At 72.5% G+C, this 43,489-nt stretch carries 41 protein-coding genes and 1 riboswitch; of the genes, 16 read left to right on the top strand and 25 right to left on the bottom strand.

Annotated features, from left to right (window positions below):
• Positions 1 to 151 precede the first annotated feature (151 nt).
• The 13 genes from G6W55_RS28760 to rsmH form a co-directional block, all read right to left on the bottom strand.
• On the bottom strand, positions 152 to 871 hold the full coding sequence (locus tag G6W55_RS28760) for a YggS family pyridoxal phosphate-dependent enzyme (RefSeq protein WP_030794127.1): 720 nt from the start codon (positions 869 to 871) through the stop codon (positions 152 to 154).
• Between the two features lie 5 nt (positions 872 to 876).
• Positions 877 to 1,605 (bottom strand): peptidoglycan editing factor PgeF, encoded by a 729-nt coding sequence (pgeF, locus tag G6W55_RS28755; protein ID WP_175523701.1) that lies wholly within the window; start codon positions 1,603 to 1,605, stop codon positions 877 to 879.
• Positions 1,602 to 2,798: a cell division protein FtsZ gene (gene ftsZ, locus G6W55_RS28750; protein ID WP_030794134.1), complete on the bottom strand. Its 1,197-nt coding sequence runs from the start codon at positions 2,796 to 2,798 to the stop codon at positions 1,602 to 1,604. Before ftsZ ends, pgeF begins: the two co-directional genes overlap by 4 nt.
• 277 nt (positions 2,799 to 3,075) lie before the next feature.
• On the bottom strand, positions 3,076 to 3,870 hold the full coding sequence (locus G6W55_RS28745) for an FtsQ-type POTRA domain-containing protein (RefSeq protein ID WP_175523700.1): 795 nt from the start codon (positions 3,868 to 3,870) through the stop codon (positions 3,076 to 3,078).
• A 56-nt stretch (positions 3,871 to 3,926) separates the two neighbouring features.
• The gene (gene murG / locus G6W55_RS28740; RefSeq protein ID WP_175523699.1) at positions 3,927 to 5,024 is read right to left on the bottom strand and encodes an undecaprenyldiphospho-muramoylpentapeptide beta-N-acetylglucosaminyltransferase; all 1,098 of its coding nucleotides are present in this window, start codon (positions 5,022 to 5,024) and stop codon (positions 3,927 to 3,929) included.
• 6 nt (positions 5,025 to 5,030) lie between these two features.
• Positions 5,031 to 6,395: a putative lipid II flippase FtsW gene (gene ftsW / locus G6W55_RS28735; RefSeq protein ID WP_175523698.1), complete on the bottom strand. Its 1,365-nt coding sequence runs from the start codon at positions 6,393 to 6,395 to the stop codon at positions 5,031 to 5,033.
• Between the two features lie 118 nt (positions 6,396 to 6,513).
• Positions 6,514 to 7,938, bottom strand: a complete 1,425-nt coding sequence (murD, locus tag G6W55_RS28730) for a UDP-N-acetylmuramoyl-L-alanine--D-glutamate ligase (RefSeq protein ID WP_175523697.1) — start codon at positions 7,936 to 7,938, stop codon at positions 6,514 to 6,516.
• The gene (gene mraY, locus G6W55_RS28725) at positions 7,920 to 8,993 is read right to left on the bottom strand and encodes a phospho-N-acetylmuramoyl-pentapeptide-transferase (RefSeq protein WP_030794147.1); all 1,074 of its coding nucleotides are present in this window, start codon (positions 8,991 to 8,993) and stop codon (positions 7,920 to 7,922) included. Before mraY ends, murD begins: the two co-directional genes overlap by 19 nt.
• On the bottom strand, positions 8,990 to 10,405 hold the full coding sequence (gene murF, locus G6W55_RS28720) for a UDP-N-acetylmuramoyl-tripeptide--D-alanyl-D-alanine ligase (protein ID WP_175523696.1): 1,416 nt from the start codon (positions 10,403 to 10,405) through the stop codon (positions 8,990 to 8,992). The genes mraY and murF overlap by 4 nt, the downstream gene beginning before the upstream one ends.
• A 4-nt stretch (positions 10,406 to 10,409) precedes the next feature.
• Positions 10,410 to 12,062, bottom strand: a complete 1,653-nt coding sequence (locus tag G6W55_RS28715) for a UDP-N-acetylmuramoyl-L-alanyl-D-glutamate--2,6-diaminopimelate ligase (protein ID WP_375372480.1) — start codon at positions 12,060 to 12,062, stop codon at positions 10,410 to 10,412.
• Between the two features lie 65 nt (positions 12,063 to 12,127).
• Positions 12,128 to 14,107, bottom strand: a complete 1,980-nt coding sequence (locus G6W55_RS28710; protein ID WP_375372479.1) for a peptidoglycan D,D-transpeptidase FtsI family protein — start codon at positions 14,105 to 14,107, stop codon at positions 12,128 to 12,130.
• Positions 14,108 to 14,112: 5 nt separating this feature from the next.
• The gene (locus tag G6W55_RS28705) at positions 14,113 to 14,652 is read right to left on the bottom strand and encodes a septum formation initiator family protein (RefSeq protein WP_175523694.1); all 540 of its coding nucleotides are present in this window, start codon (positions 14,650 to 14,652) and stop codon (positions 14,113 to 14,115) included.
• Positions 14,653 to 14,701: 49 nt separating this feature from the next.
• Positions 14,702 to 15,703: a 16S rRNA (cytosine(1402)-N(4))-methyltransferase RsmH gene (rsmH, locus tag G6W55_RS28700; RefSeq protein WP_175523693.1), complete on the bottom strand. Its 1,002-nt coding sequence runs from the start codon at positions 15,701 to 15,703 to the stop codon at positions 14,702 to 14,704.
• A gap of 385 nt (positions 15,704 to 16,088) precedes the next feature.
• Here rsmH and G6W55_RS28695 point away from each other — a divergent pair, with 385 nt between their 5' ends.
• The 4 genes from G6W55_RS28695 (at position 16,089) to G6W55_RS28680 (ending at position 22,002) form a co-directional block, all read left to right on the top strand.
• Positions 16,089 to 16,697, top strand: coding sequence for a carbonic anhydrase (locus tag G6W55_RS28695; protein WP_078633176.1), 609 nt, complete (start codon positions 16,089 to 16,091; stop codon positions 16,695 to 16,697).
• 261 nt (positions 16,698 to 16,958) lie between these two features.
• Positions 16,959 to 17,987, top strand: a complete 1,029-nt coding sequence (locus G6W55_RS28690; RefSeq protein WP_175523692.1) for a MoxR family ATPase — start codon at positions 16,959 to 16,961, stop codon at positions 17,985 to 17,987.
• Entirely contained in the window at positions 17,987 to 19,468 is a 1,482-nt protein-coding gene (locus tag G6W55_RS28685) for a DUF58 domain-containing protein (protein WP_175523691.1), read from the top strand. The genes G6W55_RS28690 and G6W55_RS28685 overlap by 1 nt, the downstream gene beginning before the upstream one ends.
• Positions 19,465 to 22,002 (top strand): DUF3488 and transglutaminase-like domain-containing protein, encoded by a 2,538-nt coding sequence (locus G6W55_RS28680; protein ID WP_175523690.1) that lies wholly within the window; start codon positions 19,465 to 19,467, stop codon positions 22,000 to 22,002. The genes G6W55_RS28685 and G6W55_RS28680 overlap by 4 nt, the downstream gene beginning before the upstream one ends.
• A gap of 92 nt (positions 22,003 to 22,094) precedes the next feature.
• Here the strand turns inward: G6W55_RS28680 and G6W55_RS28675 are convergent, their stop codons facing one another.
• The 3 genes from G6W55_RS28675 to G6W55_RS28665 all read right to left on the bottom strand — a co-directional run bounded on the left by G6W55_RS28675 (position 22,095) and on the right by G6W55_RS28665 (position 24,335).
• Positions 22,095 to 22,499, bottom strand: coding sequence for a DUF3040 domain-containing protein (locus G6W55_RS28675; RefSeq protein ID WP_175523689.1), 405 nt, complete (start codon positions 22,497 to 22,499; stop codon positions 22,095 to 22,097).
• Between the two features lie 275 nt (positions 22,500 to 22,774).
• Positions 22,775 to 23,545, bottom strand: a complete 771-nt coding sequence (locus G6W55_RS28670; protein WP_175523688.1) for a methyltransferase — start codon at positions 23,543 to 23,545, stop codon at positions 22,775 to 22,777.
• A gap of 226 nt (positions 23,546 to 23,771) precedes the next feature.
• Positions 23,772 to 24,335: an SAV_6107 family HEPN domain-containing protein gene (locus tag G6W55_RS28665; RefSeq protein ID WP_175523687.1), complete on the bottom strand. Its 564-nt coding sequence runs from the start codon at positions 24,333 to 24,335 to the stop codon at positions 23,772 to 23,774.
• A 170-nt stretch (positions 24,336 to 24,505) separates the two neighbouring features.
• Here G6W55_RS28665 and G6W55_RS28660 point away from each other — a divergent pair, with 170 nt between their 5' ends.
• From G6W55_RS28660 to G6W55_RS28640, 5 genes are all read left to right on the top strand, one after another.
• Complete coding sequence (locus tag G6W55_RS28660; RefSeq protein ID WP_309243838.1) at positions 24,506 to 25,366, top strand: ATP-binding cassette domain-containing protein; 861 nt, start codon at positions 24,506 to 24,508, stop codon at positions 25,364 to 25,366.
• Entirely contained in the window at positions 25,338 to 27,422 is a 2,085-nt protein-coding gene (locus tag G6W55_RS28655; RefSeq protein WP_175523685.1) for a YhgE/Pip family protein, read from the top strand. The genes G6W55_RS28660 and G6W55_RS28655 overlap by 29 nt, the downstream gene beginning before the upstream one ends.
• 44 nt (positions 27,423 to 27,466) lie before the next feature.
• A complete protein-coding gene (locus G6W55_RS28650) occupies positions 27,467 to 28,102 on the top strand; it encodes a TetR/AcrR family transcriptional regulator (RefSeq protein ID WP_175523684.1) in 636 nt (211 codons plus the stop codon).
• 277 nt (positions 28,103 to 28,379) lie between these two features.
• On the top strand, positions 28,380 to 28,994 hold the full coding sequence (locus G6W55_RS28645; protein ID WP_175523683.1) for a DUF4126 domain-containing protein: 615 nt from the start codon (positions 28,380 to 28,382) through the stop codon (positions 28,992 to 28,994).
• A gap of 48 nt (positions 28,995 to 29,042) precedes the next feature.
• On the top strand, positions 29,043 to 30,515 hold the full coding sequence (locus G6W55_RS28640; protein WP_175523682.1) for an NAD(P)/FAD-dependent oxidoreductase: 1,473 nt from the start codon (positions 29,043 to 29,045) through the stop codon (positions 30,513 to 30,515).
• 12 nt (positions 30,516 to 30,527) lie between these two features.
• Here the strand turns inward: G6W55_RS28640 and G6W55_RS28635 are convergent, their stop codons facing one another.
• The 6 genes from G6W55_RS28635 to G6W55_RS28610 form a co-directional block, all read right to left on the bottom strand.
• Entirely contained in the window at positions 30,528 to 31,541 is a 1,014-nt protein-coding gene (locus tag G6W55_RS28635) for a hypothetical protein (RefSeq protein ID WP_175523681.1), read from the bottom strand.
• Positions 31,542 to 31,596: 55 nt separating this feature from the next.
• Entirely contained in the window at positions 31,597 to 32,520 is a 924-nt protein-coding gene (metF, locus tag G6W55_RS28630; protein WP_175523680.1) for a methylenetetrahydrofolate reductase [NAD(P)H], read from the bottom strand.
• 156 nt (positions 32,521 to 32,676) lie between these two features.
• On the bottom strand, positions 32,677 to 33,333 hold the full coding sequence (gene thiE / locus G6W55_RS28625) for a thiamine phosphate synthase (protein WP_175523679.1): 657 nt from the start codon (positions 33,331 to 33,333) through the stop codon (positions 32,677 to 32,679).
• Between the two features lie 77 nt (positions 33,334 to 33,410).
• A complete protein-coding gene (locus G6W55_RS28620) occupies positions 33,411 to 33,776 on the bottom strand; it encodes an Rv2175c family DNA-binding protein (protein WP_030794704.1) in 366 nt (121 codons plus the stop codon).
• A 76-nt stretch (positions 33,777 to 33,852) separates the two neighbouring features.
• Positions 33,853 to 35,049, bottom strand: a complete 1,197-nt coding sequence (locus G6W55_RS28615; RefSeq protein ID WP_175523702.1) for an NAD(P)/FAD-dependent oxidoreductase — start codon at positions 35,047 to 35,049, stop codon at positions 33,853 to 33,855.
• Positions 35,050 to 35,129: 80 nt separating this feature from the next.
• The gene (locus G6W55_RS28610) at positions 35,130 to 35,480 is read right to left on the bottom strand and encodes a hypothetical protein (RefSeq protein WP_175523678.1); all 351 of its coding nucleotides are present in this window, start codon (positions 35,478 to 35,480) and stop codon (positions 35,130 to 35,132) included.
• Positions 35,481 to 35,531: 51 nt separating this feature from the next.
• Positions 35,532 to 35,644: riboswitch (TPP riboswitch) on the top strand.
• Here G6W55_RS28610 and thiO point away from each other — a divergent pair.
• From thiO to G6W55_RS28580, 6 genes are all read left to right on the top strand, one after another.
• Positions 35,642 to 36,808, top strand: coding sequence for a glycine oxidase ThiO (gene thiO / locus G6W55_RS28605; RefSeq protein ID WP_175523677.1), 1,167 nt, complete (start codon positions 35,642 to 35,644; stop codon positions 36,806 to 36,808). (Overlaps the previous riboswitch by 3 nt.)
• A complete protein-coding gene (gene thiS / locus G6W55_RS28600) occupies positions 36,805 to 37,017 on the top strand; it encodes a sulfur carrier protein ThiS (RefSeq protein ID WP_085208647.1) in 213 nt (70 codons plus the stop codon). Before thiO ends, thiS begins: the two co-directional genes overlap by 4 nt.
• Positions 37,018 to 37,020: 3 nt before the next feature.
• Positions 37,021 to 37,815: a thiazole synthase gene (locus G6W55_RS28595; protein WP_030794691.1), complete on the top strand. Its 795-nt coding sequence runs from the start codon at positions 37,021 to 37,023 to the stop codon at positions 37,813 to 37,815.
• A gap of 130 nt (positions 37,816 to 37,945) precedes the next feature.
• A complete protein-coding gene (gene pknB, locus G6W55_RS28590; protein ID WP_175523676.1) occupies positions 37,946 to 39,916 on the top strand; it encodes a Stk1 family PASTA domain-containing Ser/Thr kinase in 1,971 nt (656 codons plus the stop codon).
• A 34-nt stretch (positions 39,917 to 39,950) separates the two neighbouring features.
• On the top strand, positions 39,951 to 40,829 hold the full coding sequence (locus G6W55_RS28585; RefSeq protein ID WP_175523675.1) for a deoxyribonuclease IV: 879 nt from the start codon (positions 39,951 to 39,953) through the stop codon (positions 40,827 to 40,829).
• A gap of 98 nt (positions 40,830 to 40,927) precedes the next feature.
• The gene (locus G6W55_RS28580) at positions 40,928 to 41,446 is read left to right on the top strand and encodes a DUF4396 domain-containing protein (RefSeq protein WP_175523674.1); all 519 of its coding nucleotides are present in this window, start codon (positions 40,928 to 40,930) and stop codon (positions 41,444 to 41,446) included.
• 5 nt (positions 41,447 to 41,451) lie between these two features.
• Here the strand turns inward: G6W55_RS28580 and G6W55_RS28575 are convergent, their stop codons facing one another.
• Positions 41,452 to 42,084: a sulfite oxidase-like oxidoreductase gene (locus G6W55_RS28575; protein ID WP_175523673.1), complete on the bottom strand. Its 633-nt coding sequence runs from the start codon at positions 42,082 to 42,084 to the stop codon at positions 41,452 to 41,454.
• 176 nt (positions 42,085 to 42,260) lie between these two features.
• On the opposite strand from G6W55_RS28575, the gene bfr reads away from it, so the two are divergent.
• Entirely contained in the window at positions 42,261 to 42,740 is a 480-nt protein-coding gene (gene bfr, locus G6W55_RS28570; protein ID WP_030794676.1) for a bacterioferritin, read from the top strand.
• 40 nt (positions 42,741 to 42,780) lie between these two features.
• Here bfr and G6W55_RS28565 read toward each other — a convergent pair whose 3' ends face one another.
• On the bottom strand, positions 42,781 to 43,014 hold the full coding sequence (locus tag G6W55_RS28565) for a bacterioferritin-associated ferredoxin (protein WP_037876430.1): 234 nt from the start codon (positions 43,012 to 43,014) through the stop codon (positions 42,781 to 42,783).
• 152 nt (positions 43,015 to 43,166) lie between these two features.
• Positions 43,167 to 43,489: 3-deoxy-7-phosphoheptulonate synthase (locus G6W55_RS28560; protein ID WP_175523672.1), on the bottom strand; the 323-nt coding region annotated here is incomplete at its 5' end.

Genomic DNA, 43,489 nt, shown 5'->3' with positions numbered 1-43,489 from the left:
ATCTTGCGCATCGCGCCGGCCATGCTCTGAGTCCTCCGCTCTGTGGTGGATCGGCTTTCGACTGCCAAGTCCCGCGATCCACGTGGCCCTTGTGCCCGCCTTTCGGCGGAAATGACCATATTTTCTGCTGTGGTCCGACTTCCTGGCGACGTTACCCGAGCCGGGGGCGGACTCCGAGTACCGCAGTGCCGACGCGCACATGTGTCGCCCCGGCAGCCACGGCCTCCTCGAGGTCCGCACTCATCCCCGCGGACACCATGTTCGCAGCAGGATGGGCTCGGCGCAGGTCAGTCGACAAATCCATCAACCGCTCGAAGGCGGCCCGTTGACGTCCGGCGTACTCCCCGGTCAGAGGTGCGACGGTCATCAGTCCGGCGAGTCGCAGCCCCGGCGCGCCGGCCACCTGGTCGGCCAACTCCGCGATTCCGCCCGGCGCCACGCCACCCCGCTCGCCCCGGGCCTCGTCGCCCGCGTCGAGCGCGACCTGCACGAGACAGCCGATCTCGCGCCCGGCGCGCACCGCTTCCTTCGACAGCGCGGTCACCAGCCGGGAACGGTCGACCGACTGCACGAAGTCCGCGTAACCGACCACGGATCGCACCTTGTTGGTCTGCAACTGACCGACGAAATGCCACTGGAGAGACAGATCCGAACATTCCGCGGCCTTGGGGGCGGCGTCCTGGTCCTTGTTCTCGGCGACGTGCCGTACGCCGAGGTCCGCGAGGATCCGCACATCGCTCGCCGGGTAGGTCTTGGTGACCACGATCAGGGTCACCTCGTCCCGCGGGCGGCCCGCCGCCTCGCAGGCGCGGGCGATGCGCTCCTCCACCTTCGCCAGATTCGTGGCGAGTTCGTCCTTACGGTCCGTCATGTCCTTCAGTCCAGCCAGACATATCCCGCGAGTCGCCCCGTGGCGCGGTCGCGGCGGTACGAGAAGTGATCGTCCGACTCCAGCGTGCACACCGGCGAACGCTCCCGGTCACGCACCCCGAGCCGGTCGAGCTGTGCGTGCACTCCGGCGACGACGTCCACCGCGGGGGTGCCCCAGCTCGTCTCGGCGTGTGCCGCCGGCTCCAGCGCGGCGACCTCGGCGCGCATCGCCTCCGGCACCTCGTAGCACCGGCCGCACACGGCGGGTCCGGTGCGGGCGACGATCCGGGCGGGGTCGGCGCCGAGGGACTCCATGGCGTCGACGGCGGCGGGCACGATCCCCTTGACCATGCCGGGCCGTCCGGCGTGCGCCGCGGCGACCACCCCGGCGACCGGGTCGGCCAGCAGGACCGGGACGCAGTCGGCGGTCAGCACGGCGAGGGCGAGCCCGCGCGCCGCGGTGACCAGTCCGTCGACCTCGGGGGTGAGCGCGGTGGTCCAGGGTCCGTCGACCTCGGCGACGTCGGCGCCGTGCACCTGGTTCATCCAGACCACCCGCGCCGGGTCCAGACCCAGCGACTTGGCGGCGAGTTCGCGGTTGGTGCGGACGGCCCCGGGGTCGTCGCCGACCGCGCCGCCCAGATTGAGCTGCTCATACGGAGCGGCGCTCACCCCGCCCCACCGGTCGGTGAAGGCGAAGTGCGCGCCGCTCACGGTCTCGCGCCGTCCTATCACTTCAGGAAGTCCGGCACGTCCAGCTCCTCGGCCGCGCTGTCCGAGTAGGTCCGCGACGGCGGGACCGGCGGGGAGACCGGGAGGTCGGCGACCGGCTCGGGCACCGGCTCCGGCTCCTCCTTGGGCGTGACGCTGCCGAGCGAGCCGAAGGACGGGCGGCTCTCGGGCTGCCGTACCGGGGTGGGCTCCTCGCGGCGGGCCGAGGCCGAGGACGCACCCATGACCGTCTCGCGGCGGGCCGGGGGCTGTCCGCCGTCGAAGCCGGCCGCGATCACGGTGACCCGGACCTCGTCGCCGAGCGCGTCGTCGATGACCGCGCCGAAGATGATGTTGGCCTCGGGGTGGGCGGCCTCGCTGACGAGCTGGGCGGCCTCGTTGATCTCGAACAGGCCGAGGTCGGAGCCGCCGGAGATGGAGAGCAGCACACCGCGGGCGCCGTCGATGGACGCCTCCAGGAGCGGCGAGGAGATCGCCATCTCGGCGGCGGCCACCGCGCGGTCGTCGCCGCGGGCCGAGCCGATGCCCATGAGCGCCGAACCGGCCTCGGACATGACCGACTTGACGTCGGCGAAGTCGAGGTTGATCAGGCCCGGCGTGGTGATCAGGTCGGTGATGCCCTGGACACCGGAGAGCAGGACCTGGTCGGCCGACTTGAAGGCGTCGAGGACGGAGACCTGGCGGTCCGAGATGGACAGCAGCCGGTCGTTGGGGATGACGATGAGGGTGTCGACCTCTTCGCGGAGTTCCGCGATGCCGTCCTCGGCCTGGTTGGCCCGGCGGCGCCCTTCGAAGGTGAAGGGGCGGGTGACCACGCCGATGGTGAGGGCGCCCAGGGAGCGGGCGATGTTGGCGACGACGGGCGCGCCGCCGGTGCCGGTGCCGCCGCCTTCACCGGCGGTGACGAAGACCATGTCGGCCCCCTTGAGGACCTCCTCGATCTCCTCGCGGTGGTCCTCGGCGGCCTTGCGGCCGACGGCCGGGTTGGCGCCGGCGCCGAGTCCGCGGGTCAGTTCGCGGCCGACGTCGAGCTTGACGTCGGCGTCGCTCATCAACAGCGCCTGGGCGTCGGTGTTGATGGCGATGAACTCGACGCCCTTGAGACCGACCTCGATCATCCGGTTGATGGCATTGACACCACCGCCGCCGACACCGATGACTTTGATGACTGCGAGGTAGTTCTGCGGTGCTGCCACGTCGAAGGCCTCTCGCCTCGAGTTACGTGTCGTCGCCTCGCGGGTGATGCGATCCGACGACTGATGCCGAATGGGCCGGTCCGTTTCGCCGACCCGAACCCTAACGCTGAAGTTTAGGGTTACCAGTGTGTCTGTTCCTTGGAGTCTTCTGAACAGGACACTAAGTCGACAAGTGGCGCCCGTTCAACGAACACGCCGAACCTCCCGTTTTTCTTTTCACCCTATGTGATCAGCCATGTCGCTGCCCAACCAGGGTGCTGGCCTGCGCTGATGTGCGTCAACTCCCCGATGACGCGGGGGCCGTGGGAGCGCTGACGTCGAAGTGCCGCGCGGTCGGGGCGGCTTTCATCAGTGCGGTGAGAGTACGCGCTTTGAGCGCGCCGTTCTCGGCACTCCCCCAGTCGACGGTGCGTCCGCCGGCCAACTCCAGCGAGATGCCGTCGTAGGAACGGACCTTGAGGGCGCGGGTCCGGCGGGCGACCGCGGCCGGCAGGTCACCGGCGGCCTTCACCGCCTCGCGCACCAGCCGGTCCTCGCCGAACCGGCGCAGACCGGCCGTGGCGGAACCCGAGGTGGGGAGCGCCAGTTCGAGGAACGGCACGTTCTTCGGGGCGCGGGAAACCGTGGCGAAACGGACGCCCTCGTCGTCCACTTCGATGAACTTCGACCCTTTTCGCACCAGCAGAACGGGCTTGCGCTCGGTCACTTTCAGGCCGATTCCGTCGGGCCAGGAACGCACCGCCTCGACCTCGTCGATCCGCGGCAGTTCACGGCGCAGCCGGGCCTCGATCGCCGCGGTGTCGACGGTGACGAGCGGCGATCCGAGCGGTACGGCGGCGGCCGCGCGCACCTCGCGCGGGGTCAGCACGTCGGTGCCGGACACGGAGACGTGGTCGACGCGCAGCCACTGCGAGCCGTACAACACCCAGACGCCGCCCGCGCCGAGGAGAAGGGCGGCGACCACGAGGATGATGATCACACGAAGCCGCCGGGGTCCCCACCTCCGGACGAGGGGCGGGCCGGACGACTCCTGCTGGCGTGCACCGCGCTCGGCGGTGGCGGATCCGGCCACGCTCCCTGCCCTTTCGTTCACACGGAAGAACCGTGTCTCACACGGACGAACCGTGCCTAACGCTGCGCGCGGCTCGCGGCGATCGCCTCGTACACCATGCCGACGAGCAGGTCGTCGGCGTCGCGGCGGCCGAACTCCCCGGCGGCGCGGGACATCTCGTAGAGCCGGTGCGGGTCGGCGAGCACCGGCAGGACGTTCTCCCGGACCCAGTCGGGGGTCAGTTCGGCGTCGTCGACGAGCAGTCCGCCGCCGGCCTTGACCACCGGCTGGGCGTTGAGCCGCTGTTCGCCGTTGCCGATGGGCAGCGGGACGTAGGCGGCCGGGAGTCCGACGGCGGAGAGTTCGGCGACGGTCATCGCACCCGCGCGGCAGAGCATCATGTCGGCCGCGGCGTACGCGAGGTCCATGCGCTCCAGGTACGGTACCGGGATGTAGGGGGGCATTCCCGGCATCTGCTGGACATGCGGCAGTTCGTTCTTGGGGCCGACCGCGTGCAGGATCTGGATGCCGGCCTGCTGGAGCCAGGGAGCGACCTGCTGGACGACCTCGTTGAGGCGGCGGGCGCCCTGCGAACCGCCGGAGACCAGCAGCGTCGGCAGGTTGGGGTCGAGGCCGAACAGCGCGCGGGCCTCGGGGCGCGCGGCGGCGCGGTCCAGGGTGGCGATGGTGCGGCGCAGCGGGATGCCGATGTACCGCGCGTCGCGCAGCTTGCTGTCGGGCGTGGAGACCGCGACCCGGGCCGCGTAGCGGGAGCCGATCTTGTTGGCCAGGCCGGGGCGGGCGTTGGCCTCGTGGACCACGATCGGCACGCCGAGGCGCTTGGCGGCGAGGTAGCCCGGCAGGGCCACGTATCCGCCGAAGCCGACGACGGCGTCCGCCTTGGTGCGCTCCAGGATCTGCTCGGCGGCCTTGATCGTGCCGCGCAGCCGGCCCGGGACGGTGATCAGTTCAGGGGTGGGCTTGCGCGGCAGCGGTACGGCCGGGATCAGCGCCAGATCGTAGCCGCGCTGCGGAACCAGCGTGGTCTCCAGTCCGCGCTCGGTGCCCAGGGCCGTGATCCCCACGGTGGGGTCCTGCCTGCGCAGGGCGTCCGCGAGGGCGAGCGCGGGCTCGATGTGGCCGGCGGTCCCCCCACCAGCGAGTACGACATGCACCGAAATTCACCGCTCTCCGGACGGACGCGCCGCCGAGGCACGCCGTCGCATCGTGTTCCATCTCCGAAGTCTCCGGACGGGTCCGGATCCTCCAGCCCCCCGCTTTCTACCAAAGCGGGGGTGGCGCATCGCAAGCGCCGCCCGCGCAGCGGGCTCGTCGCGTGCGAAGGCGATCAGCAGCCCGATGGCGAACATGGTCGGCAGCAGGGCCGAACCCCCGTAGGAGAACAGCGGGAGGGGGACTCCGGCGATCGGCAGCAGGCCGAGCACCGCACCGATGTTGATCACCGCCTGAGCGGTGATCCAGGTGGTCACACCTCCCGCGGCATACCTGACGAAGGGGTCCTCCGTGCGTCCGGCCACGCGGATACCCGCATAGCCTAGAGCCGCGAACAGGGCGAGTACCGACAGCGTCCCCGCCAGACCCAGTTCCTCACCGGTGACGGCGAAGATGAAGTCGGTGTGGGCTTCGGGCAGTTGTCCCCATTTCTCCACACTCGCCCCCAGCCCGGAGCCGAAGATGCCGCCGGAGGCCAGGGCGTAGATGCCGTGCACGGCCTGCCAGCAGGCGTCCCCGGGGCCGGGATCGGTGGCGCCGATGCACTGGAGCCGGGCCATCCGGTTGGGGCTGGTCTTGATCAGGATCGCGCCGATCGCGGCCGCGACCGCCAGCACCCCGACGAAGAGCCGGGTGGGCGCCCCGGCGAGCCACAACAGGCCGAACAGGACGGCCGTCAGGATGATCGCCGTCCCCATGTCGCCGCCCAGCATGATGAGTCCGAGCAGCATGAAGGCGACCGGGACCAGCGGCACCAGCATGTGCTTCCACTGGGCCAGCAGTTTCTTGTCCTGTTTGCGGGCGAGCAGATCGGCGCCCCACAGCACCAGGGCGAGCTTGCCGAACTCGCTGGGCTGGAGCTGGAAGGAGCCGCCGAGCGAGATCCAGTTCTGGTTGCCGTTGACCGCCATCCCTATCCCGGGGACCTGCACCAGCGCCATCGTGAAGACGGCGCCGGCGAGGATCGGATAGGCCAGCGCGCGGTGCAGTTTCACCGGCATCCGGGAGGCGGCGAACAGCAGTCCGGCGCCGATCGCGGCGGCCAGCAACTGTTTGCGGAAGAAGAAGGATCCCGGCAATGACTTCTGGAGCGCGGTGATCTGGGACGCCGAGTACACCATCACCAGCCCGAGCACGGTGATGAGCAGACTGCCGCCGAGGATCAGGTAGTAGGCGGTCAGCGGCCGGTCCCAGGCCCTGCGGACCCGGAGGTAGAGCCGCAGCACCGGGTTGTCGCGCCGGGGCCGTACGGCGGGCGGGCGGCGCACCGTGCGCTGGACCGGCGGCCGGCCGCCGGTACGGCTACCGGGCATCGCGGTTCACCGCCCGGCCGACGGGCGCGGCGCACGGCCGCCGACGGGGTACCGGCCACATCCGAGTCACGCGTCCCTCCAAGGGTCCTGGAGCAACCGTCGCGGCCGGGACGCGCCGTCAGGCGCCCGCGCCGAGTTCGCGCACCGCCTGGGCGAACGCGTCACCGCGCTGGTTGTAGTTGACGAACATGTCCATGGAGGCGCAGGCCGGGGCGAGCAGCACCGTGTCTCCTGCGCCGGCGAGGCGCCGGGCCTCCTGGACAGCCGCGAGCATCGCCCCAGTGTCGGTCCGGTCGAGGTCGACGACGGGTACCTCGGGGGCGTGTCGCGCCAGGGCTTCGCGGATCAGGGCGCGGTCGGCGCCGATGAGGACGACGCCGCGCAGCCGCTTCGCGGACCGGGCGACGAGTTCGTCGAAGGTGGCGCCCTTGGCGAGGCCGCCCGCGATCCACACGATCGACTCGTACGCCGCCAACGAGGCTTCCGCGGCGTGGGTGTTGGTCGCCTTGGAGTCGTCGACGTAGGCGACGCCGTCCACGTCGGCGACATGGGCGATGCGGTGGGCGTCCGGGGTGAAGGCCCGCAGACCGTCCCGGACGGCCTGCGCGGGCACGCCGTAGGCGCGGGCGAGGGCCGCCGCGGCAAGGGCGTTGGCGATGTTGTGCGGGGCGGGCGGGTTCACGTCGGAGACCTCGGCCAGCTCCTGGGCGTTCTGCTGCCGGTTCTCGACGAAGGCGCGGTCGACCAGGATGCCGTCCACGACGCCGAGTTGGGAGGGGCCCGGGGTGCCGAGGGTGAAGCCGATCGCGCGGCAGCCCTCCTCGACGTCCGCCGCGCGCACCAGGTCCTCGGTGGCCTTGTCGGCGGTGTTGTAGACGCAGGCGACCCGATTGCCCTCGTAGACGCGGCCCTTGTCCTTGGCGTACGCCTCCATGGAGCCGTGCCAGTCGAGATGGTCGGGGGCGAGGTTGAGGACGACGGCGGAGTGGGCGCGCGGCGAGGGCGCCCAGTGGAGCTGGTAGCTGGACAGCTCCACGGCCAGGACGTCGTAGGGCTCGTCGCCGAGCACCGCGTCGAGCAGGGAGACGCCGATGTTGCCGACGGCGGCGGTGCGCAGGCCGGCGGCCTTCAGGATGGACGCCAGCATCTGGGTGGTGGTCGTCTTGCCGTTGGTGCCGGTGACGCACAGCCAAGGCGCGGCGTCGGGGCCGCGCAGCCGCCAGGCCAGCTCCACGTCGCCCCAGACCGGGACGCCCGCCTCGGCGGCCGCGGTGAAGAGCGGCTTGTCCGGACGCCAGCCCGGTGCGGTGACGACGAGTTCGGTGCCTTCGGGCAGGGTGTCCCCGTCGCCGAGGCGCACGGTGACCCCGAGCGCCCTCAGTCCGGCGGCCTGTTCACGCGCGCGTGGGTCGTCGCCGTCGTTGACGACGGTGACCCGCGCGCCGAGCCCGTGCAGCACGGTGGCCGCCGGGACGCCGGAGACGCCGAGTCCGGCGACGGTGACGTTCTTCCCCTGCCAGTCGGTCACTTGTCCGCTGCCCATCCCGCGTAGAAGAGGCCGAGTCCGACGATCACACAGATGCCCTGGATGATCCAGAAACGGACCACGACGAGCACTTCGGACCAGCCCTTGAGTTCGAAGTGGTGCTGGAGCGGCGCCATCCGGAAGACGCGTTTGCCGGTGAGCCGGAACGAACCGACCTGGATCACCACGGACATGGTGATGAGGACGAACAGACCGCCCATGATGGCGACCAGCAGCTCCGTGCGGGAGCAGATCGCCAGGCCCGTCAGGACACCGCCGAGCGCGAGCGAACCGGTGTCGCCCATGAAGATCTTGGCCGGCGAGGTGTTCCACCACAGGAAGCCCAGGCAGGCTCCCATCAGCGCGGCGGAGACCACCGCGAGGTCGAGCGGATCGCGGACCTCGTAGCAGGCGCCGGGGTTGGTCAGGGTCTTGGCGTTGGCGCAGGACTCCTGGTACTGCCAGACGCCGATGAACGTGTAGGCGCCGAAGACGAGCACGGAGGCGCCGGTCGCGAGGCCGTCCAGACCGTCCGTGAGGTTCACGCCGTTGGACATCGCGAGGATCATGAACAGCGCCCAGACGACGAACAGCACCGGGCCGATCGTCCAGCCGAAGTCCGTGATGAACGACAGCTTGGTGGAGGCCGGGGTGTTGCCGCGGGCGTCGGCGAACTGGAGCGAGAGCACCGCGAAGGCGATGCCGACGAGCAACTGCCCGGCCATCTTGGCCTTGGCGCGCAGACCCAGCGAACGCCGCTTGACGATCTTGATGTAGTCGTCCAGGAAGCCGACCAGGCCCATGCCGAACATCAGGCCCAGCACCAGCAGACCCGAATAGGTCGGCGGCTTGCCGGTGATGAGCTTCGACAGGAAGTACGCGGCGATCGTCGCGAAGATGAAGGCGATACCGCCCATGGTCGGCGTACCGCGCTTGCTGGCGTGCTCGCGCGGGCCGTCGTCCCGGATGTACTGGCCGTAGCCCTTGCGCGCGAGCAGCTTGATCAGCAACGGGGTGCCGATCAGCGTCAGGAACAGACCGATGACGCCCGCGAACAGGATCTGCTTCATCATCGGACGGCTACCTCACCCTCGGCACCGGTCGCGAGCAGCGCCTGCGCGACGCTCTCGAGGCCGACCGAACGGGACGCCTTCACGAGAACGACGTCACCCGGGCGCAGCTCGCTGCGCAACAGGTCGACCGCCGCCTGTGCGTCGGACACGTGCACCGACTCCTCACCCCACGAACCCTCGTTATATGCGCCCAGTTGCAGCCAGGAGGCTTCGATCCCCCCGACCGCGACGAGCTTGCTGACGTTGAGCCGGACGGCGAGCCGTCCGACCGCGTCGTGCTCGGCGAGCGCCTCGTCCCCGAGCTCGGCCATCTTGCCGAGCACCGCCCAGGTCCGGCCCCCCTTGCCCATCGCCGCCAGCGCGCGCAGGGCCGCTCGCATGGACTCGGGGTTCGCGTTGTAGGCGTCGTTGACGATCGTCACGCCGTCCGGGCGCTCGGTGACCTCCATCCGCCAGCGGGAGAGGGAACCCGCCTCGGAGAGCGCGGTGGCGATCTCAGTTACGGACATCCCCAGCTCATGGGCGACGGCGGCCGCGGCGAGCGCGTTCGACACGTGGTGCTCACCGTACAGGCGCATGGTCACATCGCTGCACCCGGAGGGTGTGTGAAGGCTGAAGGAAGGCTGTCCGCTGTCCGTGAGTCGTACGTTCTCGGCCCGAACGTCCGCTTCGCCGGACTCTCCGAAAAGGACCACCTTCGCCGTCGTACGGGAGGCCATGGCCCGTACCAACGGGTCGTCGGCGTTGAGGACGGCGACACCGCCGTCGGCCGCCGCGGGCAGCGCCTCGACGAGTTCGCCCTTCGCCTGTGCGATCTGTTCGCGGCCGCCGAACTCGCCGATGTGGGCGGTGCCGACGTTGAGGACGAGACCGATCCGCGGGGGCGTCAGACCGGTCAGGTAGCGGATGTGGCCGATGCCGCGGGCGCCCATCTCCAGCACGAGGAACTTCGTCTCCTCGGTGGCGGACAGGGCGGTCAGCGGCAGCCCGATCTCGTTGTTGAGCGAACCGGGGGTGAAGACGGTGGGCGCCGCGCGCCGCAGGACCTGGGCGACGAGGTCCTTGGTGCTGGTCTTGCCGGCCGAGCCGGTGAGCGCGACGAGCGTCGCGCCGAGCTTGTCCACCACATGCCGGGCGAGGGCGCCCAGGGCGGTCTGGACGTCGTCCACGACGATCGCGGGGACGCCGACGGGGCGCGAGGCCAGTACGGCCGCCGCGCCCGCCTCGACGACCGCTGCCGCGAAGTCGTGGCCGTCCACCCGCTCGCCGGCGAAGGCGACGAAGAGGCTGCCGGGCTCCACCTCACGGGAGTCCCGGACCACCGGTCCGGTGACCTGCGCGGACGGATCCGGTATGTCGTGCGTCTGCCCGCCGACGACTGCTGCGATCTCGGCGAGGGAGAGGGCGATCACAAGTTCATCCCTGGGTCTGCTGGATAGCTTCGCGGAGCACCTGGCGGTCGTCGAACGGACGGACCACCCCGGCGATGTCCTGGCCCTGCTCATGGCCCTTGCCGGCGACCAGCACGGTGTCCCCGGCGTGCGCGCGGGCCACGGCGGCGGCGATGGCGGCGGCCCGGTCCTCGAACAGGAGGACCTCGCCGCGCTCGTGCGCGGGCACGGACGCGGCGCCGTCGAGCATGGCCGCGAGGATCGCGAGCGGGTCCTCGGAGCGGGGGTTGTCGGAGGTCAGTACGGCGGTGTCGGCGAGCCGGGCGGCGGCGGCGCCCATCGGCGCGCGTTTGGTGCGGTCCCGGTCGCCGCCGCAGCCGAGGACGACGTGCACCCGGCCCTTGGTGACCTTGCGCAGGGCCCGCAGCACCGACTCGACGGCGTCCGTCTTGTGCGCGTAGTCGACGACGGCGAGATAGGGCTGGCCCGCGTCCACCCGCTCCAGCCGGCCCGGCACGCCGGGGACGGCGGCGACGCCGTCGGCGGCCCGCTGCGGGTCGAGGCCCGCGGCGGCCAGGGCGACGATCGCGGCGAGGGTGTTGGCCACGTTGAAGGGGCCCGGCAGCGGCGATCTGGCGGCGACCCGCACCCCGTCGGGGCCGAGCACCGTGAACGTGGCGTCCATCGGGCCGATGTGGACGTCCGCGGCACGCCAGTCGGCGTCGGGGTGGCCCTCGGCGGAGAAGGTCACGACCGGGACGCCGGCCTCCTGGCTGAGCCGGCGGCCGTACGCGTCGTCCAGGTTGACCACGCCGAGCCGGCTGCGCTCGGGGGTGAACAGCCTCGCCTTGGCCTGGAAGTAGTCCTCCATGTCGGAGTGGAACTCCATGTGCTCCGGGCTGAGGTTGTTGAAGACGGCGATGTCGAAGACACAGCCGTCGACCCGGCCGAGGACCAGCGCGTGGCTGGAGACCTCCATGGCGACCGCCTCGACACCGCGTTCGCGCATGACGGCGAACAGGGCCTGGAGGTCGGTGGCCTCGGGGGTGGTGCGCTCGGACTTGATGCGCTCGTCGCCGATCCGGGTCTCGACCGTGCCGATCAGCCCGGTGCCGCGGTCGGCCTTCAGACCGCCCTCGACGAGGTAGGCGGTGGTGGTCTTGCCGGAGGTGCCGGTGATGCCGATCTGGAGCAGCTCGCGTCCGGGCCGGCCGTAGATGGTGGCGGCCAGTTCGCCCATCTCCGCGCGCGGGTCGTCGGCCACCAGGACCGGCAGTCCGGTCGCGGCGGCGCGCTCGGCGCCGGTGGGGTCGGTCAGGACGGCGACCGCGCCCAGGCCCGCGGCCTGGGTGACGAAGTCGGCGCCGTGCAGCCGGGCGCCCGGCAGGGCGGCGTACAGATCGCCGGGGCGTACGGCGCGCGAGTCATGGGTGATGCCCGTGACGTCGGCGTTCTCCGCGACGGTCGTACCCAGTTGGCCGGCGAGGTCCGCGAGGGGTGTGGCGGAGACCTGGGCCGGCCTGGGCGGTCCGGGATATGTCACGGAAGCGCCCTTCTGGGTGGTTCGGTACTGATCAGCGTGTGGCACGGCGGTGAGCGTACCGGGCGTACCCGCCTGCGGGCGAAGCGAGGACGGGGACGGTACGGGTTTCCCGGGATCGGGAGTGATCATGGTCACGGGCTGGTTCCTGGCTGTATTCGACGCTGAACACGGACGACTTGGGAGGGTTCGGGACGGGTGGCTCAGGGGCTGAAGGAGACCGGGAGGCTGGCGGGCTTCGCCCCGGTCGGCGGGACCTGGAGGGTCTTCAGGGAGAACTCCATGACCTGCTTGAAGATGGGTCCGCAGATCTGGCCGCCGAAGTAACTGCCCTTGGTGGCGTTCTGGATGGCGCAGTAGACGGTGACGCGGGGGTTGTCGGCGGGCGCGAACCCGGCGAAGGACGAGGTGTATCCCTTGTACTTGCCGGTGGCCGGATCCACACGGTTGGCAGTACCCGTCTTGCCCGCGACGCGGTAGCCGGGGATGCGCGCCTTGGTGCCGGTGCCCTCCTGGTCGTCCACCACCGACTCCAGCATCCGGGCGAGGGTCTTCGCCGTCTTCTCGCTCACCACCCTGCGCTTGTCGGGCGCGGGGGCGGGGGTGAAGCGCCCGTCGGGGCCCTGGGTGCCGCGCACCAGGGTGGGCTCCACGCGGACGCCGCCGTTGGCGATCGTCGAGTAGACCGAGGCCGCCTGGAGCGCGTTGAGGGAGACGCCCTGGCCGAAAGGAATCGTGTACTGCTGCGAGGTCGACCAGTCGGCGGGGGCGGCGAGGATGCCCTTGGTCTCGCCGGGGAAGCCGACGCCGGTGTAGCTGCCGAGGCCGAACTTGCGCAGGTAGGAGTAGAGCACCCGGTTGGCCTCGGCCTGGGTCTTGCCGAGTTCGCCGGTGGCCAGGATGGTGCCGATGTTGCTGGACTTGGCGAGGACGCCGTTGAGCGTGAGGTACCAGGTCGCGTGGTCGATGTCGTCCTTGAAGAGCCGGTCGCCGCGGTGCAGCCGGTTGGGCACGGTGACATGGGTGAGCGGGGTGGCGACGTTCTCCTCCAGGACGGCCGCCATCGACATGATCTTGGCGGTGGAGCCGGGCTCGTAGGCGTCCTGGAGGGCCGCGTTGCCCAGGGCGTCCGCGCTCGCCCTGCTGAGGTCGTTGGGGTCGAAGCCGGGCGAGTTGGCCATGGCGAGGATCTCGCCGGTGCGGGTGTCCTGGACGATGACGTACCCGCGGTCGGCGCCGGACTTCGCGACCTGCTCGGTGATGGCGTTCTGCGCGGCCCACTGGATGTCCCGGTCGAGGGTCAGCTCGATGTCCGAGCCGGGCACGGCGGGCGTCTCGGTGGAGCCCGCGGTGGGCACCTGGCGGCCGCCGGACTGGGCGTAGCGGATCTTGCCGTCCTTGCCGGACAGGGTCTCGTCGAGCCGCCGCTCGATCCCGCCGCCGCCCTTGCCCTCGGCGTTGACCCAGCCGAGGACGGCGGCGGCGAGGTCGCCGTTGGGGTACACGCGCTTGCTGCTCGGCACGGAGAAGACGCCGGCCAGGACGTTGACCGTGGTGCCGTCGGCGCCCTTCTTGGCGGTGAGCGCCGACTTCAGGTCCTTGATCTGCTTCCAGACCTGCGGGGTCTGCCGTCCGGCGAGCTTGGTGTAGCGCACCCCGGGGTTCTTCGGGCGCAACTTCTTGACCAGTGCCGGCTGTTCCTGGCCCAGGATCGGCGCGAGGAGCGCGGCCGCCTGCTCGGGGCCGTCGTCGATCCTGAGGTTCTCGCGGTTGAACATCGTGGGGTCGGCGGTGATGTCGTAGGCGTCCTCGCTGGTGGCGAGGGCGATCCCGCTGCGGTCGGTGATCTCGCCGCGCTCGGCGGCCAGCACCTGGCCGACGTACCGGTTCTGTTCGGCCTTGGCGGCGTAGGTGCTGGCGTCGACGGCCTGCACCTGGAGCAGCCGTACGACGAAGGCGATCATCACGAGGGTGAGCGCGAGGCCGACCATGCGCAGCCGGGGGCGGGGGCTGCCGAGCCGGATCGAGCGGGCGGCCGGGGGGCGGGGCGGGGCCGTCCGGCCGGCCGGACGGCGGGCGGGGCGGGCGCCGGGTCCCGGGCGCCGCCGGGGGGCGGCCGCCGCGGGGCGGGAGGGCCGGGCGGGGCCGGGCACGCGCCGGCGCGGCGGTTCCCTGTCGGACACTTCCGTCACCTGCCGGGGGTCGTGGGGAGGGCTGCGGTCGGGGCGGGGGCCGGGCTCGCCGGGGAAGCGGTGGCCACGGGTGCCGTCGGCGGGGCGGGCGACGCGGTGCCCACCGCCGGCTGGGAGAGCGTGATGGCCTCGGGCGGGCGGACGGTCTCCGCGGCGTCCCCGGCCGGCAGCGGGGCGGCCGCCGAGGGGACGCCCTTGACGGTGCCGTCCGGGTTCAGGAAGGCCGGGTCGCCGCCGGGGACCATGCCGAGTTCGCGGGCCCGGCGCTGGAGGGCGTCGGGGGCGGAGTAGGAGTCGATGTCCCGCTGGAGGGCCTGTTCCTCGTCGGTGAGGCCCTTGGTGTCGCGCTGGAGGTCGTCCATCTTGAAGGAGCCCTCGCTGAGCGCGGAGTTCAGCACGAGCAGCCCGATGAGGCCGCCGCCGAGGAGCAGGACGACGAGGAGGACGAACGGGGTTCTGGCCGCCCGGCGCGGACCGGTGGGGAAGAGGCGCGCGAGGCGCGCGGCCCGTCCCTTGAGTTCGGGTTTCCCGCTCACTCGCCCTCCCCTGCGTTCGGTTCCTCGGACCTCGCCCGCCCCGCCCGGCTCATTCGATGGACTCCCTGATGCGCTCGGCCCCGCGCAGTCGCGCCGGGGCCGCGCGCCGGTTCTCGGCGATCTCTTCCTCGGTGGGAAGTTCGGCACCGCGGGTGAGCAGCTTGAGCCGCGGCTGGTAGCGCTCGGGGACGACCGGGAGTCCGGGCGGGGCGGTGGTGGCGGCGCCCGCCGCGAACACCTGCTTGACCAGCCGGTCCTCCAGCGAGTGGTACGACAGGACGGCGATCCGCCCGCCCACGTCGATCGCCTCGACGGCGGCCGGGATCGCCCGCTCCAGCACGGACAGCTCGCCGTTGACCTCGATGCGCAGCGCCTGGAAGGTGCGCTTGGCCGGGTTGCCGCCGGTGCGCTTGGCGGCCTGGGGCAGGGCGTCGCGGATCAGCTCGACCAGCCGGGCGCTGTTGGTGAAGGGCTGCTCGGCGCGTTCGCGCACGATCGCGGAGACGATCCGCTTGGCCTGCTTCTCCTCGCCGTAGGCGCGCAGGATGCGGACCAGTTCGCCGGGCGGGTAGGTGTTGAGAACCTCGGCCGCGCTGATGCCGGTCGTCTGGTCCATGCGCATGTCGAGCGGGGCGTCCTGGGCGTAGGCGAAGCCGCGGTCGGCCTCGTCGAGCTGCATGGAGGAGACGCCGAGGTCGAACAGGACGCCCTGCACGCGCGCGATGCCGAGCCGGTCGAGGACCTCGGGCAGTTCGTCGTAGACCGCGTGGACCAGGGTGGCGCGCTCGCCGAAGGGGGCGAGGCGTTCGCCGGAGAGCCGCAAGGCCTCCTTGTCGCGGTCGAGGGCGACCAGGCGGGCCTCGGGGAACCGGGTCAGCAGGGCCTCGCTGTGGCCGCCGAGGCCGAGGGTGCAGTCGACGACGACCGCTCCGGGGTGCTGGAGGGCGGGGGCCAGCAGGTCGAGACAGCGCCGGAGCATCACCGGCACGTGCCGGGCCTGTCCCTCGCGTGGCCCGTCACCGCCCTCATTCGCATGCGCGTCGCGCACCATGTTCTCCGGGGCCCTCTCAGATCCGGCGGGAGATACGCACCGCCGGGTCCCCGCCCTCTCCTGGCCCTCTCTGGAGGGGGTCCTGCCGGCGCCGGAAGCGTCAGCCGACCGGGAGCGGGAGGAGGCCGAGCCGTACGTACGCGCCGCGCACGCGGGGAGATCTCCGGCAGCCGCGCCGGGGTCTCGCGGGGTTTCGGTCAGCGGGGTGACGACCGTGGAGATCATCGTCTCCCGCTTCGCGTCACTTTAGTCCACGGTGTCTCGCGGTCAATCAACCGGCCTGCGCGTCGCGGCCCGGCGCGCTCGTGAAGCGGTGGAGCGACGGAATTCACCCCCTCGGGCTCACCCCCCTCACCCTTGTGGCTTACCTCACAAACACGGCGTGATGACGCTCTTTTTCCCTTCTCACAACAGGACCGCGACGGCTGTGACCAGTACCGTCATGGTTATGACGACTTCCGCATCCGTACCCACCGCATCCGAAGGCGCCATACACGGCGGCACCGTGACCGACCGGCTCGTGGACGCCAACGAGCGCTACGCGTCCGCCTTCACCGACCCCGGGATGGACGCCCGCCCCGTGCTGCACGTGGCGGTCGTGGCCTGCATGGACGCCCGGCTCGACCTGCACGCCGCGCTCGGCCTGGAGCTGGGCGACTGTCACACCATCCGCAACGCGGGCGGTGTGGTCACCGACGACGTGATCCGCTCGCTCACGATCAGCCAGCGCAAGCTGGGCACCAGCAGCATCGTCCTGATCCACCACACGGGCTGTGGTCTGGAGGCGATCACCGAGGACTTCCGCAACGAACTGGAGATGGAGGTCGGCCAGCGTCCCGCCTGGGCGGTCGAGGCGTTCCGGGACGTCGACCAGGACGTCCGGCAGTCGATGCAGCGCGTGCGCACCTCGCCGTTCCTGCTGCACACCGACGACGTCCGCGGCTTCGTGTTCGACGTGAAGACGGGTCTGCTGCGGGAGATCGACCCCGCCTGATTCCGTCCGGGGCCGGACCGTCCACCGTCCTGAACTGTCGTTCCGCTGTTGATTTTCCGTTCGCCAGGGGCCCAAAAGGCCATAGAACAGACATATCGCGAGCAGTTGTCCACAGGCGAGTGACACGAATCGGTAACGGCAGCAAGAATGCGGTTGTGACGCCGCGCCGAACATTTTGCGGGTGGCGCACGTGATTCGGGGTGGGCCGGTCCGCAGGCATGGAGCGTCGGCCCGGAGAAAGTACGGGCCGAGGAGGGCCGGGTGACGACCTATGACGAGCGAGCGAGCCTCACAGATCTGACCGCCACTGTGGAGCGTGTCCGCAGTTCGGTGGAGGGAGTGATCGAGGGCAAGCCCGAGGTCGTACGGCTTTCGCTGACCGTGCTGCTCGCCGAAGGGCATCTTCTGATCGAGGATGTCCCCGGCGTCGGCAAGACGATGCTCGCCAAGGCGCTGGCACGGTCGATCGACTGTTCGGTACGGCGGATCCAGTTCACGCCGGACCTGCTGCCCTCGGACATCACGGGCGTGTCCATCTGGGACCAGCAGCGCCGTGACTTCGAGTTCAAACCCGGCGCGATCTTCTCGCAGATCGTGATCGGCGACGAGATCAACCGCGCCTCGCCCAAGACCCAGTCGGCGCTGCTGGAGTCCCTGGAGGAGCGCCAGGTCACCATCGACGGGCAGACCTACGAGCTGCCCAGCCCCTTCATGGTGGTGGCCACCCAGAACCCGGTCGAGATGGAGGGCACCTACCCGCTGCCCGAGGCCCAGCGCGACCGCTTCATGGCCCGGGTCTCCATCGGCTACCCGAGCCCCGAGGCCGAGCTCCAGATGCTCGACGTGCACGGCGGGGCCAGCCCGCTGGACGACCTCCAGCCGGTCGCCCACGCGCACGAGATCGTGAAGCTGATCGACGCCGTCCGCGGGGTCCATGTCGCCGAGTCGGTCCGCCGGTACGCGGTCGACCTGGTGTCGGCCACCCGCACCCACCCCGACCTCAGACTCGGCGCCTCGCCGCGCGCGACGCTGCATCTGCTGCGCGCGGCGAAGGCATCCGCCGCCCTGGGCGGCCGTGACTACGCCCTGCCGGACGACGTGCAGAACCTCGCGGTGGCCGTTCTCGCCCACCGGCTGCTGCCCACCGCCCAGGCCCAGCTCAACCGCCGGACGGCCGAGCAGGTCGTCGAGGAGATCCTCCAGCGCACCCCGGTGCCCGCGGGACCCCAGCAGCACGACTACGGCGTCGGCTCGGAGCCGTTCAGCCGGCGGCCGCCCCGGAGGCTGTGATGACCGCCGGGGGGACCGGGCAGCCGTCCGCCGGTCCCGGCGAGAAGGGCGCCGCCCGGACCGCGCTGGCCGGTCTGACCACCCGGGGCCGCTCCTTCCTCGCCGCCGGGGTGGCGGCCGCGGTCTGCGCGTACGTCCTGGGCCAGCCCGACCTGCTGCGGGTCGGGATGCTGCTGGCCGTGCTGCCGCTGATCTGCGCGGCCGTCGTCTACCGCACCCGCTACCGGGTGGCCGGCAGCCGCCGGCTCGCCCCCGCGCGGGTGCCCTCCGGCAGCGAGGCCCGGGTCCATCTGCGGATGGACAACGTCTCGCGGCTGCCCACGGGCCTGCTGATGCTCCAGGACCGGGTGCCCTACGTCCTCGGCCCGCGCCCCCGCTTCGTGCTGGACCGGGTGGAGGCGGGCGGCCGCCGCGAGGTGTCCTACCGGGTCCGCTCGGACCTGCGCGGCCGCTACCCGCTGGGCCCGCTCCAGTTGCGGCTGAGCGACCCGTTCGGCATGTGCGAGCTGACCCGGTCCTTCTCCACCTTCGACACCCTGACCGTGATCCCGCGCGTGGAGCCCCTGCCCCCGATCCGGCTGACCGGCGAGGCCAAGGGCTACGGCGACGGCAGACAGCGCTCGCTGGCCCTGGCCGGCGAGGACGACGTGATCCCGCGCGGCTACCGCTACGGCGACGACCTGCGGCGCGTCCACTGGCGCTCCACCGCCCGCTACGGCGAGCTGATGGTGCGCCGCGAGGAGCAGCCGCAGCGCGCCCGCTGCACGGTCCTGCTGGACACCCGCGGCCTGGCCTACGAGGGCGCGGGCCCCGACTCCTCCTTCGAGTGGGCGGTCTCGGCCGCCGCGTCCGTGCTGGTGCACATGCTGGAGCGGGGCTTCTCCGTACGGCTGCTGACGGACACCGGCACCTCGGTGCCCGGGGAGGGCGTCGAGGGCTTCGCCGGGGCCGGTGACGGCTCGGCGGACGCGGCCGGGCTGATGATGGACACCCTCGCGGTGGTCGACCACTCCGACGGCAGCGGCCTGTCCCACGCCTACGACGTGCTGCGCCGCGGCAACGAGGGGCTGCTGGTGGCGATCCTCGGCGACATCGACGAGGAGCAGGCGGCGGTCGCCGCGAAGATGCGCCGGCGCAGCGGGGGCGCGGTCGCCTTCCTGCTGGACGGCGACGCGTGGGGACGCGAGTCCCGGCGTGAACCGGGACGCGAACCGGGACACGACCGGGGACACGGCCCGGGTGGTGCACAGGGCGGTGCACCGGGCGGTGCGCCGGGAAATGTGCCGGGGCGTGAACCGAACGGCACCCCCGATCCGATGAACAAGCAGGAGGAGCGGCTGCGCATGCTGCGCGAGGCGGGCTGGACGGCCCTGAGCGTGCCCCGGGGCGTCGCGCTGGGCGAGCTGTGGCGGCAGGCGGACCGGGAGCGCGCGGGCGTCGTGACGGCCGGCGGGATCAGAGGCGGGGAGGCGGGATCATGAGCGGGCGGGCGAGAGTGACGCTGTGCTCCGCGGCGGCCACCCTGATGGCCGCCTGCGCCCTGCTGCCGCTGGTCGACCCGGCCACCTGGATCTTCCAGGCGGCCTTCCTGCTGGCCGTGCAGTGCGGGGTGGGCGCGGCCGCGCGCCGGGTGCCGCTGGCCCGGCCGCTGACGGTGGCCGCCCAGGCCCTGGTCACGCTGATCCTGCTGACCTTCGTCTTCGCCCGGCAGTACGCCGTGGGCGGGCTGATCCCCGGCCCGGAGGCGTTCCGGCACTTCGGCGACCTCTTCCAGGCCGGCGCCGACGACGTCACGCGGTACGCCATCCCGGCCCCGCTGACGCCCGGCATCCGGCTGATGGTGATCGGCGGCGTGCTGCTGATCGGGCTGGCGGTGGACACCCTCGCGGTGACCTACCGCAACGCCGCTCCGGCGGGTCTGCCGCTGCTGGCGCTGTACTCGGTGGCCGCGGGGCTGTCCGACGCGGCCGCGGACTGGCTGTGGTTCCTGGTCGCCGCGGCCGGCTATCTGATGCTGCTGCTCGCCGAGGGACGGGAGCGGCTCTCCCAGTGGGGCCGGGTCTTCGGCGGCGCCCCACGCTCCCCGGGCGAACAGATCGGCCCGGTGGCCCCGGTGCGCACCGGGCGGCGGATCGGCATGGCCGCGCTGGGCGTCGCCCTGGTGGTCCCGCTGCTGCCGCTGCCCGCCATCCAGGGCGGTCTGCTGGACGGCACGGGCGCGGGGGTCGGCGCGGGCAGCGGCGGCGGGGGCACGATCTCCGCGGTCAACCCCCTGGTCTCCCTGCGCGACAGCCTGAACATGGACGAGGACCGCACGGTCCTGACCCTGCGCACCAACACGGGCAACCTCTCCGACCTGTATCTGCGGATCGTGTCCCTGGACGACTTCGACGGCACCACGTGGAAGCCGTCCAAGCGCCACATCGTCGCCGTGCCGGACGAGTTCCCGACGCCCAGCGGTCTGAGCGGGGACGTCAAGCGCTCCGAGATCACCACCCGGATCGCCGCCTCCGACGGGTACGCGCAGGACTGGCTGCCGATGCCCTACCCGCCGAGCAGTGTGCGGATCGACGGGAACTGGCGGTACGAACCGGTCGGCATGACGCTCGTCGGCGACCACGGCCAGAAGACCAACGGCAAGACGTACGAGGTCAAGAGCCTGGACGTGCAGCCGACGCGGGAGCAGTTGGCCGACGCGGGCGAGGTGCCCGGTGCCATCAGGAACACGTACACCGAGGTGCCGGACTCCCTCCCGCCGGTGGTGGCGCGGCAGGCCCGTGACATCACCCGGGGTGCCGGGAGCGACTACGAGAAGGCGGTGAAGCTCCAGGACTACTTCGCGGTGACCGGGGGCTTCGAGTACGACACCGAGGTGGAGGTCGGCTCCGGACGCGACGCGATCGCCCGCTTCCTCCGCGACAAGCAGGGCTTCTGCGTCCACTACTCGTTCGCGATGGCGGCCATGGCCCGCACCCTGGGCATACCGTCCCGGGTCGCGGTGGGCTTCGCGCCGGGCTCCCCGCAGGCGGACGGCTCGGTCGCGGTGAGTCTGAAGGACGCGCACGCCTGGCCGGAGCTGTACTTCGAGGGCGTGGGCTGGACGCGCTTCGAGCCCACCCCGACCCGTGGTTCGACCCCGTCGTACACCCTGCCGGACACCTCCGGCGACACCGTGCCCGAGGTGCCGGAGGCGTCCCGGTCGGCGTCCGCGGCGCCGTCGGCCGCGCCCTCGGCGAGCACGAGCTGTGCGGCCGCGGACAAGAAGGAGGCCGAGGCCTGCGCCGCCGCGCTCCCGGTGGACGCGGTGTCCCAGGGCGGCGGTGGCGCCCCCTGGTACGCGCTGGCCGGGTGGTCGCTGCTCGGGGCGGGCGCGCTGGCCCTCCCGCTGCTGCCGATGCTGTGGCGGCTGAGACGGCGGTCGGTGCGGCTGGCGTCGGCCCAGCACACCGGCTCCGCGGCGGGCTCGGCTCCCCCGGGCCGCCGTAAGGGTGAGGAGGCCGGCCCGGACGATCTGCGGGCGGAGGGTGCCGCCGGTTCGGTGCGGCTGGACGTCCCGGCCGGGGAGGCGGGCGAGGCGGCCGTCGCCCATGTGCTGGCGGTCTGGCGGGAGCTGACCGACACGGCCTGGGACTACGGCATCGAGCCGGACGAGGCGCTGACCCCGCGGCGGGCCGCGGAGCGGATCGTGCGGCTCGGCGAGCTGGACGCGTCGGTGGGCCGTTCGGTGCACCGGGTCGCCGGGGCGGTGGAGCAGGTGCTGTTCGCTCCGGAGCCGCGGGCCGAGGCCGGGCTGGCGGACGAGGTCCGCGCGGTGCGGGCGGCGCTGCGGGCGCGGGTCGGCCGGACCACCCGGATCCGGGCCGTGGTCGCGCCGCGTTCGGCCATGCGGGCGGTCTGGGACCTCTCGGACCGCTGGACGGCCCTCAAGGCGTCCTGGGCGGCCCGGCTGAGGACCCCGGCATGGGCGGACCGGCTGACGGGGCTGATGCGCCGGCCGGGCCGGCAGAACGGCTGAGCACGACGCCCGCCCGCCCCGCCCGGGGCGGGCGGGCATGCGTGAGGGGGTGACCACCCGCGGGTGGTCACCCCCTCACGAACATCGGGGTGTCAGTGGCCCTGGCCACCCTGCTCGTCACGACGGCGCTGCCAGCGCTGCTCGATCCGGTTCATCATGGAGCGCTTCTGCCGGGACTGACCGCGCGCGTGCGGCGCACCGCCGCCCGCGGGCTGTTCGCCCGGCTTGGGGGCCTTGCGCCATCCGGTCACGGCGAGCACGGCGCATCCCAGCATCACCAGGAAACCGACCACACTGAGCCAGACCTGCTTGGCGACCATACCGGCCATGAGGAGCGCGATACCTACGAGGAAGCCCGCGACCGCCTGGTAGACCCGACGCCGGGTGTACGTACGCAGCCCGCTTCCCTCAAGCGCCGACGCGAACTTGGGATCTTCGGCGTACAGCGCTCGCTCCATCTGCTCGAGCATGCGCTGCTCGTGCTCCGAGAGCGGCACGGAGTCCTCCTCATCGTGCAGTCGCCGGGGCGACTTGGGGGTCCCTTCAGGATAGGCAGGGAATCGCCCCCGTGAAACCCGCCCCTCTACGCCACTTGGCCAACCGGCGCCCGCCATGGACGTCCCGGCTCGCTGAGGTTTCCATTCCCCGGCGGCCGACCCGTCATGCCGGGCGGTCTCCCTCGATCATACGGCGCACAGCGCCCGAACGGGGGGCCTGTGGCGTACTCCATGTGCGGCCAAGTCCCTGATCAGCGCCGCGGCCCAGGAGACGCTCAGGCCCCGGTGGCCCCTCGCGTCTCACCGAGCACATGAAGCTGGGTGGCGACGGAGTGGAAGGCGGGCAGTTCCGCGGCGACCTCCTCCAGCTTCAGCAGGGCCTCCAGCGCGCCGGGCTCGGTGTCCACGAGCACGCCGGGGACGAGGTCGGCGAAGACCCGTACGCCGTGCACCGCGCCGACCCGCAGACCGGCGCCCTCGACCAGGGCGGTGAGCTGCTCGGCGGTGAAGCGGCGCGGCACGGGGTCGCCGGTGCCCCAGCGGCCGTCCGGGTCGGAGAGGGCCTGCCGGGCCTCCTTGAAGTGGCCGGCGAGGGCGCGGGCGAGGACGGCGCCGCCGAGCCCGGCGGCGAGCAGGCTGAGGACGCCCTCGGGGCGCAGGGCCTCGACCGCGTTGCGCAGGCCCTCGGCGGGGTCGTCCACGTACTCCAGCACGCCGTGGCACAGGACGGCGTCGTGGCCGCCGCGCTCGACGACGTCGAAGAGGCCGTGGGCGTCGCCCTGGACGCCGCGGACGCGGTCGGCGACCCCGGCCTCGGCGGCGCGCCGCTCCAGGGCGAACAGCGCGTTGGGGCTGGGGTCGACGACGGTGACCCGGTGCCCGAGGCGGGCGACGGGCACCGCGAAGTTGCCGCTGCCGCCGCCGGTGTCGAGGACGTCCAGCGCCTCACGGCCGGTGGCCTTGACCCGGCGGTCGAGGGCGTCCTGGAGGACCTCCCAGACCACGGCGGTACGGAGGGAGGCGCGGGGGCGCATCGGGTCCGGCACGGCAGTTGACTCCTCGGCGCGGCACCGCCTGCTGCACGGCGGAGCGAACGGGGTGCCCTCCGGTCCCCGGCGCGGGGCGACGGACGGGCTTCAGGCACCTTCCACCCTATTGCCTCCGCCTCCTTGCCCAGGTCGCCGCACCCGGTCGCCGCACCTGACCGCCGCACCCGGCCGGTACAGGGGCCCGGGGGGCGGCGGCCACCTGCGAGAGCCGGACCCGCCCGGGTCAGCCCGCGTCCGGTATCGCGTGCCCGCCGTCGGGGGTGTCCGGACGGCCGCCGTCCTGGCGGGGCTGGGGCAGGACGGGCTGGAGCACCAGCATCCGTTCGACGAGGCGGAGGAACATCGCCACGTCGCGTATCAGGTCGTCGGCGTCCCGGCGGCTCGCCGCGCCCTCGATGCCGGCCTCCGCCCGGGCGCGGCGGCGGGCTCCGGAGGCGAACAGCGCGCTCCACTCGGTCAGCTCGGGGGCGATCTCGGGCAGCACCTCCCAGGCGCTGCGGATCCGCGCCCGCCGACGGGGCGCCGGGTCGGGTCGGCCCCGCGCCGCGAGCACGGCGGCGGCGGTGCGCAGGGCGGCGAGGTGGGCGGTGGCGTAGCGCTCGTTGGGGGTGTCGAGGGTGGTGGCCTCGTCCAGTCCGGCGCGGGCCTGGGCGAGCAGGTCGAGGGCGGCGGGCGGGGCCGTGGTGCGGCGCAGCACGGGGTGGACGTCGCTCGCCGGGCCGGTCAGTGAGGGGGCAGGGCCGAGGGCGCGGCGCCGGTGGGCGGCGGCTGCGTGGTAGCTGGCCATGACGAACCTCCTGTCGTCGGGTGACGGCACGCACGGTCGGGTGGTGCCGTATGTGCCCATCGTGAGGTATGCCACTGACAATCCGTTCTGACCTGGGCTTTTGCTTCGATCGAAGGTTCGGGCTAGTTTTTGCACTGACCAGTCAGTTCAAAAATGAGTCAGGGGGAGCTGTGAGCGGAATCCGCGTCGCAGCCGAGGGCCTCGGTCTGGAGGGTCCTCGCGGCTGGGCCTTCCGGGGCGTCGACATCGACGCCCCGGCCGGTTCACTGATCGCGATCGAGGGACCGTCCGGATCCGGCCGGACGAGTCTGCTGCTCGCGCTCACCGGCCGGATGAAGGCCACGGAGGGGACGGCGACCGTGGGCGAGGCCCGGTTGCCGAAGCAGTGGGGGGCCGTGCGCCGGGTCAGCGCGCTCGCGCACGTCACCGGGGTCACCGATCTCGACCCGGCCCTCACCGTCGGGGAGCATCTGCGCGAGCGGGAGCTGCTCCAGCGGCGGTTCGGGGGATCCGTGCGGGAGCTGCTGCGCCCGCGCGCGGAGCGGGCCTCGGAGGCGAGGCTGCGCGTCGACACCGCGCTCGCCGCCGCGGGGCTCGACCGTGAGGCGCTGCCCAAGGGCTCGCGGACCGCCGTACGGGATCTGGAGCGGATCGAGGCGCTGCGGCTGTCCGTGGCGCTGGCGCTCGTCGGACGGCCGCGGCTGCTCGGGGTCGACGACACCGATCTGAAGCTGTCCGAGGCCGAGAGCGCGGAGGTCTGGGACCTGCTGCGGTCGGTCACCGGGTCCGGCACCACCGTCCTCGCGGTGTGCGCCGAGGCCCCGCAGGACACCGTCGCCCTGTCCACCCGGCCCCGGCGGCCGGACACCGAGGACGCCAAGGACGCCGAGGACGGCGACGCACCCGCACGGGACGCAGCACCCGCGGAGCGGACCGGGCCCGCCGAGGACACCGGCCCCGCCGAGGACACCGAGCAGACCGAGCACAAGGAGGGGAAGGCCGATGCGCTCGCCGAGACTGGCCGCGCTTGAGCTGCGCCGCTTCGGCAGGGGGAAGCTGCCGCGGGCCGCGCTCGTCGCGCTGCTGCTGCTCCCGCTGCTGTACGGCGCGCTGTACCTGTGGTCCTTCTGGGACCCGTACAGCAGGCTCGACCGTATCCCCGTGGCGCTGGTGAACGACGACCGCGGGACGACCGCCGACGGGAAGAAGCTGACCGCCGGGGACGACATCACCGAGGGGCTGCGCGACAGCCGGGTCTTCGACTGGCACGAGGTGAGCGCCGCGCAGGCACGCGCGGGCGTGGAGGACGGGACGTACTACCTGTCGCTGACCATGCCGGCCGACTTCAGCGCCCGGATCGCCTCCAGCGGGGGCGACTCCCCCGAGACCGGTGCCCTCCAGGTGCGCACCAACGACGCGAACAACTACATCGTCGGGCAGATCTCGCGGACGGTCTTCGGCGAGGTGCGCACGGCCGCCTCCACCAAGGCGTCGCGGTCGTTCCTCGACAAGATGTTCATCTCGTTCTCCGACATCCACGGCGCGACCGTGGAGGCGGCCGACGGCGCCGACGATCTCTCGGGCGGCATCGGGAAGGCGGAGAAGGGCTCCAAGGACCTCGCCGACGGGCTGAAGGACGCCAAGAAGGGCAGCGGCAAGCTGTCCAAGGGCCTGAAGACGCTCGACAGCGGGGCCGGTGACCTGGAGACGGGCTCACGGCAGGTCGCGAACGGCACCCAGGCGCTGGCCGACAAGGTGAACGGCTTCGCCGGCCCCCTGGCGCCCTTCCTGAAGGACAACGAGAAGACCATCGGGGACACCGCCCAGCTCGTCGCCGACTCCGCGAAGGTGGTCGACACCCACCTCGCGACCCTGGTGAAGGCGGCGCCGACCGCCGCCGAGGGCGCCCACACGGCCTCGGACGCCCTGGCCGCCGTGTATCTCGCGCGCTGCGAGGACCAGGTGCTCGACGACCCGGCCTGCGCGGACCTGAAGAAGGCCAAGGACTCCGCCGCCGACGTGGCGGTGGTCGCCGACGACCTCAACACGCTGATCGCCGACCAGGACGGCGACCTCAAGACGCTCCGCACCAACCTGGCGACGCTCAGGACCGAGGCCCAGGAACTGGCCGACCGGGCCCCGAACCTCTCCGAGGACCTCGACGACGCCGTCAAGCAGGTCAACGCCCTCAACACCGGGGCGGCGAAGGTCGCCGACGGCGCGAAGGCGCTGCACGCCGGGCTCGGCACCGCCAACACCGGCGCCGGCACCCTGAACCAGGGCGTCGGCGAGCTGAAGAACGGCGCCGAGGACCTCAACGGCGGCATGTTCAAGCTGGTCGACGGCTCCGGGAAGCTCGCCGGCGGACTGCACGACGGCGCGGCGCGCATCCCCGACTACGACAAAGACGCCCGCGACGCCCGGACGTCCGTCATGGCCGACCCGGTGAAGCTGGTCTCCCAGGACATGCACAAGGCGGCCAACTACGGCACCGGCTTCGCCCCGTACTTCATCCCGCTGTCGCTGTGGGTGGGCGCCATGGTGGCGTACATGCTGATCGCGCCGATGAACCGGCGCGCGCTCGCCGCCGGCGCCTCGGCCTGGCGGATCGCGCTGGCGGGCTGGCTGCCGGTGGTGGCGATCGGGATCCTCCAGACGACGGCCCTGATGGCGGTGCTGCACTGGGCGATCGGCCTGGAGATGGCCAGGGCGGCCGGGACGGTGGGCTTCCTGTTCCTGGTGTCGGCGTGCTTCGCGGCGCTGGTGCAGTGGCTCAACGCGCGCTTCGGCGCGGCGGGCCGGATCCTCGTCCTCGCCCTGCTGATGCTCCAGTTGACCTCGGCGGGCGGCACCTACCCGGTGCAGACCAGCCCCGGCTTCTTCAACGCCATCCACCCCTTCCTGCCGATGAGTTACGTCGTCGAGGCGCTGCGCCGGCTGATCACGGGCGGCGGGCTGGAACCGGTGGCGTACGCGTGCGTGGTGCTCGTCGCCTTCACCGCCGGCGCCCTCGCGCTGACCGCACTGTCGGCGCGCCGCCGCCAGGTGTGGACCCTGGACCGGCTGCATCCGGAGCTGAGCCTGTGAAGATCGGGCGTACGGGCGGCCGGGATGCTGTGACAATCGGGACCATGGACAGCAGCACAACCTCGACCGGCCGCACCCGCCGGGAGGCCACCCGGCAGAAGCTCTACGAGGCGGCCGTCACCCTCATCGCCGAGCAGGGGTTCTCCGCCACCACGGTGGACGAGATCGCCGAGCGGGCCGGGGTCGCGAAGGGCACGGTGTACTACAACTTCGCGAGCAAGTCGGTCCTCTTCGAGGAGTTGCTGCGGCACGGCGTGGGACTCCTCACCGCCTCGCTGCGGGACGCCGCCGAGCGGGCGGACCGGGAGGGCGGCGGCAAGGTCGACGCGCTGGACGCGATGGTCCGCGCGGGGCTCGTCTTCATCGAGCGCTACCCGTCCTTCACCCAGCTCTACGTCGCCGAGCTGTGGCGCACCAACCGGGCCTGGCAGTCCACGCTCATGGTGGTGCGGCAGGAGGCGGTGGCGGTGGTCGAGGGGGTGCTGCGCGAGGGTGTCGAGAGCGGCGAGTTCAGCGCGGAGATCGACGTCCCGCTGACCGCGGCGGCGCTGGTCGGGATGGTGCTGGTGGCGGCGCTCGACTGGCAGGCGTTCCAGCCGGAGCGCTCGCTGGACGACGTCCACGCGGCGCTGTCCCGGCTGCTCCAGGGGCGGGTGAGCGGCAGCCGTCAGGGCGCCTGACGCACGAGAGCGCCGGTCCGTGCCGGCCGCGTCCCCCGCGGGCCGTCACGGACCGGCGCCACACCCCCACGCCCCCCGCACGGACCGAGGGCCGCTCCGTTCCGGCGCCCCGTGTCGCCGGTGCCGGAGCCGCGCCCCTTTCCGTGCCTCCACTCTTCCGTCCGCGCGGGCCGTCCCCCATCCGCGCGCGTACTCAACTCACTCCCTGAGTACGCGTACTCAGACCTGCGCACTCAACCCCAGGACGCGGCGGGCCCGTCTGGTTACGATCGCCCCCGTGTCCGTACTCCCCCTGGTCTTCACGAGCGGCTGGGCCAGCGGCGTCAACGCCTACGCGGTGGTGCTGCTGCTCGGCCTGTTCGGCGCGGCCGGTCTGACCGACGAGGTCCCCGAGACGCTCCAGCGCCCCGAGGTGCTGATCGTCGCGGGCGTGCTGTTCCTGTGCGAGGCCGTCGCCGACAAGATCCCCTACGTCGACTCGGCGTGGGACACGGTCCACACCCTGATCCGGCCGGCCGCCGGTGCCTGGATCGGGGCCGTGCTCGCCGGGCAGAGCGGCTCCCTGTCGGACGCGGCGGCGGGCGTCCTCGGCGGTACGACCGCACTGGCCAGCCATGCCGTCAAGGCGGGCACCCGGATGGCGGTCAACACCTCCCCGGAGCCCTTCAGCAACGTCATCGTGAGCCTGGCCGAGGACCTCGGAGTCGCCGGCATCGTGACGTTCGCCCTGTTCCACCCGGTCGCGGCGGCGGTGATCGCGGCCGTCCTGCTCGTGGCCGGCCTGGTCATCCTGTTCTTCCTGATCTCCCGCATCCGCCGCTTCCTGCGCCGCCGGGCCCAACGCCGCGAGGAGCGCCGTCTGATCCACCACCCACCGGAACCACCTGCCTGACGGCACCCGTCCCCGGCGCTGTCGGCCGCGGTCGATAAAGTCGGCCGCATGGCACGGATTGCGGTGGTCGGGGCGGGGACGGGGGCGCTGGCGGGGGCCGCGCGGCTGGCGGTCGCGGGGCACCGGGTGGTGGTGTACGAGCGGTCGGAGACGTACGGCGGCGCGGTGCGCCGGTTCGAGCGGGACGGGTTCGGGTTCGACACCGGCCCAGGGCTGCTCCCGCTGCCCGCGGTGTGGCGCGATCTGTTCGTGAAGACCGGCAAGGAGCCGCTGGAGTCCTGTGTCGAGCTGGTGCAGGTCGATCCGTCGGCCCGGCACGTGTTCGCGGACGGCACCGAGGTGTCCCTGCCGAACGCCTCGCGCGCGGGTGTCGTCTCGGCGCTGGACGACGCGCTCGGCGCGGGCGCCGGGCAGCGCTGGGGCGACTTCCTGGTGCGGGCCCGTGAGGCGTGGGACCGCACCCGCCGGCCGCTCCTGGAGGAGCCGCTGTGGCCCGACTGGCGGGTCCTGGCGGAGCGCGAGCCCTACCCGGCGGTGCCGCACAAGCGGCTGCTGCGCACCCGGCGGGCCGGGACGCTCGCCGAGGTCGCCGCGTGGGAGCTGCGCGATCCACGGCTTGCCGCCCTGCTGGAGGGGCACGCGCTCGCGTACGGCCTCGATCCGCGGACGGCCCCGGCGAGCGCGGCGGTGCTGCCGTACATGGAGCACGCCTTCGGGATGTGGTACGTGCGCGGCGGGATGCGGGAGCTGGCCCGGGCCGTGTACGAGCGGTGTCTGGCCCGCCGGGTGACGTTCCGGTTCGGCGCCGAGGTCACCGGGGTGGTGGAGAAGGACGGCGCCGTGACGGGCGTGGAGCTGGCCGGCGGCGAGGCCGAGGAGGCGGACTTCGTGCTCGCCCCCGGCAACGCCCCGTGGCTGCCCGCGCGCGGGGCGGCCGAGGTGCCGCCGCAGCGGGGCCTGCCGAGCCGGCTGACCGTACTGCTGGCGCTGCGGGGCGCCCGCCCCGAGGGCGCCGCGCATCGCACGGTGGTGCACACCGAGGACCGTGACGCCGAGCTGGAGAGCCTGTTCGGTACGGTCCCGGCGGCCCCCGCGCGGCCGACGGTCACGGTGCTGCGGCCGGACGACCCGGCGCTGGTCCCGGACTCCGGCCATGAGGCGGTGACGCTGAGCACGGTGGTCCCGGCGGGGGCGGAGCCGGGCGAGGCGTGGGTGGCGGGGGTGATCGCCGTCGCCGAGCGGGCCGTACCCGGTCTGCGCGGCCGGATCCTGTGGCACGAGGTGCGCACGCCCGCGGACGTCGCGGCGGAGACGGGCGCGGCGGGCGGCGCGGTCCCGGCGCCGGCGCTGGCCGCCGCGGACGGCCGGCTGCTGCACCCGGGGAACGGGACGGGGCTGAGCGGTCTGTTCACCGTCGGCGGCTGGTCGCACCCCGGCGGCGGGCTGCCGCACGCGGGGATGTCGGGCGCGCTGGTGGCGGGGCTGATCGTGGAGGGGCCGGAGTTCCGCGGCTCGCAGTGAGCCCCGCCCGGGTCAGTACCGGTACTGCTGCTCGTCGTAGCCGTTGCCCGGACCCTGGCCCTGCTGTCCGTCGCCCTGGTAGGGGTAGGACTGCTGGTCGGGCGGGAGGTCGCCGCCGTAGGAGTCGTCGGTGCGCTGCTGCGGGACCCAGACCCCGGCGGCCGGGGTCTCGTAGCCGCCGGTGCCGTACTGGTCCTGGCCGTAGCCCTGCTGCCCGTACTGCTGCTGGCCGTAGCCGGTGTCGTAGCTGCCGCCGCCGTAGGTCTGGGTGCCGATGTACGGGTCGGAGTAGGCGGCGTACTGCTGCTCGCCGGTGGCGTCGTAGCCGTACTGCTGCTGGTTGTACCCGGAGTAGCCGTCGTAGCCGTAGGTCTGGTCGGTGCCGGCCTGCGCCGCCGCCGCGTACTGGTCCTGGGGCTGGCCCGCGGCGGTCGCGTAGGCGGTGTCGCTGTATATGCCGTAGGAGCCGGTGTCGTCGGGCAGGGGCTGCGGCTCGTAGACGGCGGTGCTCTCGGCGTCGGCCTGGGGGCCGCGGGCGGCCGGGGTGAAGACGTCGTCGCGGTCGAAGTCGTCGTCGGGGTAGGCGCCCGGGGCCCGGTCGTAGCCCGCTGCCGCGGTGTCGCCGTAGGACGGCTGTCCGCCGTCGGCGTCGAGGTAGCCGGCCTCGCCGGGCTCCTGGCCCAGGGGGTCGAGGGCCGGGTCCTGGGCGTTCTTGCCGCGGCGGCGCTTGGGCAGGGGCTCGATGGCGTCGTCGGCCTCGGACTCGGCGCCTCCGCGCCGGACGGCCCAGCCCTCGGCGAAGCCGCGGCGGAACGACAGCGTGACGTACGTCTGGCCGACCGCGAAGGCGGCCGCGCCCAGCCCGATGACGACGACCGACGGGATCAGGACACCGAGCACGACGCCCAGGAAGCCCGCGAACGCCAGCAGCCGCCAGCGCAGCCGCGCCTTGTACTGAAGCAGCACCTCACCGAGCAGCCACAGCGCGACGATGCCGAACGCGATGTAGAGGACCGTCCAGCCCATGTACGCCCCTCTCCAATGGCCGCTACGCAGTGTGTCGTACGTCGGTGCGACCGGTCTAGACCCGCGGCGGGTGGTGCAGGCCCAGGTTCTCGTAGATTTCCAGTGTCGCCGTGGAGCTGTTGAGCGTGATGAAGTGCAGTCCGGGCACTCCCTCGGCCAGCAGCCGAGCGCAGAACTCCGTGGCGAACTCGATTCCCATGGAGCGTACAGTGGCCGGATCCTCTTTGGCTGTGAGGATCCGCTCTTTCAACTCCCCGGGGAAGTGGGCGTTGCTGAGTCTCGGCAGCCTCTCCAGCATCTTCACGCTGGTCACCGGGAGCACCTCGGGGATGACGGGGGTGTCACAGCCGGCCGCCGCCACCCGGTCGCGCAGCCTCAGATACGACTCGGGCTGGAAGAACATCTGGGTGATCGCGTAGTCGGCGCCGGCCCGGCACTTGTCGACGAAGTGCTCGACGTCGGTGTCCCAGGCGGTGGAGCGGGGGTGCATCTCCGGGAAGGCGGCGACGCCCACGCAGAAGTCGCCCGACTCCTTGATCAGCCGGACCAGCTCGGCGGCGTAGGTGAGGCCCTGCGGGTGCGGCACCCAGTCGCCCATGGGGTCGCCCGGCGGGTCGCCGCGCACGGCGAGCATGTTGCGGATCCCGGCGTCGGCGTACTGGCCGATGATGTTGCGCAGCTCGGCGACGGAGTGGTCGACGGCGGTGAGGTGGGCGACCGGGGTGAGGGTGGTGTCGACGACGATCTGCTGGGTCTCACGGACCGTCGTGGCGCGGGTGGAACCGCCGGCGCCGTAGGTGACGGAGACGAAGTCGGGGGCGACCGCCTCGACCCTGCGGAGCGCGTTCCACAGGCTTTTCTCGCCCTGGGGGGTTTTCGGCGCGTAGAACTCGAACGAGTACGTCGTCTTGCCGGTGGCCAGGATGTCGCGGACGGTGCGTGCGCGGTCGGTCCTGGTCGATGCGGTTCCGAGGGCCATACCCGCAGGTTAGCCAGGCCGTCGGTGGTCACCCAACCGGATGCCGGATATTTGCCCGAATTGTCGGCCTGTTGTCCACCCTTCGGGACGATCCGCGGCCGAAACACGCCCCCGTCCGTGCGGGGCCCTCGCGGTTGCGCCGTCACCCGTCCCGCGTCACGCGTCCTGGGCCTTGCGCAGCCGGCCGGCGAACTCGGCGGCGGCCGCGCCGGGGTCGTCGGCCTCGGTGATCGCCCGCACGACGACCACCCGGCGGGCACCGGCGGCCAGCACCTCGTCGAGGTTGGTGAGGTCGATGCCGCCGATGGCGAACCAGGGGCGGTCGGTGCCCAGGGCCGCGGTGTGACGGACCAGGCCGAGGCCCGGGGCGGGCCGGCCGGGCTTGGTGGGGGTGGGCCAGCAGGGGCCGGTGCAGAAGTAGTCCACGCCCTCCTGGACGGCGGCGGCCTCGGCCTCCGCCTCGGTGTGCGTGGAGCGGCCTATCAGGACGTCCTCGCCGAGGAGCGCGCGGGCGGCGGGCACCGGCAGGTCGCCCTGGCCGAGGTGGAGGACGTCGGCGCCGGCCGCGTGGGCGACGTCCGCCCGGTCGTTGACCGCGAGGAGTCTGCCGTGCCGGGCGCAGGCGTCGGCGAACATCTTCAGGTGCTCCAGCTCCTCGGCCGCCTCGATGCCCTTGTCCCGCAACTGCACGATGTCGACACCGGCCGCGAGGACCGCGTCCAGGAACTCGGGCAGGTCGCCCTGCCGGGTGCGGGCGTCCGTGCAGAGGTAGAGCAGGGCGCCGGCGAGACGGGCACGGGCGGTGTCGGGCATACGAGGGTCCCCCAGGGCGGTGGCGTGCGGGGCGGGCCCCGCACGCCGTCACGGTTCGGATCGGCGGGTCTGACGGGTCAGACGGCGAGCGCCTGCGCCCGGCGCTTCACCTCCGTGCCGCGATTCTCGCTCAGGGCCTGCGCGGGGGTGCCGGGCAGGCTCGGGTCGGGAGTGAAGAGCCACTCCAGCATCTCTTCGTCCGTGAAGCCGTCGTCCCTCAGGAGGGTCAGGGTGCCGGCGAGGCCCTTGACCACCTTGTCCTCGTCGATGAAGGCGGCGGGGACGTGCAGGGCGCGGTTCTCGCCTCGGCGTACGGCGATGAGCTGGCCGTCCTTGACGAGCTGCCGCACGCGCGTCACCTCCACGTCGAGCATCTCCGCGATGTCGGGCAGGGTGAGCCAGGCGGGGACGAGAGCATCGGTCTTTGCGTCAATCTCGGTCACGGGACAAGCCTGCCATCTGCCACTGACAGTCGGAAGCCGGGCCACCCCGACCGGGGCAACGCCCCCGCGCCGCCCCCTACGCCGTGGCCGCCTTCAGCGGGCGGCCCGGGTCCGCCAGGAGCCCGGGGTCCATCGCCGTGCCCGACTCGATCAGCCGTCGGCCCTGGGCGAGATCGCGCGGTCGGCCGACGGCCAGCAGGGCGACCAGCCGGTCCTCGCGCAGCCAGCAGACCGTCCAGGCCGGTCCCGCCGGGTCGCCGCGCCACAGGACGGTGTCGGCGGCGGCGTGATGGCCCGCGTACTGCACGAAGCGGCCGAACTGCTCCGACCAGAAGTACGGGACCGGGTCGTAGACCGCCGGGGGCCGGCCGGTGGCGGCGCCCAGGATGTTCGCGGCGACCGTGCGCGGGCCCTGGAGGGCGTTGTCCCAGTGGTGCACGAGCAGCCGCTCGCCGTAGCGGCCGGACGGGAAGGAGGCGCAGTCGCCGACCGCGTACACCTCGGGCACGGACGTGCGCAGCGCGGCGTCGGCCACGACCTCGCCGTACGCGCCCAGCTCGACGCCGGAGCCGGTCAGCCAGCGGGTGGCGGGGCGGGCGCCGATGCCGACCACCACGGCGTCGGCCGGCAGCCGTGAGCCGTCGTCCAGCACGACCGCGCCGGGCTCGACGCGCTCCACGCGCGTGTGGGTGCGCAGGTCGATGCCGGCGTCGGCGTACCAGCCGGTCATCGGGGCGGCGACCTCGGCGGGCAGGGCTCCGGCGAGCGGCCGGTCGGCGGCCTCCACGACGGTGACCGCGCAGCCGGCCTCGCGCGCGGCGGTGGCGAACTCGGCGCCGATCCAGCCGGCGCCGACGACCACGACGTCGTGCCGGTCGGCGAGGACGGGCCGCAGCCGTTCCGCGTCGTCCAGGGTGCGCAGCAGATGGACGCCCGGGACGCCCTCGGCGCCGGGCAGCCGGATCGGTTCGGCGCCGGTGGCGACGACCAGGACGTCGTAGGGGACGGGCCCCGTCTCGGTGTCCAGGGCGTGGTCGGCGGGGCGCAGGCCGAGGACCTCGCGGCCGAGGACCAGGTCGATGCCGAGGCTCTCGAAGTCGACGTCGAAGGCGGAGTGCTCGGCCTTGCCGAGGAGGACGGCCTTGGAGAGCGGGGGGCGGTCGTAGGGCTGGTGGGGTTCGGCGCCGATCAGGGTCACCGTGCCGTCGAAGCCCTGCTCGCGCAGGGCGACCGCGGTCTGCACCCCGGCCATCCCGGCACCCGCGACGACCACGCGCCGTCCGGTGGGCCTGCCCTCGTCGTCCAGTCTCTGCTCGCTCACCTGATCACCTTAGACACCTGACGGAACGTCAGTCAGCGGTCGTGCTCCGTGACCTGCTCCACAACGCTCGTGCCGCCGCCCTCCCGGGACTCCCACTCCCAGGTCTCGGTCAGCCGCACCCGGCCGTCCGGCAGCTCCCCGACCGTCGACACGCAGTGCCCCGACGAGGTGGTGCCGTCCTGCTTGAGCTGCACGTACCGGAAGTCCAGCCGGTCCCCCCTACGGGTACCCACGAGATGGCCGCGTACGACGTCACCGCCCGCGTAGTCGGCCCAGATCACGCCCTGGGCCTCGTGGTACGTGAAGCGGGTGCGGGTGCCGACCTGGCCGGGGGCCTGGTCGGCGACGGGGGCGAGGACGAGACCGTCGAGCGAGCGGGGCACGGCGGAGGCTCCCTTACTGAGACGTGCGCGGGCGGGCTAGGGTGGCCAACGTAGAGCACTCGCGGGAGCCCGGACGGACCGGGCTGAGAGGGAGGCTGGCCGGCCTCCGACCGTACGAACCTGATCCGGGTCATGCCGGCGAAGGGAGGGGCTGGACGCCGATGTCGCGTACACCAGCAGCAGACGTCCTCGTGGTGGGGGGCGGGATCATCGGGCTCGTCACGGCCTGGCGGGCCGCGCAGCGCGGGCTCGTCACGACGGTGGTGGATCCGGCGCCGGGCGGCGGCGCCGCGCAGGTGGCGGCCGGCATGCTGGCCGCCGTCACGGAACTGCACCACGGCGAGCAGACACTGCTCGGCCTCAACCTGGCCTCGGCGCACCGCTATCCGGACTTCGTGGCGGAGCTGACCGAGCTGACCGGGCAGGACGTCGGCCACCGGCGCTGCGGCACGCTCGCGGTCGCGCTGGACGCCGACGACCGCGCGCATCTGCGGGAACTCCACGCGCTCCAGACCCGGTCGGGGCTCGACTCGCAGTGGCTGTCGGGCCGCGAGTGCCGCCGCCTCGAACCGATGCTCGCGCCGGGCGTGCGCGGCGGCCTCCGGGTGGACGGCGACCATCAGGTCGATCCGCGGCGGCTGGCCGCGGCCCTGGTCACCGCCTGCGAACGCACGGGCGTGACCCTGCACCGCGCGTGGGCCGAGCGGCTGTCCGTCACCGGCGGGCGGGCCACCGGGGTGGTCACGGACGACGGGACGGAACTGGCCGCCGGACAGGTGGTGTTGGCGGGCGGCAGCCTGAGCGCACGGCTCACCGGGATCCCCGACCCGGTCCGGCCGCCCGTACGGCCGGTGAAGGGGCAGGTGCTGCGGCTGGCCGTGCCGCCCCGCCACGCGCCGTTCCTGAACCGCACCGTGCGGGCCGTGGTGCGCGGCAGCCATGTGTATCTGGTGCCGCGCGAGAACGGCGAGCTGGTCGTCGGCGCGACCAGCGAGGAACTGGGCTGGGACACCACGGTCACGGCCGGGGGCGTGTACGAACTGCTGCGGGACGCGCATGAGTTGGTGCCCGGGATCACCGAACTGCCGTTGACCGAGACCCGCGCGGGACTGCGTCCCGGCTCCCCGGACAACGCGCCGCTGCTCGGACCGACGGAGCTGGACGGACTGCTGCTGGCCACCGGCCACCACCGCAACGGGGTGCTGCTGACCCCGGTGACCGGGGACGCCCTCGCGCACGCCCTGACCACCGGTGAACTCCCCGACGAGGCCCGTCCCTTCACGCCCCGGCGCTTCGGCGCCGCCGCCCTCCTGGAGCAGCCCGCATGAGCCCGTCCGTCACCATCTCGGTCAACGGGGAGCGGCGCGAGGTCGCTTCCGGCACGGCGCTCGACAGCGTCGTACGGTCGCTGGCGCCGGCCCCCTCCGGGGTGGCCGCCGCGCTCAACGAGACGGTCGTCCCGCGCGCGCAGTGGCCCGCCACGGCGCTCGCCGAGGGCGACCGGGTGGAGATCCTGACCGCCGTCCAGGGAGGCTGAGCCATGGCCGACGATCCCTTCGTCCTCGGGGGGACGACCTTCTCGTCCCGGCTGATCATGGGCACCGGGGGCGCGCCCAGCCTGGAGGTGCTGGAGCGGGCGCTGGTCGCGTCCGGCACCGAGCTGACCACGGTCGCGATGCGGCGGGTCGACCCGACGGTGCACGGTTCGGTGCTGTCGGTCCTGGAGCGGCTCGGGATCCGGGTGCTGCCCAACACGGCCGGCTGCTTCACGGCCGGGGAGGCGGTCCTGACCGCCCGGCTGGCCCGCGAGGCGCTCGGCACCTCCCTGGTGAAGCTGGAGGTCATCGCCGACGAACGCACCCTGCTGCCGGACCCGGTGGAGCTGCTGGAGGCGGCGGAGACCCTGGTGGACGACGGGTTCACCGTGCTGCCGTACACCAACGACGACCCGGTCCTCGCCCGCAAGCTGGAGGACGTGGGCTGCGCCGCGGTGATGCCCCTGGGCTCCCCCATCGGCTCGGGACTCGGCATCCGCAACCCGCACAACTTCCAGCTCATCGTCGAGCACGCGCGCGTGCCGGTGATCCTGGACGCGGGCGCCGGTACGGCGTCGGACGCGGCGCTGGCGATGGAGCTGGGGTGCGCCGGGGTGATGCTGGCCTCGGCGGTGACCCGCGCCCAGGACCCCGAGCGGATGGCGCTGGCCATGCGGGCCGGGGTCGAGGCCGGCCGGCTGGCCCGGCTGGCGGGCCGCATCCCCCGCCGCTGGTTCGCCCAGGCGTCCTCCCCCACGGAGGGCCTGGCCGCCCTGGACCCTGAACGCCCCGCCTTCTGACTCCCGGGGGGGCCGTGCCCCCGAAGCACAAGCCCCCCGCATCTCCGCGCTCCGTCACAGCTCGGCCGCAGTCCTGCTCCGATGGGGCGGAAGCGGGAGGTGTGTCGGTGGTGCCTCGTAGACTCGCTGCGTGGACACGACCCTTCAGGACCCTCTGGTCGGGCAGGTGCTCGACGGTCGGTATCGCGTCGAGGCGCGGATCGCGGTCGGCGGGATGGCCACGGTCTACCGGGCCGTGGACACCCGCCTCGACCGTGTGCTCGCGCTCAAGGTGATGCATCCGGCACTCGCCGCCGACGGCACCTTCGTCGAGCGGTTCATCCGCGAGGCCAAGTCCGTCGCCCGCCTCGCCCACCCGAACGTGGTGCAGGTCTTCGACCAGGGCACCGACGGGTCGTACGTCTACCTGGCCATGGAGTACATCGCCGGGTGCACGCTGCGTGACGTGCTGCGCGAGCGCGGGGCGCTCCAGCCGCGGGCCGCGCTCGACATCCTGGAGCCGGTCCTCGCCGCGCTCGGCGCCGCCCACCGGGCCGGGTTCGTGCACCGTGACATGAAGCCGGAGAACGTCCTGATAGGGGACGACGGCCGGGTCAAGGTCGCCGACTTCGGTCTGGTGCGCTCCGTGGACACCGTGACCAGCACCACCGGCGCGGTGCTCGGCACCGTCGCCTACCTCGCGCCCGAACAGGTCGAGACGCCCGGCACCGCCGACGCCCGGGTCGACGTGTACGCGTGCGGTGTCGTGCTCTACGAGATGCTCACCGGCGAGAAGCCGCACGACGGCGAGTCCCCCGCGATCGTCCTCTACAAGCATCTGCACGAAGACGTCCCGCCGCCCTCGGCGATCGTGCCCGGCCTCGCCTTCGAACTGGACGAGGTCGTGGCCTCCGCCACCGCGCGCACCCCGGAGGTGCGGCCGTACAACGCGGTCGCGCTGCTCGGGCAGGTGCGCGCGGCGCGCGCCGCGCTCAGCGAGGAACAGCTCGACGCCGTCCCGCCGCAGGCCCTGTCCGCGGCCCACGACAACGCCGAGGACCGCACCAGCGTCATCCCGCGCTCCCTGACGGTCCCCCGCCCCCTCCCGGTGAACGAGGACGAACCGGGCGAGCCCGGGACGCCGTACGGCCCCGGCGGCGCGGACCCGATGAACCGCACCTCCCGCTTCCAGAGCCCGCCGCCCCCGCCGCCGCCCGCGGGGCGCGGTTTCCCGCGCCCCCGGCGCGGGGTGCTCGCGCTGGTCACCGTGGTGCTGCTGGTGCTCGGCGTGGGCGCCGGCGTCTGGTACATCAACTCCGGCCAGTTCACCAAGGTCCCCGCGGTGCTCACCCAGACCCAGGAGCGCGCGGAACAGCGCCTGGAGGCGGCCGGACTCGAGGTCGGCAAGGTCACGCACGCGTACAGCGACACCGTCAAGCGCGGCACGGTCATCGACACGGACCCCAAGCCGGGCGCGCGGATCCGGAAGAACGACTCCGTGGCCCTGGTCGTCTCCGACGGCCCCGAGACGGTGAAGGTGCCCGATCTGGCCGGCACCCGCCTGGACAAGGCGCAGCAGCGGCTGAAGACGGAGGGGCTGGCGCCGGGGCTGGTCACCAAGGAGTTCAGCGACGACGTGCTCAAGGGGTTCGTGATCAGCACCGACCCCGAGTCCGGCACCGAGCGCCGGGCGGGCTCGGCGATCGCCCTGGTCGTCAGCAAAGGCCCCGCGCTGGACGTCCCGGACGTCACGGGCGACTCCCTGGACGACGCGCGGGCCGAGCTGGAGGAGGCCGGCTTCGAGGTCGAGGTCGCGAGCGAGGAGATCAACTCCGAGTTCGACAAGGGGCAGGTCGCGGCCCAGTCGCCGGAGGAGGGCGCCCAGCTCGGCGAGGGCGACACCGTCACGCTGACGCTGTCCAAGGGCCCGGAGATGGTCGAGGTCCCGGACGTGGTCGGGGACAGCGTCGGGGACGCGAAGGACGCGCTGGAGGCGGCCGGATTCGACGTCGACGAGGACCGCGGTCTGCTCGGCCTCTTCGGCGACACCGTCAAGAGCCAGTCCGTCTCGGGCGGCGACAAGGCGCCCAAGGGCTCGACGATCACGATCACCATCCGCTGACGGGCGGGGCGCGGGAGCATGACACCCTGAAGGGGTGAGTTCTCAGCGCCCCTCCCCCTCCCGCAACCCCGTCGGCGGCCATGTCCCGGTGGCCGGCGGTCTGCACTCCGTCGGACTGTCGTACGCCCAGGACCTCAAGGCGGAGACGGTCCAGGTCTTCGTCGCCAACCCGCGCGGCTGGGCCACCCCGGCCGGCAACCCGGCCCAGGACGAGGCGTTCCGCACCGCCTGCGCCGAGCGGAACCTCCCGGCGTACGTCCACGCCCCCTACCTGATCAACTTCGGGTCGCACACCGAGGCGACCGTGGAGAAGTCGGTGGAGTCGCTCCGGCACTCGCTGCGCCGCGGGCGGGAGATCGGCGCGCTGGGCGTGGTCGTGCACACCGGGAGCGCGACGGGCGGACGGGACCGGTCGGTGGCCCTCAAGCAGGTCCGCGAGCATCTGCTGCCCCTGCTGGACGAGCTGACCGAGGACGACGACCCCTTCCTCCTGCTGGAGTCCACGGCGGGCCAGGGCTCCTCGCTCTGCTCCCGGACCTGGGACTTCGGACCGTACTTCGAGGCGCTGGACGCCCATCCGAAGCTCGGCGTCTGCCTGGACACCTGCCACATCTTCGCCGCCGGCCACGACCTGACCGGCCCGGACGGGATGCACCGCACCCTGGACCTGCTGGTGGACACGGTCGGCGCGGGCCGGCTGAAGCTGATCCACGCCAACGACTCCAAGGACGTGGCCGGCGCGCACAAGGACCGGCACGAGAACATCGGCGCCGGCCACATCGGCGAGGACCCCTTCCGCGCCCTGATGACACACCCGGCGACCGAGGGCGTCCCGCTGATCATCGAGACCCCCGGCGGCAAGGAGGGCCACGCGGCGGACGTGGAACGGCTGAAGAAACTGCGCGACGGATAGCCGTCCCGACCCCTTCGGGAATACCCCTGGGGGGTATACGGTTCGGGTACACGGTTCCCATGGAGCGCGGGAACCGTCACCTGGCATTGGGGGCACTCATGCGGCACGAGACGCACCAAGCACACGCGCACGAGCAGCACGCGCACGAGCACCCGGGGCACGGCCACGGCGCAGCGCCGGACGGCTCATGGGCGACCGCCGTCCGCGCCACCCTGCACTGCCTCACCGGCTGTGCCATCGGCGAGGTGCTCGGCATGGTCGTCGGCACCGCGCTGGGCTGGGGCAATACCGCGACCCTGGTCCTGGCGATCGTCCTCGCCTTCTTCTTCGGCTACGCGCTCACCCTGCGCGGCGTGCTGAAGGCGGGCGTCGGTCTGCGGGCGGCGGTCCGGGTGGCGCTGGCGGCGGACACCCTGTCGATCGCCGTGATGGAACTGGTCGACAACGGGGTGATCGTGCTGTGGCCGGGCGCGATGGACGCCGGTCTCGGCGACGCGCTGTTCTGGGGCGCGCTGGCGATCGCCCTGGCCGTCGCGTTCGTGCTCACGACCCCGGTCAACAAGTGGATGATCGGCCGCGGCCGGGGCCACGCGGTGGTGCACCGGTACCACCACTGACGGCGTCAGAGCTCGGGGCCGTCCCCGGGCTCCTCCTGGTACGAGTAGCGCTGCTCGCGCCAGGGGTCGCCGACGTTGTGATAGCCGCGCTCCTCCCAGAAGCCGCGGCGGTCGGCGGTCATGTACTCGACGCCGCGGACCCACTTGGGCCCCTTCCAGGCGTACAGGTGCGGGACGACCAGACGGACCGGGAAGCCGTGCTCGGCGGTGAGGAGTTCGCCGTCCTTGTGGGTGGCGAAGATGGTGCGCTCGGAGGCGAAGTCCGCGAGACGCAGATTCGAGCTGAAACCGTACTCCGCCCACACCATCACATGGGTGACATCGGCGGCGGGCGGGGCGATGTCCAGCACGGTCCTGGCCGGGATCCCGCCCCACTCCGCGCCGAGCATGCTGAACTTCGTCACACAGTGCAGATCGGCCACGACGGTGGTGTACGGCAGGGCGGTGAACTCGTCGTGGTTCCAGCAGTGCTTGGCACCGTCGGCGGTGGCGCCGAAGACCCTGAACTCCCAGCGTTCCGGCCGGAATTTGGGTACCGGACCGTAGTGGGTGACCGGCCAGCCGCGCTGGAGGCGCTGTCCCGGCGGAAGCTCGGACGCTGCTGCTTGTCCTGTTCCGTGCTCCACCGACTGACCCATGGCTCCATCCTGACAGACCCGGAGCGGTGCACATGACCAGCCATGTCCGGAATCGGGCAACTGCCACTAAGCATGGACTAACTTACTAAGTACGCACTTACTGGACGATCTTCGGGAGCGGGTGAAATCATGCGGCGGCAACCTCCCCGATCCCCCATGCGGAAGGAGCCTCTGCGATGCAGGGCGACCCCGAGGTCATCGAATTCCTCAACGAACAGCTCACCGGCGAGCTGACGGCGATCAACCAGTACTTCCTGCACGCGAAGATGCAGGAGAACTTCGGCTGGACGAAGCTCGCGAAGTACACCCGCCACGAGTCGTTCGACGAGATGAAGCACGCGGAGGTGCTGACCGACCGGATCCTCTTCCTGGACGGGCTGCCGAACTACCAGCGGCTGTTCCACGTGCGGGTGGGCCAGACGGTCAAGGAGATGTTCGAGGCCGACCGGCTGATCGAGGTGGAGGCGATCGACCGCCTCAAGCGCGGGATCAAGGTGATGCGCGAGAAGGGCGACATCACGTCCGCCAACATCTTCGAGTCGATCCTGGAGGACGAGGAGCACCACATCGACTACCTCGACACCCAGCTCGAACTGCTGGAGAAGCTCGGCGAGGCGCTCTACATCGCGCAGGTCATCGAGCAGCCCGAGAGCTAGAAAGCCAGAAAGCCAGTAAGCCGGCGAGCCCGGGGCTCGCTCAGGCCGCCTCGTCCAGTTCGGCGAGGACCGGCTTGCCCTGGTCGGCCAGGTCCCGGCGCGGGCAGGCGCCCCGGCCGAGGATGGCCTGGATCCGGCGGACGCACGAGCCGCAGTCCGTGCCCGCCTTGCAGGCGGAGGCGATCTGGCGGGGCGTACAGGCGCCGTCCGCCGCGTGCTGCTTGACCTGCTGCTCGGTGACTCCGAAGCAACTGCACACGTACACGCGGTCCACCTCCCGCCGGGATCGATGATGTGGCGCCGTCCCGCTTGATCGGTGAGGCTAACCTAACCTTACCCGGCTTATAGGAACCGCAAAAGTGGAGTGGGGCGCGGATCGTATGTGATCCGCGCCCCACCACGTGTCTCAGCCGCTGCCGGCCGCCCTCACTGGTCCCGGTACATCTCCGCGACGAGGAACGCCAGGTCCAGGGACTGGCTGCGGTTCAGCCGCGGGTCGCAGGCCGTCTCGTAGCGCTGGTGGAGGTCGTCGACGAAGATCTCGTCGCCGCCGCCCACGCACTCCGTGACGTCGTCACCGGTCAGCTCGACGTGGATGCCGCCGGGGTGGGTGCCGAGGGCCTTGTGGACCTCGAAGAAGCCCTTCACCTCGTCGAGCACGTCGTCGAAGCGGCGGGTCTTGTGGCCCGAGGCCGCCTCGAAGGTGTTGCCGTGCATCGGGTCGGTGACCCAGGCGACGGTCGCGCCCG

The sequence above is a fragment of the Streptomyces sp. CAI-85 genome (genome assembly GCF_013363615.1).
Lineage (GTDB): Bacteria > Actinomycetota > Actinomycetes > Streptomycetales > Streptomycetaceae > Streptomyces > Streptomyces antibioticus_B.
The sequence above is the reverse complement of the archived record's forward strand: the minus strand, read 5'-3'. Positions and strand labels throughout refer to the sequence as shown.

Coding starts and splice junctions, on each gene's coding strand:
- G6W55_RS28760 (WP_030794127.1), bottom strand. CDS start 871: ATGACGGACCGTAAGGACGAACTCGCCACGAATCTGGCGAAGGTGGAG.
- ftsW (WP_175523698.1), bottom strand. CDS start 6,395: ATGCCCGGTAGCCGTACCGGCGGCCGGCCGCCGGTCCAGCGCACGGTG.
- murD (WP_175523697.1), bottom strand. CDS start 7,938: ATGGGCAGCGGACAAGTGACCGACTGGCAGGGGAAGAACGTCACCGTC.
- mraY (WP_030794147.1), bottom strand. CDS start 8,993: ATGATGAAGCAGATCCTGTTCGCGGGCGTCATCGGTCTGTTCCTGACG.
- rsmH (WP_175523693.1), bottom strand. CDS start 15,703: ATGGTGCGCGACGCGCATGCGAATGAGGGCGGTGACGGGCCACGCGAG.
- G6W55_RS28695 (WP_078633176.1), top strand. CDS start 16,089: ATGACGCTCTTTTTCCCTTCTCACAACAGGACCGCGACGGCTGTGACC.
- G6W55_RS28685 (WP_175523691.1), top strand. CDS start 17,987: ATGACCGCCGGGGGGACCGGGCAGCCGTCCGCCGGTCCCGGCGAGAAG.
- G6W55_RS28680 (WP_175523690.1), top strand. CDS start 19,465: ATGAGCGGGCGGGCGAGAGTGACGCTGTGCTCCGCGGCGGCCACCCTG.
- G6W55_RS28665 (WP_175523687.1), bottom strand. CDS start 24,335: ATGGCCAGCTACCACGCAGCCGCCGCCCACCGGCGCCGCGCCCTCGGC.
- G6W55_RS28655 (WP_175523685.1), top strand. CDS start 25,338: ATGCGCTCGCCGAGACTGGCCGCGCTTGAGCTGCGCCGCTTCGGCAGG.
- G6W55_RS28650 (WP_175523684.1), top strand. CDS start 27,467: ATGGACAGCAGCACAACCTCGACCGGCCGCACCCGCCGGGAGGCCACC.
- G6W55_RS28640 (WP_175523682.1), top strand. CDS start 29,043: ATGGCACGGATTGCGGTGGTCGGGGCGGGGACGGGGGCGCTGGCGGGG.
- G6W55_RS28635 (WP_175523681.1), bottom strand. CDS start 31,541: ATGGGCTGGACGGTCCTCTACATCGCGTTCGGCATCGTCGCGCTGTGG.
- metF (WP_175523680.1), bottom strand. CDS start 32,520: ATGGCCCTCGGAACCGCATCGACCAGGACCGACCGCGCACGCACCGTC.
- thiE (WP_175523679.1), bottom strand. CDS start 33,333: ATGCCCGACACCGCCCGTGCCCGTCTCGCCGGCGCCCTGCTCTACCTC.
- thiO (WP_175523677.1), top strand. CDS start 35,642: ATGTCGCGTACACCAGCAGCAGACGTCCTCGTGGTGGGGGGCGGGATC.
- thiS (WP_085208647.1), top strand. CDS start 36,805: ATGAGCCCGTCCGTCACCATCTCGGTCAACGGGGAGCGGCGCGAGGTC.
- G6W55_RS28595 (WP_030794691.1), top strand. CDS start 37,021: ATGGCCGACGATCCCTTCGTCCTCGGGGGGACGACCTTCTCGTCCCGG.
- G6W55_RS28580 (WP_175523674.1), top strand. CDS start 40,928: ATGCGGCACGAGACGCACCAAGCACACGCGCACGAGCAGCACGCGCAC.
- G6W55_RS28575 (WP_175523673.1), bottom strand. CDS start 42,084: ATGGGTCAGTCGGTGGAGCACGGAACAGGACAAGCAGCAGCGTCCGAG.
- bfr (WP_030794676.1), top strand. CDS start 42,261: ATGCAGGGCGACCCCGAGGTCATCGAATTCCTCAACGAACAGCTCACC.